Source organism: Futiania mangrovi (assembly GCF_024158125.1).
In the GTDB taxonomy this organism is placed as follows: Bacteria; Pseudomonadota; Alphaproteobacteria; order Futianiales; family Futianiaceae; genus Futiania; species Futiania mangrovi.
Window position 1 is genome coordinate 1 of sequence record NZ_JAMZFT010000004.1, and the last position, 55900, is coordinate 55900.

Consider the following 55900-nt stretch of genomic DNA (forward strand, 5'->3'; position numbering starts at 1 on the left):
GCCAATGATACTGTGTCAAAAGACACGGGAAAGTCGGTAACCGCCAAGCCTAAACAGTCAAGAAAAACAAACCTCTCCTGATGTTCTCATTGCCGCGGGGTGGAGCAGCCCGGTAGCTCGTCAGGCTCATAACCTGAAGGTCGCAGGTTCAAATCCTGCCCCCGCAACCAACTTTACCGAACGGATCACGTTTGGATTGCCAGCCCCTCGTTGAGGGGTTTTTTGTTTTGGGGTTTTCGCCGGCAGTGCGGTGAGAGTTCCCGTGTCGGGGGGAGTGCCCGTTCAAAAGAGGGCGGTCATGGCAATGCGTCTCCACGCCCCGGTAGCAAGCGCTGTGGGCTGTGCTGTCTGGCTGGACTGGCGCGGCGAGCCGGGTTGCGTATCACGGGGGTCGTGGACGCTGGCTCGTCCGCGCCGCGCGCATCTCTACGGTTCGATCACGATCTTGCCGAGGTGCGTGTTGGTGCGCATGAGGTCGTAGGCGCTCGTAATGTCCTCTAGGGGGAAGGCAGCGACGACGGGCAGGGCAATGCGTCCCGCCTCGACATGGTGCTGCAGGGCCTCCGCGGTCGCGGCGACGATCGCCGCGATCTCCACGTCAGAGCGGGTGCGGAAGGTGACGCCGATATAGCTCAGCCGCTTCAGCGCATGCAGGTCGAATTCGAACGGGCCGGACATGCCGCCGAGACGGCCGACGTTGACGATCCGGCCAAGGATCGCTGCGGCCAGCATGCTGCCGTTAACCGTTTCGCCGGACACCATGTCGATGACGAGGTCGACGCCCTTGCCGCCGGTGAGTGTGCGCACCCGCTCCGGCCAGTTCGGATCGGTCGTGTTCACGCCCTCGTCCATGCCATGCGCCTTGAGCGCGGCAAGCTTCTCGTCCGAGCGGGAGGCGCCGATCACCACCGACGCGCCCATCAGCTTCGCGATCTGCATGCCGACGATGCCGACGCCCGATGCCGCGCCTTGTACGAGGACGCTCTCGCCCGACCTGAGGCCGCCATTGGTCACGATGGCGTCGTACATGGTCTGCAGGGCGACCGGCAGGGTCGCCGCCGTGCGCCAATCCACGCCCGCGGGCACCGGCATGGCGTGGCGCTGGTCGATGACGCAATAGCCCGCATAGGCCCCCGCCGTCATGCCCATCACCCTGTCGCCGGGCGTCCATCGCTCGACACCGTCGCCCGCCGCGACGACCTCGCCCGCGAACTCAAGCCCCGCGATGGGGTAGCTTTGGCCCGCGCCGACCTGCCGGTGGTTGGCATTTAGCGCGAGGTCCGCGCGGTTGAGGCCCGCGGCCTTCACGCGGACGAGAAGCTGGCCGGCGGACGGCGCGGGGTCGGGAATGTCCTGGACCGAAAGAGCTTTCGTGCCGTTCGTCTCGACGATCAGTGCGGCGCGCATCGCGTGTCCCCCTTTGTCCGTTCAGCGGCCCTTGAAGCGGGCGTCGCGCTTCTCGCGGAAGGCGGTGGTGCCCTCGTCGAGGTCCTCGGTGTTGCCGAGATCGCGGAAGGAGCGGGATTCGAAGCGCAGCCCGTCCTCCATCGTCCGTCCGAGGGAGCGCAGCATCACCTCCTTGCCCAATTGCTGGGCGAGCGGGGCGCGCGTCGCCAGCTTCGTGGCATAGGCGACCGTCTCCTCCAGCAGGGTTTCCTGCGGCACGATCCGGTTGACGAGGCCGATGCGGAACGCGTGCTCGGCGTCGATCCGGTCTCCCGACAGAAACATCTCCATGGCGTTGCCGAGGCCGACGATCCACGGCAGGCGTATCAGTGCGCCGTCGCACGGGTGGAAGCCCCACTTCACGTCCTGGATCGCGAACTCCGCGTTGGGCGAGCAGAAGCGCATGTCGCAGGCCAGCGAAATCTCCAGCCCGCCGGAGATGGCGAAACCGTTCACCGCGGCGATGACGGGCTTCCAGATTTCCATGTTCCGGGTGATGCCGCCGATCCCGTAGCCATTGGTATATTTCTGCCGGAATTCGGGGAGCGGGCGCCCGCCGAAATTCATCGTGTAGGTCTTGAGGTCGGCCCCCGCGCAGAATGCCTTGGAGCCCGCACCCGTGAGCACGCACACGCGCGCGTCGTCGTCCGCGTCGAACTCTTCCAGCGCGGCGGCAAGCGCGTCGTTCGCCGCGAAGTCGAGGGAGTTCATCTTGTCCGGGCGGTTGATCGTGACGATCCGCACGTGGCCCTGGCTTTCGTAAAGGATGTCCTCGCTCACGCTTTCGATCCTCCCTTGCGAGCAATGTGTGGCAGTGCGCTTCTCCGCGCGACGACCTCGGGCGCACTTTTCCGTTTGCACAAGCCTAAGGGCGGCACCGGCCCCAAGTCCCGAAAAACTGGCGTATTTTCTGTGGGGCACGCATGCATACCAACTATGCAGCGGCTTGCTTCCGGAGGCCCTGACGCGGGACCGGGCGGGTTGCGCCACGCGGGCGATGGGTCGTGAGGGGCGGTGTGCGGCGCACCATCCCCATGCTTCCATATGTCGAAATGACGTTCAACTGATCGAAATATTGTGGAAATTTCCTGTGCGGCGGTGCGCAAGAACTGCACCCGGATCCGCTCCGCTCCGCATGTTCGGAAGGATGCGTCGTTGCCCCCTCGATAGGTCTTTCCCATGAGACCTTTGTGGCGGGCCAGGGGGAGGGCCGATTGACGGACCCCTCTGTTTTCCGTACCGTTTCTCGAACAAGCGTTCGGTTACGTCGATCTCTCATCCCGCGTCCTGCGACAGTGCAATGGCAGGAGGGAGGGCGGTCCTGCAACCCGCAAGCGGTGCTCCACGACAATGGCACCTGCGGGAACGGGTGAGTTTTGCCCGCACGAAACGAAAACAAGGTCAAGGGAGGCAAGCATGTTCGGGACGAGGGGCATGACAGCGGTGCTCGCGGGCGTCTTCGCCGTCGCGGGGCCGGCAGCGGCCGAAACGGTGAAGATCGGCGCCGTGCAGGGTTTGAGCGGCCCGCCCGCGATCGTCGATTTCGGCGAGAGCTACCTGCAGGGCAACCAGCTTGCGCTGAAGGAGTACAATGCGAACAATCCGAAGCACCAGATCGAATTCATCGTCTACAACGACGAGGCGAACCCGCAGCGCGCGGTCTCGCTGGTGCAGCGCCTGATCAGCAACGACCAGGTCTCGATCGTGGTCGGTACCGTGAACAGCGGCAATGTCGCCGCCTTCGCGCCGATCATGCAGCAGGCCCGCGTGCCGCTGATGGCCGGGCCGGCGATCGCGACCAACATCACGGCGAAATTCATCGACCAGGATCCGAGCTACATCTTCCGCTGCTCGATGGTCGAGAAGTACCAGGTCGATGCGATCCTCGACTGGGGCGTGAAGACCTTCGACAAGATCGGCATGCTCCACGGCACCACGGGCTACGGCATGTTCGCCGCCGGCGAGATCCAGAAGGGCATGGAGGAGCGGGGCGTCAAGCTCGTCGCGGTCGAGAGCGGCTCGCCGCAGGCCAATGATGTGACGCCGCAGGCGCTGCAGCTGAAGAACGCAGGCGCGGAACTTGTCCTGCTGTTCCACGACAGCTTCGAGCTTCTGTACCGCGCGCTGCCCAAGGCCGACTACCGGCCCGTGATCGCGGGCAACTGGGGCATGTCCTCGCAGATGATCCTGAACATCCTCGGCAAGGAGGCGCTCGAAGGCTCCGTCATGGGGCAGGCGCTCGACATGAACGACCCCAAGGCGCAGGAGTTCGATGCGAAGATGAAGGCCGAATACGGCGACAAGTACCGCTGGCCGGTCGTCGCCTCGCTCGGCTACGACGCAATGCGCCTCGTCCTGCAGGCCGTGGACATGGCCGGGGGCGACCGCGATGCGATCCGTGACGCGCTGGAGAAGATCGACAATTTCGACGCCGTCTCCGGCACGCCCGCCAAGCCGTTCGGCCCGAAGGATCACGAGTGCCTCGACGCCGACAACGTGTTCCTCGGCGTGTGGCGCGACGGCCAGGTCGTGAAGCTCGAGCAGTAGGAAAAGCGGTGGCAGGTCCGGTCCGGGGCACCCGCGGGGGGCGTCCCGGGCCGGTCTGCATCGCTCACTGCCGTCCTTCGCGGCCAACTTCTCCGAACACATGGGCGGGACCATGAGTCTGTCTGATTTCGTTCAGGTGCTGATCACGGGCATCGCCATGGGGGGCATCTACACCCTGATGGGGAAGGGCCTCTTCATCACCTTCCTGACGACGCGCGCGCTCAATTTCGGGCAGGGCGACTTCCTGATGATCGCGTCCTTCATGGCGATGGCCATGATGCTGTCCGGCGTGCCGGTGATCGTCACGGTGGCGGTCACGCTGCTGGTGATGATTGTGCTGGGTCTCGTGCTGGAGCGCGTGGCGATCCGGCCCCTGTCGGTGCACCTTGAAGGCAGCGGCGCGAGCCTGGCCTGGATCCTGACCACGCTGGGCTTCGGCATGTTGCTGCAGAACGTGGTGACGCTCGTCTGGGGCAAGTCGCGCTACTATTCGCCGCCGCTCTTCTCGTCCGGCGAAAGCCAGGTCGTGACGATCTTCGGCGCAGGCGTCTATCTGGAGGAGCTGGTGGTAGCGGGCCTCGCGCTGCTGGCGGTCGCGGCACTCTACTGGCTGCTGTTCCGGCACCGTTGGGGCAAGGAGATCTCGGCGGTGGCCTTCGACAAGGACACCGCCGCGCTGCTCGGCATCAACGTGCGCCGCGTGGTGATGCTCTCCTACGCGATCATGGGCGTGCTGACCGCGGTGGCGGGCATCCTCGTCGGCCCGATCACGACGGTGCAATCGCACATGGGCCTTCTCTTCATCGTCAAGGGCTTCGCGGCGGTGTGCATCGGCGGGTTCGTGAACCCGGTCGGCATCCTGATCGCGGGCATCGGCTTCGGGGTCGTAGAGGCGTTCAGCAACTATTTCGATTCCGCCTTCGGGGACCTCTACCCGTTCGTGCTGTTCCTTCTCTTCATCGTCGTGCGGCCGGCCGGCATCTTCGCCGAGCACCGCGCGGATGTCCGGTAGGCCAGAGGCATGCATCACATCCGCTACATCGTCGCCGCGCTGCTGATCGCCGGACTGCCCTACCTGGCGCCGAACGACTACTACCTGCACATGGCGCAGGACATCGCCATGGTCGCCATCGCGGCGATCGGGCTCAACATCCTGCTGGGACTCTCGGGCCAGTTGTCGCTGGGACAGGCCGGGTTCTTCGCGCTGGGCGGATACGGCTCGGGCATTCTCGCCACCAACTATGGCTGGCCGCTGTGGGCCAGCATCCCCGTCGGCATCGCCGTCGCCGCGGTGGCTGGGGTCCTGATCGGTCTCGTGGCGCTGCGCGCGCGGACGCACTACCTCGCCATGGCGACGCTCGCCTTCGGCCTGATCGTGGAGATCCTGGCGCAGCGTTGGGTCGACCTGACGGGCGGCTCGATGGGCCTGATCGGGGTGCCGCAGCTCAACCTCGGCGATTTCGCGAACGGGTCGCTCTATTTCTTCTGGATCGTCGCGGGCACACTCCTCGTGGTGCAGATGCTCAACGACTACCTGATGCAGTCGCACCAGGGCCGCGTGCTGCACTCGATCCGCGAGAGCGAGAGCTTCGCGCAGACAGTGGGCATCAACGCTGCCGTTTGGCGCGCGGGCGTGTTCGTCGCCGCGGCGGTCCTGGCCGGCATCTCCGGCATCTTCTTCGTGCACCAGTCGGGCTATGTCAGCAGCGACGCATTCGGCCTCGACCGCTCCATCGCGCTACTGATCGCGGTCGTGATCGGCGGGCTGGGGCGGCAATACGGCCCGCTGGTCGGAGCCGTCGTCGTGGTGCTGCTGAACCAGTTCATCGCCGATCTTTACGAGTACGCGATGTTCATCTTCGGCGGCATCCTGCTGGGGGTGATGCTGTTCTTCCCCGGCGGCGCGGTCGGCATGTTCGAGCTGGCCTTCGGCCGGTTCCGCCGTGCAGCCGACCGGGAGAGCGACCGTCCCTCGGGCGAGCGGCCAGCCCCGCGGCATTTCACGCGCACGGCCGCCGCGGGCGACGGCCCCGTGCTGGAACTCGAAGGCGTCAGCAAGTCGTATGCCGGCGTCGTCGCGGTCGACAAGCTGAGCATGGCCATCCAACCGGGCACCATCCATGCGCTGATCGGCCCCAATGGGGCGGGCAAGAGCACGGCCATCAACGTGATCGCCGGTCTCTACCGCGCGAACGGCGGCACGATCCGCTTCCGTGGCCAGGACATCACGGAGCTTGCAGCCTGGCGGCGCGCGCGGCTCGGCATCGCGCGGACGTTCCAGAACCTCCAGCTGATCCGCAACCTGACGGTCTGCGAGAACGTGATGCTGGGCCTCCGCGAGGGGCAGCGCGGCTTCGTGCCGGGCTTTGCGCGCTGGCTTGCCACGCCGCGCTTCGAGGCGGAGGAGCGCGAGGAGGCGATGGAGCTTCTGCGCTATCTCGGCATTGCCCGCTTCGCCGACGTGAAGCCCGGCAGCCTGTCCTACGGCCACCGCAAGCTGTGCGAACTGGCCCGCGCGCTGGCGCAGCGCCCGACGCTCATGCTGCTCGACGAGCCCATCGCGGGCCTCAACGACGAGGAGGTGCGCGAGATCGCCAACGCCATCAAGCTGCTGCGCGAGCTTGGCATCACTGTGCTGATCGTCGAGCACAACATGGGCTTCGTCATGAGCGTGAGCGATGCGGTGACGGTCCTCGACTATGGCGAGCGGATCGCGCAGGGCACGCCGGAGGAGGTCCAGCGCGACCCGAAGGTGATCGCCGCCTATCTCGGAACGGAGCCGGTGTCGTGATCGAAGCGAGAGACATTTCCGTCAGGATCGGCGAGATCGAGATCCTCCACGGCATCGACCTCGACGTGCCGAACGGCTCCGTCGTGACGGTGGTCGGAGCCAATGGCGCGGGCAAGACGACACTGCTGCGCGTGCTCTCACGCCTGGCGCCGCTGACCAAGGGAACGATCCGCTTCGACGGCGAAGTCATCGACCGGATGGAGCCGCACAAGCTCGCCCAGCGGGGGCTGGTACACGTGCCGCAGGGCCGGCAGATCATTCCCAGCCTGTCGGTCGAGGACAATCTGCTGATCGGTGCGAACCGCATCCCCGGCCTCGAGGATGCGGAGAAGGCCCGCCTGCTGGAGCAGGAATACGCACGCTTCCCCGTGCTGAAGGAGCGCCGCGCGATCCCCGGCGGCTCGCTGTCGGGCGGGGAGCAGCAGATGCTGGCGGTCTCGCGCGCGCTGATGATGAAGCCGAAGCTGCTGATGCTGGACGAGCCCTCGCTCGGCCTCGCGCCGCAGATCGTGCGCGCCATCCTCGACGCGCTGCGCGACCTCAGCCGGGACGGCATGACCGTGCTGCTGGTGGAGCAGGCGGCCTTCACCGCGTTGAAGATCGCCGACGTCGGCTATGTGCTGCAGAACGGCCGGGTTGTCCTGTCGGGTCCGACAGGAGACCTGCTGAAGGATTCCCGGCTGATCGAACGATACTTGGGTTGAGGCAGAAAAGGGAGGCGGCCATGACGGACGTCTATGTCGTCGGCATCGGAATGACCCCGTTCGGGAGGTTTCTCGACAAGTCGGTCAAGGATCTCACGCGCGAGGCGGTGACGGGCGCGCTCGACGATGCGGGCGTGGACAAGGATGCCGTCGGCGCGGCGTTCTTCGCCAATGCCTCGCAGGCCGCGATCGAGGGGCAATACATGATCCCGGGCGAAATCGCGCTGCGCGACATGGGCATCGGCGGCATCCCGGTAACCAATGTCGAGAACGCATGCGCCAGCGCCAGCACGGCCTTCCACCTCGCCTACGGGCAGATCAAGGCGGGGCTCACCGACGTGGCGCTCGCGGTCGGGGCGGAGAAGATGTTCGACGCCGACAAGACGAAGAGCTTCGCCGTCTTCAACGGCGCCTGGGACGTGCACGAGGCCGACAAGATCACCGGCAACCTGATGAAGCTCGCAGAGGGTGTCGAGACGCCGCCGGAGCGGGCCGGAGACAACCGCATGCGCAGCGTCTTCATGGACGTCTACGCGGCGCTGGCGAAGTTCCACATGAAGACCTTCGGCAGCACGGAGCGGCAGTTCGCCGCCGTCGCGGCCAAGAACCACCACCATTCGACCATGAACCCGCTGTCGCAGTACCGCAACGACATGACGGTCGAGGAGGTGCTGGCCGCGCGCATGATCTCGTGGCCGCTGACCCTGCCGATGTGTGCGCCGATCAGCGACGGCGCGGCGGCGGCGATCCTGTGCACCGAGGACGCGCTCGACCGCTTCGACCGGTCGCGGGCGGTGAAGGTCCATGCCTCGGTGCTGGCGACCGGCATCGACAGGCAGCCGGAGGAGGTCGACAAGCACATCACGCACCTCGCGGCGAAGAAGGCTTACGACGTCGCGGGGCTCGGGCCCGAGGACATGTCGGTGGCCGAGGTACACGACGCCTCCGCCTTCGCCGAGGTGGTGCAGGCCGAAAACCTCGGCTTCTGCGAATTCGGCCAGGGCGGCTGGCTGGCCGAGCAGGGGGAAACCGCGCTCGGCGGACGCATCCCGATCAACACCTCGGGTGGGCTCGAATCCAAGGGACACCCGATCGGGGCGACGGGCCTCGGCCAGATCTACGAGCTTGTGACCCAGCTTCGCGGCGAGGCGGGCGCCCGCCAGGTGGAGAAGGCGCGCTTCGCCATCGCGGAGAACGGCGGCGGCTTCCAGGGTTACGAGGAGGCGGTCGCCTGCATCACGATCCTCGGACGGGAGTAGGGGCCGCGCCATGAACATCGCCAATCTGCTGCGGTCGACCGCCCGGTCCTTCGCCGACCGGCAGGCGCTCTCCTTCGGCGACCGGCCGGTCCACACCTATGGCTCGCTTCACGACCGGGCGGCCCGGCTGGCGGCTGGCCTGCGCGGGCTGCCCGGCATGCAGCCCGGCGACCGGGTTGCGCTCGCCATGAAGAACTGCCCGCAATATTTCGAGACGATGTGGGCCTGCTGGCAGGCAGGGCTCTGCGCCGTGCCGATCAATTCCAAGCTGCACCCGCGCGAGTTCGCGTACATCTTCGAGAACACGGGCGCGCGGCTGGCGTTCGTCACGTCGGACCTGGCCGAGGCGCTGACCCCGCTTTCGGGCGAGATCGACACGCTCGACCGCGTCGTGTGCGTGGAGGATGCCGAGTACGAGACGCTCTGCCGGCATGAGCCGCTTGAGATGCAGGCGGTGGCCGAGAGCGACCCGGCCTGGCTCTTCTACACCAGCGGCACGACCGGGCGTCCCAAGGGGGCGGTGCTGTCTCATCATGCGCTGCTGGCGATGACGTTGCGCTATTACGCCGACGTCGACCATGTCGGCCTCGACGACCACATGATCCATTGCGCGCCGCTGTCACACGCGAGCGGGCTCTATTCCCTGCCCCACATTGCCAAGGGATCGGGGCACGTCATCCCAGCGAGCCAGGGCTTCGACCCGGCGGAGGTGTTCGACCTCATCGCCATGTATCCGAACGCCACGATCTTCTGCGCGCCGACGATGGTCACGCGCATGACGGCGCACCCGGGGGCGGAGGGCGTGAAGCCCGGCCAGTTCCGGACGATCTTCTACGGCGGCGCGCCCATGTACCTGGAGGATCTCAAGCGCGCGCTGGCGAAGTTCGGGCCGTGCCTGTGGCAGGGCTACGGCCAGGGCGAGATGCCCAACACGATTACCTTCCTGTCGAAGGCCATGCACGCCGACACCGCGCACCCGCGCTTCGAGGAGCGCCTGACCACGGTCGGCGTGCCGCGCACGGGCGTCGAGGTGCGCATCGTCGACGAGGACGACAACGACCTGACCCCCGGCGAGATCGGCGAGGTGATCGCGCGCAGCGACCTGTGCATGTCGGGCTACTGGAACAACCCGGAGGCCTCGGCGAAGACGCTCCGCGGCGGCTGGCTGCACACGGGCGACCTCGGCAGCATGGACGAGGAGGGCTTCCTCACGCTCAAGGACCGGTCCAAGGACCTCATCATCTCGGGCGGCACGAACATCTACCCGCGCGAGGTTGAGGAGGCGCTGCTGATCCATCCGGGCGTACTCGAATGTTCCGTGATCGGGCGGCACCACCCGGACTGGGGCGAGGAGGTGGTCGCCTTCGTCGTCACCCGCGAAGGCCAAAGGCCGAGCGAGGCGGAACTCGACCGCGTGTGCCTCGACAATATCGCGCGGTTCAAGCGGCCGAAGGCCTATTTCTTCATCGATGCGCTGCCCAAGAGCGCCTATGGCAAGATCCTGAAATCCGAGCTTCGGGAGATGCTCAAGGCAGGCGCCTGAAGCGCCCGCCAACGCCCGTCTTCCGCGAAGGGTGGCAGGGGCGGGAGTGCGCCGCCTAGCGCGCCGTCAGGATTGCGCCGTCCCGCGCGCGCGGATCGCGCGGCCTCCACTGGCCGCAATCGACCGTCTGCACGAAGTCGAGCAGAAGCGCGTTGAACCGCTCTGGCTCCTCCAGGTTGATCGTGTGGCCGGTGTTCGGCAGCACGGCGAGCGCGGAATTGGGGATAGTCCGCTTCATCAGCAGACCGGGTTCGAGGCAGGGCCAGTCCTCGTCGCCCGTAACGATCAGGGTCGGTGCGGTGATACCCTTCATCTGCTCCACCAGTTCGTAAAGCGACGGGCGCCGCTTCTGCACGCCGCGCATCGTGTTGGCCGACCCCTTCTCGGAGTGTTCGGCGAGGTTGTCTCGAAATTCCGCCCAGCCGCGCGGGTCCTTGTTCTGATGCTGGATGCGCATGGGCCCCTCGGCGTAGATTGCCGCGGCCTTCTCCATTCCCAGTTCCTCGAACTGCGCCGCCGCGCGCTCCGCCTCCTCGGCGAACTGGTCGCGCTTGCCGGGCTCGGCGCCATAGCCGCAGCCCGCGACCAGGAGCGAGAGCGTGCGCTCCGGATAGGCGATGCCGAAATGCAGGGTCGCGAAGCCGCCCATGGAGAGGCCGACGATGTGCGCCCTCTCGATGCCGAGCCCGTCCATCACCGCGCGGATGTCGTCGCGCGCGCGGGCCTGGGAATAGGCGCTTGCGTCCTCGGGAATGTCCGAGGGGTGATAGCCGCGTGCCGAATAGGTGATGCAGCGATGGCGCCGGGCGAGCGCGCGCACCTGCGGCTCCCAGCTCCGCCAGTCGCCGGCGAACTCATGCACGAAGACGATGGGCGTGCCGCTGCCCGTGTCCTCGCAGTAGAGCGCGACGCCGTCGTCCGTCCTGATCCAGCCCATCGGTCCATCCCCCTTCGCCAAGTCTTTTGCGTTTCCGGCCGGTGGCGCACCGGCCCCCTCTCAGACGACCACGAAGCCGTGCGCGAACGGGTCCCGGTCGTCGATGAAGATCGTATTGAAGCCGGTGACGCGCGCCCATCCCGCGATGGAGGGCACGATGGCCGGTCGGCCCCCGACCTCGGTCGCGGCTTCCACCCGGCCCTTGAACAGCGAGCCGATAATGCTCTCGTGCACGAAGTCGTCGCCGGGCTTGAGCTTGCCCTTCGCGGCGAGCTGCGCCATGCGTGCGGACGTGCCCGTGCCGCAGGGCGACCGGTCGATGGCCTTCTCGCCATAAAAGACGGCGTTGCGGGCGTGTGCCTGAGGGTTGCGCGGCGCGCCGGTCCACAGGATGTGGCTGAGGCCGCGGATCTCCGGGTGCTCGGGATGCACGAACTCGTATTTCGCGTTGAGCGCGGCGCGCAGTTTCGGGCTCCAGCCGATCAGCTCGCCCGCCGTATGGTCGGCGATGTCGCGGAAGGCCTTCTGCGGCTCGACGATGGCGTAGAAGTTTCCGCCATAGGCGACGTCCACCGCGACCTCGCCGAGCCCGTCGACTTCCGCGGTCAGCCCCTCGGAATGCAGGAAGCCTGGCACATTGGTCAGGCGCACCTCCTCCACGAACCGGCCCTCCTGCCGGTACACGACGTCGACGCGGCCCGCGGGCGTGTCGAGCGCGAGCTTGCCGGGGTGGCGCGGGCTGACGAGGCCGTTTTCCAGCGCGATGGTGACCGTGCCGATGGTGCCGTGGCCGCACATCGGCAGGCAGCCCGACGTCTCGATGAACAGGACGGCCACGTCGCAGTCCTCGCGCGTCGGCGGATAGAGGATCGCGCCCGACATCATGTCGTGGCCGCGCGGTTCGAACATCAGGCCCGTGCGGATCCAGTCGTGCTCGGCGAGGAAATGCGCCCGCCGCTCCAGCATGGTCGCGCCCTGAAGCTGCGGCCCGCCGCCCGCGACGAGGCGCACCGGGTTGCCGCAGGTATGCCCGTCGATGCAGAGGAAGGTGTGCTGTGCCATCGGTCCCGGCCTCTCCGCCTCAGAACAGCGACAGGTCCGGCCGTGCCGCGATTGCCGCGCGCACTGTCGCTTCCACGGCGGCGCGTCGCTCACCGGTCAGCGGCTGGCGCGGCGCGCGCACATGCTCGGTCGAGCCGATCTCGATGGCTTCGGCGAGCTTGATGTTCTGCACGAGGAAGGTCGACACGTCGAGGTCGAGCAAGGGCCGGAACCAGCGGTAGATCGACCGCGCCTCGGCAATGCGGCCCGCCTGCACCAGCTCCCAGATCTTCACGGTCTCGCGGGGAAAGGCGAGCACGAGACCGGCGACCCAGCCGACCGCGCCCATCAGCATCGCCTCCAGCGCCAGGTTGTCCACGCCCGTCAGCACGGCGTAGCGGTCGCCTAGCCGGTTGACGATTTCGGTCGTCCGGCGGATATCGTCGGAGCTTTCCTTGATCGCCACCATGAGCGGGTTTTCCGCCAGGTCCTCCATCATGTCCGGGGTCACGTCCACCCGGTAGCCCACGCGGTTCGAATAGATCATCACCGGGAGGCCGCCCGCGTTCGCGATGGCGTCGAGGTTCGCGATCGTTTCCGCCCGGTCCGTGTGGTAGATCGGCGAGGGCACGACCATCAGCCCGTCGGCCCCGGCCTTCGCGGCCTTCGCGGCCAGTTCGCAGGCCTCCCGCGTGCCCGGCTCCGACACGGTCAGGAGAGCGGGCTTGTTCCCGGCTGCCGCCTTGCACAGGCGCAGTACCTCGATGCGTTCCTCATGGCTCAGCATGTTGCCTTCGCCCAGCGTCCCGCACGCGATCAGCCCGTGGCAGCCCGCCTCCATCAGCAGGCCGTAGCACCGCTCCATCTCCGCGCGGTCGAGGGCGCCGTCCGCTGTGAACTTGGTCGAGACGGCGGGGAGGATGCCTTGCCACATGGGTCGTGTCCTTTCTTCGGTCGGGCCGGGCGCGCCGGGCGTGCCGGCGCGGGTGTCGAGTCTGCGCGGCCCCGGCGTTTTGCGCCAGAGCCTCCTCGCGAATACCTGCACGGCGCCCCCGCGCCTGTCCGCCCGTATGCGGGGGTGGTTTGCGCGCCCCGCACTTGCAGGCGGCCGGGCGCTGGCCGCACACTCGGGCCCAGCGCCGACAACAGGAAACGCGCGGCCGGCACAAGGGGGAAGCGGAGCCATGCACACCGACCGGATCATCTGCACGCGCGAGGGCGCCATCGGACGCATCGTCTTCAACAATCCCGAGCGGCACAACGCCATGTCCTACGACATGTGGGTGGCGGGCGAGGCGGCGGTCCGCAGGCTCGCCGAGGATGGCGAGACCCGGGTGATCGTGCTCACCGGCGCGGGCGACAAGGCGTTCGTCGCCGGCGCAGACATCTCGAAGTTCGAGAAGGAGCGCGGCAGCGCCGGCGCGATCGAGGAATACAACGCCGCCGTCGCGCGCTTTCAGGACACGCTTGCCGCCGTCGCCCTGCCGACCATCGCCATGATCGGCGGCTATGCCATCGGCGGCGGGCTCGCCATCTCGATCTGCTGCGACATCCGCATTGCCTCAGACGACAGCCGCTTCGCCATTCCGGCGGCCAAGCTCGGCCTCGGTTACGCCATGCCGGGCGTGGCCAAGCTGATGGAGGTGGTGGGCCCCGCCTTCGCCAAGGAGATCTTCTTCACCGCACGGCAGTTCGACGCGGCCGAGGCCCTGACCATGGGCCTCGTCAACCGCGTCGTGCCGCGCGCCGAGCTTCGGGCGACGGTCGACGACTACACCGCCCGCATCTCCGAGAATGCGCCGCTGACGATCCGGGCCGCCAAGGCCGCCTTGACCGAACTGGTGAAACCCGAAAGCCAGCGCGACGGGGACCGCGTCGACGCACTGGTCGACGCCTGTTTCCACAGCGAGGACTACCAGGAGGGCCGCCGGGCCTTCATGGAGAAGCGCAAGCCCGCCTTCCAGGGGCGCTGAGGCACGCATGGGCGCTGGCAAGTTCCGTGTCGGCTACCTCGACCGCGTGCCGCATCCGGCGTTCCTCGACGCCATGGCGCCCGCCCGGGATGCCGTCGACCTCGTCTGCATCCCGTCCGGCGGCGATCCGGAGGAGGTGACGCGCATGCTCGCCACCTGCCACGGCTATTACATCTCCGCCGCGCGCGACGAGCTGCCGCGCCGCTGGCACGCGACCGCGGCCTTTCTCGATACGATGCCGAACCTGCTGATCGTGTCGAGCCAGGGCGCCGGTCACGATACGATCGACGCCGCCGCCTGCGCGGCGCGCGGGGTCGCTGCGTGCTGCCAGTCGGGCGGCAATGCGGAAGGCGTGGCGGAGCAGACGCTGGGCGTGATCCTCAGCCTGCTGAAGCGCGTGCCGGAGGGCGACGCCGCGATCCGCAGGGGCGAGGCGCGCGACCGCTCCCGCCTTCTGGGACGCGAGCTTGCGGGCCGCACGGTAGGCCTTGTCGGCATCGGCAATATCGGCACGCGCACGGCTCATTACCTCAAGGCGTTCGGCTGCCGTGTTCTGGCTCACGACCCTTATGTGGACCGCGAAACTTGCGCCGTGCGCGGGGCGGAGAAGGTGGACCTCGCAAGGCTTCTGGCCGAAAGCGACATCGTCAGCCTGCATTGTCCCCTGACCGTTGAGACGGCGGGCATGTTCGGGGCGGAGGCGTTCGCGGCCATGCGCCCGGGCGCGCTGTTCGTGACGACCGCCCGCGGTGGCATCCATGACGAGGCTGCGCTCCACGACGCGCTCGTTCGCGGTCACATCGCAGGCGCAGGCCTCGACGTCTGGGCCGTGGAGCCGCCGCCGCCCGGCCATCCGCTGCTCAGCCACCCCGCCGTCATCGCGACGCCGCACATCGCGGGCGTCACCGACGAGAGCCGCAGGCGCGTGACAGCGATGGCGGCGGAAACCTTCATCGCGGTCTCCCGGCGCGAGGTGCCGCCGCGCCTGATCGAACCGGCCTCGGCGGATGCGGTACGCGCGCGTCTTGCGGCGGCGGTCTGGTAAGGGGCGGGGGCTGCGTTAGACTGGGCGGCAGGGACAGGAACACGTCAGAAGGGGCAAGCGACGACATGGACAAGCGCGACATCGTCATCGACACGGCGGACGGACAGGCGAAGGCCACAGTCTTCGGGGACAAGGGCGGGCCCGGCGCGATCGTCTACATGGACGCCTTCGGGCCGCGCCCCGGCCTCGACAGCATGGCGGAGCGGCTGGCCGCGGCGGGCTACACCGTGCTCGTACCCGACCTCTTCTACCGGGAGGCGCCCTACGGTCCCTTCGATGCGGCGACAGCCTTCGACGATCCGGAAAAGCGCGCGCAGATCATGCACCTGATGAAGGTGACGACGCAGGACATGAGCGTACGCGACACCGCCGCCTTCCTCGACGCGCTGGCGGCGGAGGGGGCGGGCGGACCCGTCGGCGTCGTCGGCTACTGCATGGGGGGCGCCAGGGCGCTCAACGCGGCGGCCGCCTACCCCGACAGGATCGCGGCGGCAGCGAGCTTTCACGGCGGGGGCCTCGCGAGCGACGCGCCCGACAGCCCGCACCGCCGCGCGGGCAGCATCCGCGCCCGCGTCTATGTCGCGTCTGCGGGCGTGGACGGCAGCTTCCCGCCGGAACAGTCGGCCAGCCTCGCCCAGGCGCTGCGTGAGGCCGAGGTCGACCACATCATCGAGAACTATATGGGCAAGCTGCACGGCTGGGCGGTGCCCGACCACAAGGTGTTCGACGCCGAAGGGGCGGAGCGGCACTGGACGCGCCTGCTCACGCTCTTCGCAGAGACGCTGAAGGTCTGAACCAGCCGTCCGCGCTATTTCCGCGCGGCGAAGAAGGCCTTGATGGCGGCCTGCATCTCCGGCGTGCGGCCCGCCGCATCCTGCAGGTCGCGCTCCGTGTCGAGCGCGTCGTCGAGGCCCACGTCGCCTGCCTGCGCGATCAGCTTCTTGGTGCCCGCGATCGCGTGCGGGGCGAGCGTGGCGAGTTTCTTCGCGACCGCGTCGGCTTCCCCGGCGAGCGCTGCATCCTCCACCACCTTCCAGACGAGGCCCCAGTCGCACGCCTGCTCCGCCCCGATCCGGTCGCCGAGCAGCATCATGCCCGCGGCGCGCATCCGGCCCATCATCTGCGTGAGGAACAGCGTGTTGCCCGCGTCCGGCACGAGCGCGATGCCCACGAACGGTTCGTAGAAGAAGGCCGACTTCGCCGCCAGAACGATGTCGGCGGCGAGCGCGATGCCGACCGCGGCGCCGGCGCACGGGCCGTTGACCGCTGCGACGATCGGCAGGGGCGAATGCCGCATCTGGCGGACCAGCGGATTGAAATGCGCCTCCAGCACATGGCCGAGGTCGGGCGTCGTCCCCTCCGCGAGGGTCGAGAGGTCGTAGCCCGCGCCGAACGCGCGCCCCTCGCCCGTCAGGATCACGGCGCACACGTCCGGGTCGTCCTCTGCGCGCGCCAGGGCGTGGCCGATCTGGTCGGCCGTCTCGTTGCGGAAGGCGTTGAGCTTGTCGGGCCGCGCGAGTGCGATACGCGCGACCCCGTCCCCCGTCGCGTAGCTGATGTCGGAATAGCCGGTCATGCGCGCGTGCTCCCTCGTCGATTGGCTCGTCAGCTGGCGGTCTTGAGCCGCCATTCCAGTTGCGGAAGCCGGTCTACGCCGAAGAAGCCCTCCCCGTCGAGCACGAAGAAGGGTGCGCCGATGGCCCCGTCGGCAGCCGCCCGGTCCACGGCGGCGAACAGGCGGGCCTTGGCGTCCGCGCCCGTCATCCCCTCCGACACGAAGGCCCCGTCATGGCCGAGGGACTCCGCCACCTCCCGTACGACCGTTTCTTCCGAGATGTCGCGGCCATGCAGCATGTAGGCCTCGAACACCGCGCGGCCGAAGACGCGTGCCGCCGCCACATCCGTCTCCGCGATGGTGTGATAGAGCCGCGCGGGCAGGACGGAAGACACGGGGATTCGCTCCGGATGCCGGTAGGGCACCCCGAGGAATGCCGCCGACCGCACCATGTCCGCCATCAGGTAGGCCGTGCGCACGGGCGAGGCGAGCGGCGGGTGGATGCCTTGCGCCTTCAGCACGGCCCAGTTCGGCACCGGGTTCCAGACGATCTCGCGCCCGTGTTCGGCGGCGATCCGGTCGGCGGCGTCGAGCGCGAACCAGGAATAGGGCGAGGCGAGGTCGAGGTGCAGGGTGATCGGGCTTGCCATGGTCAGAACCGGAAGACGCCGTAGCCCGGATCGACCGGCGGCGCGTTGAGTGCGGCGGAGATGGCGACGCCCAGCGCGTTGCGCGTGTCGACGGGGTCGAGGATGCCGTCGTCCCACAGGTTCGAGGTCGAGTAATAGGCCGACAATTGCTCCTGGTAGGCCGCGCGCGTCTGCGCCCACAGCGCGTCGACCACGGCCTGGTCGACCTCACCGCCATTGCGGCGCATCTGGTTGACCTTCACCTCCGCCAGCGTGTTCGCCGCCTGGTCGCCGCCCATGACGCCGATCTGGTGGTTTGGCCAGGCAAAGAGCAGCCGCCCGTCGAAGGCGCGTCCGCACATGCCGTAATTGCCCGCACCGAAAGACCCGTTGCACATGACCGTGAACTTCGGCACGTGCGAGCAGCTTTGCGCCATGATCATCTTGGCGCCGTCCTTGGTGATGCCGGCGCGCTCGTAGGCGCGGCCCACCATGTAGCCGGTGATGTTCTGCAGGAAGACGAGCGGCGTGTTGTTCTGGTTGCACAGCTCCATGAAGTGCGCGCCCTTCAGCGAGCTGTCGTTGAACAGCACACCGTTGTTGGCGAGGATGCCGACCTTGAAGCCCCAGATGTGCGCATAGCCGCAGACGAGCGTGGTGCCATAGTCCGGCTGATATTCGTGGAAGCGGCTGCCGTCGACGATGCGGGCGATGACCTCGCGCATGTCGAACTGCGTCTTGATGTCGTCGGGTACGATCCCGTAGAGCTCCTCCGGGTCGTAGGCGGGGTCTTCCGGCGTCTCGCGCTGGATGTCCCACTTCTTGGGGCGCTCCCATTGGGCGACGATCTCGCGCCCGATCAGGATCGCCTCGTCCTCGGACGACGCCGCGTAGTCGCAGGTGCCGCTGACGGTCGTGTGCATGTCGGCGCCGCCCAGCTCCTCGACCGTGACCTCCTCGCCCGTTGCCGCCCGCACCAGGGGCGGCCCGCCGAGGAACACCGCGCCCGTGCCGCGCACGATGACGTTGTAGTCCGACAGGCCCGGGATGTAGGCGCCGCCCGCCGTGCAGTGTCCGAAGACGAGGGCAAGCTGCTTGCAGCCGAGCTTCGACAGGATCGACTGGTTCCGGAACACGCGCCCGCCCATGTACTTGTCGGGGAAGAGGTCGGCCTGAAGCTGCAGGAAGCCGCCCGCGGAATCGCACAGGTGCACGACCGGCAGCCGGTTCTCGATCGCGATGTCGAGGCAGCGGACGATCTTCTTCACCGTCAGCGGGTACCAGGCCCCGCCCTTCACGGTCGGGTCGTCGGCGTGGATCATCACCTCGCGGCCCGAGATCACCCCGATGCCGGTGATGCAGCTCGCCGACGGCGACTCGCCGCCATAGGACATGTTGGCCGCGAGCGATGACAGCTCCAGGAACGGTGTGCCGGGGTCGAGCAGCTTCTCCAGCCGCTCGCGCGGGCGCATCTTGCCCTGGCGCGCGAGCCGGTCGAGGTCGCGCTGCGGACGGATATGGCGGGCCGCCTCCTGCTTCTCGCGGAAGATGCGGACAAGCTCCCGGTTGTGGGCGGCGTTGCGCCGGAAGTCCGCGCCCGACGGGCTGATCATCGACTGGATCTTTCGCATCGGTTCAGTCTCCGTCCGCCAGCGGTTCGAGGCGGGCGACCACCTCGTCCTTGTCGAAGGTCTCGCCCGCGCGCTTCAGGACCTCGGCGACGACGCCGTCGCGGGGCGCGGGCAGGGCGGTCTGCAGCTTCATGCTCTCGATGGTGAGCACTGTCTCGCCGCGCGCGACCGCCTCGCCCGGCTGCTTCTGGACCGAAACGACGGCCCCCGGCATCGGCGCGTGGATGTCGTCGTGGCCGCCGCCCGCGCGCTCCGCCTCCTCGCGCGGGTCGATGACCTCGATGTCGAATGTGCGCCCCCCGATCCGGACGTGGCGCAGGCCGCCCGCGCCTGCGTGGACGAGCGCCACATGTTCCCCGTCGAGCGTCATGTCGCGCGCGCCTGCGCCGGCTCCCGGCACCGCCTCGACCGTGCGCAGCCGCCCGTCGATGCGTAGCACGAGATGCGGCCTGCGGCGCACGATCTCGATGTCGTGTTCGGCCCCATCGAGGGTGAGTTTCACCGCCATCGCTCAGTTCCTCCAGAAGCCGATGGAGGCGTGCGGCTCCGGCGTGCCGAGCGCGAGGTCCCGGAACGCGGGCGTCGCCAGCGCCGCCGCGATCAACGCCGCGTCGCGCGTGCGCGCGTCCGCCGCGCCCGCCGCCAGCGCCCCGGCATGTTCCGCCACGAAGCCCGTATGCAGCCGCCCGTCCGCGAAGGCCGGGTGCCCGATCACGCGCGCCAGATAGTCGATGTTGGTCTTCACGCCGAGCAGATGGAGGTTCGAGAGTGCCTCCAGCGTGCGCGCGACGGCCTCGCCCCGGTCGGCCCCGTGCACGACCAGCTTGGCGAGCATCGGGTCGAAGTCGGCGGTGACCTTCTGCCCTTCTGCCAGCGCGCTCTCGAACCGGATCCAGGGCGCGCGCGGCACCGAGAGAAGGCGGATCGCTCCCGTCTCCGGCATGAAGTCGCGGTCGGGGTCCTCCGCGCAGATGCGGCACTCGATGGCGTGGCCTTGGGTGCGCACGCCGTCCTGCGCCACGGGCAGGCCCTCGCCCGCGGCAATCGCGATCTGGGCCGCGACGAGGTCGAGGCCCGCGATCATCTCGGTCACCGGATGCTCGACCTGCAGGCGCGTGTTCATTTCCAGAAAGAAGAAGCGTCCGTCGGCGCCCAGGATGAACTCGACCGTGCCCGCGTTGCGGTAGTTCGAGGCGCTGGCGAGGCGGACTGCCGCCGCGCAGATCTCGTCGCGCAAGGGTGCGGGCAGGTTCGCCGCGGGCGCTTCCTCCACGATCTTCTGGAAGCGGCGCTGGATCGAACATTCGCGCTCGAACACGTGGATCGCGTTCCCTGAGCCGTCGCCCAGCACCTGCACCTCGATGTGGCGGGGCTCCTCGACATAGACCTCGGCATAGATGCGCCCGTCGCCGAAATAGCGTTCCGCCTCGCTCGCCGCGATGCGGGCCGCTTCCCTCAGGCCGGCGGCGTCGCGCACGATGCTGATGCCCTTGCCGCCGCCGCCCGCCGCCGCCTTGATGAGCAGCGGGAAGCCGATCTTCTCCGCCGCCGCGATGAAGGCGTCGAGGTCGCCGTCCGACAGCGCCGAGGGGGCGACCGGCACGCCGTGCTTCTCCGCGAAGGTGCGGGCCGAGATCTTGTCGCCCATCAGCGCGATCACGTCCGCGTCAGGCCCGATGAAGACGAGGCCTGCTTCCGCAACCGCGCGTGCAAAGCCCGCGTTCTCCGACAGGAAGCCATAGCCGGGGTGGATCGCCTGCGCCCCCGTCCTCTGCGCAGCCGCGATGATCTGCGCGCCGTCGAGGTGGGCTGCGACCGGCGTCTCGCCTGTGATCTCCACCGCCTCGTCGGCCATCAGGACGTGCGGGCTCTTCGCCTCCACTGCGTGATGGATGGCAACCGACGCGATGCCGAGGTCGCGCAAGGTCCGCATGACGCGCACGGCGATCTCGCCGCGGTTGGCGATCAGCACCTTGGCGAAGGGGCGCGCGCTCATGCTGCGTCCTCCACCGCCTCGCCGGCCCAGGCGCTCAAGGGGCCGCCCGGCGCCACCCAGTCGGCGGGCACCGGCACGGGCATGTCGAGCAGGATCTGGGCATAGGTCTTGCCTTGGGGGTCGTGGCGCAGAGATGCGACGCCGCCGCCGCCCAGCGCCTCGCGCAGCAGCAGGTTGAGGCCGTCTACACCCGGCCAGTCGAAGCGGGTGACCTCGCCTGCGAACAGATGCCCCATCCAGCGGTGGACGGCGTCCTCTGTCACGGCGGCGCGGATCAGGGGCAGGAAGGCCGCCTCGCGCGCCAGGATGCCGATGTTCGCCATGTCGCCCTTGTCGCCGGAGCGTCCGTGCGCCAGCGCGATCAGCGGCACGCGCACGCGGGGTCCGTCCGTCGCGGCGCTCTCCGCGGCCTGCGTCTGGCTGGCGGGTTCGGGCTCGGCGTTGGGAATGTGGATGGGGATCGCTTCGCGGCGGTCGCCGATTTCGATCTCGACTGGCACGTCGGCCTTGTCGGCGAGAAATGAGAACAGCCGCACCACCGGCTGCGGCGTGGGCCTGCCGCCCGCGAAGCCCGTGATGCCCTGCGCCATCGCCGTCGCCGCGGGGTAGATCTCCCGCGCGAAGATGTCGAGCGCCTCGCGCGATGCGTGCCGCACGCCGATCTTCAGGATCACCTCGCGCGCGTCCCTGGCCCGACTTGCGGGACCGTAGAGTGTCTCGGCCCCCAGCACCTCGATGGAGGTCTCGCTGAAGCCCGGATGCCCCGCCGCTGCCATCAGGCGCGTGGCGCGGGCAAGGATCGCCGCGCCCACACGTTCGGCCTTCGCGACCGCGTCGCGGCCCGCGATCATCATGGTGACGCTCGCCCGCCAGCCGTCGGGGTAGGTGGCGCTGACCTTGTAGCTGCGCGTCGGCGCGCGGCCCTTGGCGCCGCTCACACGGACGCGGTCCGGTCCCTCCTGCGTCAGCGTTACGCCGCGCCAGTCGCAGGTGACGTCGGGCAGCACATAGGACGCCGGGTCGCCCACCTCGTAGACCATCTGTTCCGCCACCGTACGGGTCGTCACCTTGCCGCCGGTCCCCTCGGGCTTGGTCAGCACGAAGCTGCCGTTGCCCGCGCACTCGGCGACCGGAAAGCCCATGCGGTCCCAGCCCTCGATCTCCTCCCAGTCGGTGAAGATGCCGCCCGTGGTCTGCGTGCCGCATTCGAGGATGTGCCCGGCGAGGCTGCCTGCCGACAAGAGGTCGTGGTCGGTCTCCCGCCAGCCGAACTCGTGGATCAGCGGCCCCAGCGCCAGCGCGCTGTCGACGCAGCGCCCGGTGACGACCACGTCGGCCCCGCGCGCCAAGGCCTGCGCGATGGGGAAGGCGCCGAGATAGGCGTTCACGCTGGTCAGTTTCGCGGGCAGGGCAGCGCCGGTGAACATCTCGCGCGTGCCTTTCGCGCGCAAGGCGTCCACCCGGTCCGAGAGGTCGTCGCCGTGCACGACCGCGACCTTCAGGGGCACGCCCGCCTCCGCGAAGGCTGCTTCCAGCGCGGCCTTGCAGGCGTCCGGGTTCACGCCGCCCGCATTGGTCACAACCTTGATGCCCTTCGCGGCGATCTCGTGCGCGAGCGGTGCCATCACGTGGCTCACGAAGTCGGTGGCGTAGCCAAGCTCCGGCTTCTTCGCCTTCATCCGGGCGAGGATCGACATGGTGATCTCGGCCAGGTAATCGAGGATCAGGTAGTCGATGCCGCCGTCGCGCACGAGTTGGGCGGGCCCCTCCGGCGTGTCGCCCCAGAAGCCCGCGCCGCCGCCGATGCGGACGATTTTCCCCTTGCCGCTCATTGCCCGGTCCAGTTCGGGGCGCGCTTGCCGGCGAAGGCCGCGAAGCCCTCGCGCGCGTCCTCGGTACGGGCCATGTTGGCGAGCATGAACTGCGCGTATTCCAGCGCGGCATCCGTGCCCATCTCCCGGATTCGGTTCAGCCCCTGCTTGCCGAGGCGGATGCCGGTCGGGGACTTGGTGGCGATGCGGTTGGCGAGCCAGGCGGTCTTTGCGTCAAGCTCCGCCGCCGGGACCGCATAGTTGACCAGCCGGTCGGCCACGCCGTCGGCTGCCGTGATCGGCTCGCCGGTCAGGCACAGTTCCATCATCAGCCGGTAGGGGATGGTGCGCAGCAGATAGGGCAGGATCATCATGGGGAACAGGCCGACCTTGACCTCGGAGACGCCAAGCAGCGCATCCTCGCGCGCCACCACCACGTCGCAGGCCGACACGAGGCCAAGCCCGCCCGCCAGCGCATGGCCGTTCAGCTTCGCGATCAGCGGCAGGCGGCAGGCATCCATCCGCCGCAGCAGGTCGGCGACATAGTGCTTCGGGTCGGCGGCATCGATGGTGAAGGGGCTGCCGTCGGCGGCGGGTTGCAGGTCGCCGCCCGCGCAAAACGCCTTGTCGCCCGCGCCGCTCAGCACGATGCAGCGCACCTCGCGGTCGGCCTCCGCTGCATCCAGCGCGGCCACGATGCCGCGGGCCACGTCGGCGTTCAGCGCATTGCGCCGCTCCGGCCGGTTGATGACGACGGTCAGGACGGCACCGTCCCGTTGCGTCTGCACGACATCGCTCATGCCGATCCTCCCAAGCCTGTTTCGCGGGCGTTCTTGGCCGCTCCGGCTGCGCCCGCTTTCCCTCTAAATGACTTCAATTCAGCAATTCTGTCAATCGGCGCGGTGGGCACGGCAAGCAAGTGGCAGGCACGCTTCTGTCCTGCAGGATTTTCAGATCTTGCGGGCGCGTTTTCGGGGCACTCCTGCGCCTGATGGCCACAGCCTCGCTCTGCTTGACTGATGAAGCCTGTTCATTATAGCGTTTCGGAAACACCAACAGCCGATGCCGCGATGGTCCTGCGGGCCGCGCTTGCCAGGCGTCAGGCGGACGAGAGGGAGGGGTGGCATGGGTGTGCCGGGGCAGCTTCAGAACGCGCCGCGCGATCCGAATTTCGACCTGACGGACGATCAGCAGGCCATCCTCGACCAGGTGGACCGCTTCTCGAAGGCGGAGCTTTACGGCCTCGCGCCGCGTATGGATGCGGAGGAGTGGTGGCCGGAGGACGTGTTCCCGAAGATCGGCGCGGCCGGCTTCCTTGGCGTCACGGTGCCGGAGGAGTATGGCGGCGTCGGCCTCGACCTCGTGGCGCAGGGCCTGGTCGCGCATGGCATGGCGCGCTGGAACCACGCGCTGACGCTGTCGGTGGTGGCGCACGACAATCTCTGTGTGAACAACATCTACCGGAACGGGAACGAGGCGCAGCGGCGCAAGTACCTGCCCGACCTGTGCGCAGGCAAGGCGATCGGCGCGCTGGGCCTGACCGAACCGGGCGCGGGGTCGGACGCGCTGGGCTCCATGCGCACGACGGCGCGGCGGGACGGCGACACCTGGGTGCTCAACGGGTCCAAGATCTACATCACCAACGGGCCCGTCGCCGACGTGCTGCTGGTCTATGCCAAGACCTCGCCGGAGAAGGGCGCGCACGGCATTTCCGCCTTCATCGTCGAGAAGGATTTTCCCGGCTTCAAGGTCGCGCAGAAGCTGACCAAGATGGGCTATCGCGGCAGCCAGACGGCAGAGCTTCTGTTCGACAATTGCGTCGTGCCGGCGGAGAACCTCGTGGGCGAGGTGGACAAGGGCGTCGCCGTGGTGATGAGCGGCCTCGACCTCGAGCGTGCGATGATCTCTCCGATCTGCCTCGGCATCGCCGAGCGGGCGCTGGAATTGTCCGTCGACTACGCCCAGACGCGCCAGCAGTTCGGCAAGCCCATCGGCAGCTTCCAGATGGTGCAATCCATGCTGGCGGAGATGTACGTCTCCATAGAGGCCATGCGCGGCTTCACCTACCGCACGCTGGCCGCCGCGGCGGCGCTGGAGATCGGCGAGGGCGGGCGCGGCGACATCCACGCGCTGACCGCGGCCTCGGTGATGTTCTGTGCGCAGGCGACGCACGACGTGCTCGACCGCGCGATGCAGGTCCACGGCGGCAGCGGCTACATCTGGGAGTCGGAGATCAACCGTCTCTACCGTTCCATCAAGCTGCTGGAGATCGGCGCGGGCACGACCGAGGTGCGCAAGATGATCATCGCGGGCGAGCTTCTGCGGGACATGCGCCGCAATGGCTGACACGCCCGGCGCGGAGCGGAGCTTCGGCCTCGACGACGCCGATCTCGCGGTCCATCCGACGATCTACGCCCCGGACGCCTTTGCCGGGCAGACCGTGCTCGTCACCGGCGGCGCGGGCGGGATCGGCCGGGCGGTCGCCTGGCTGCTCGGGCGGCTGGGCGCGCGCGTCGTCATGGCGGGCCGCGATCCGGAGAAGCTGGAGGGAGCGGCGGCCGCCATGCGCGCCCGCGGGCTCGCCGTGCGTGCCCACGCCGTGGACATCCGCGAGCCCGATGCCGTGCAGGCGCTCTTCGACGGCATCGCCGCGGAGGAGGGCCACATCGACATGCTGGTCAACAGCGCCGGCGGCCAGTTCCCGAAGGAGGCGATCGACATTCCGGCGAAGGGCTGGAACGCGGTCGTGAACACCAACCTCAACGGCACCTGGCATGCCATGCAGGCCGCCGCCCGCGCCTGGCGCGACGCGGAGAGGCCCGGCAGCATCGTGAACATCGTCGTGGTCACCACGCACGGGCTCTACGGTGTCGCGCACACGGTCGCGGCCCGGTCGGGTGTCGTGGGCCTCAGCCGGACGCTGGCGGTCGAATGGGCGCCGCTCGGCATCCGCGTGAACTGCATCGCGCCCGGCGCGATCGAGACGCCCGGCTGGCGGGTCTATTCGCCGGAGGCCGTCGCTACCTACGCGACCTCCAACCCGATGATGCGCAACGGCACCGTCTGGGAGATCGCGGAGGCGGTCGCCTATCTCGGCGGGCCGTCCGCCGCCTATGTCACGGGCGAGGTGCTGAACGTCGCGGGCGGCGCGCAGCTCTGGGGCGAAACATGGACGGTGCCGAAGCCCGGCTATTTCAAGCTTTGAGGCCGCCGGGTGCGTTGGTTGCGAGCCGTTCGAGCCGGTCGGCCGCCTTCTCCACCCTCGCGGCGGCCCGGCTCAGCCGGTCCTCTTCCGGCGCCGCCTCCGGCGCGGCGGCCAGCGCCCGGTAGATCATGTCGGTGATGCCGTCGACCGTCGCGGCGAGGTCGAAATCCTTCTCGTTGCGCAGATAGCCCCAGGTCCGGTGCTCGATCCCCCCGTAGATCATGTCGCGGACCAGCGAGGGCGAGACGTCGGGGCGGAACTCCCCCGATGCGATGCCCTCGCGCACCACGTCGAGAATGTGTTGGGTATAGGCCTGGTTCAGCTTGAACAGCCGGCTGGCGCGGTAATCGGGGTCGGCGCGCAGTTGCAGGAGGACAAGGCGGCTGAGGCCGGGCTCGCGCCGGATCGACATCAGGTGCTCGTGAATGATGTAGCGGATCCGGTTCCTGGTTCCCTCGACCGCAGAGAACTGCTCTTCGCTGGCGGCGAGCATCTGCTCGTACCAGTTCTCCACGACGCGCACCAGAAGGTCCCGCTTGTTGACGAAGAAGCGGTAGATGCTGCCCTCGACGACGCCTGCGCGCTCCGCGATCTCCGAGATCAGCGCGTCGTTGTAGCCGCGTTCGGTGAACACTTCCCGCGCCGCGGCCATGATGTCCGCTATGCGCTTTTCCGGCGGCAGGCGGTTGATCTGACGCTTGAGCCTGCCCTGGGCCGCTGGCTTTGTCATCGCGGGAACTCGCTCGTCCGTTGGGGCGCGGGGTCGAAGGGGCGGAAAACGCCACGAATGCGCATGCTGCGTCAAGGCAGGGGAATTCGATCCCCTACCAAGTGATCCCCGTTCATTTGCTGGTCAGTCTGGGCCCTCCCGCAGCCCGCGTCAAGAAATGCTGCGCTGCGGTACAAATGCCGCGATGCTGCACGTTCCACAGTCTGCGCGGGCATTGACAGAAATAAATGAGTACTATTCAATAAATGCTTCGGGAAGACGGCTATCAAGGCCGCATCCCCCGATGGGAGGAGAGATTTCGTGGCAAGTGGGCGCAGTTCCCGTCCGTCTGGAGTCCGTCCGGTGCCCGGCAATCGGGCCGTCTGCGGTCGCGGCCATGCGCGCGCCTGACGCAAGCGCCCCGCCGGCCGAACCTGTCCTGTCCTGCCGGGGCATAGAGCGGTCGTTCGGCGGCCTGAAGGCGCTGAAGGGCGTCGACGTCGACGTCTTCAAGGGCGAGATCTTCGGCCTCGTCGGTCCGAACGGGTCGGGCAAGACCACGATGGTAAACGTCATGACCGGTTTCTACCCGGCCGAGGCGGGCCATGTGCGGCTTCTGGGCGAGGATGTGACCAATCTCGCGCCGCACGCGATCGCGGGCCGCGGCGTCGCGCGCACCTTCCAGAACCTCGCTCTCTTCAAGGGCATGAGCGTGCTCGACAACATCCTCGTCGGGCGCCACACCCACATGAAGCCGAGCGCGCTGGCCACGCTCTTCTACTGGGTCTGGGCGCAGCGCGAGGAACTTGCCCATCGCCGCATCGTCGAGGAAATCATCGACTTCATGCAGTTGCAGGACATCCGCGACGAGCCGGTGGACGTCATCCCTATGGGTCTGCAGAAGCGCGTCGAGCTGGCCCGCGCGCTGGTCGCCGAGCCGTCCTTCCTGATCCTCGACGAGCCGATGGCCGGCATGAACCAGGAGGAGAAGGAGTACATCGCGCGCTTCATCCTCGACGCGCGCGACGAACGCGGCGTGACCATCCTGCTGATCGAGCACCACATGGACGTCGTCACCGCGATCTGTGACCGCGTCGCCGTGCTGAGCTATGGCGAGATCATCGCGCAGGGCGAACCGCGCAGCGCCATCGCCGACCCCAAGGTGGTCAAGGCCTATCTCGGCGAACGTGCCGCGCGGCGGCATGCGGGGGTGACGGCATGAACGCGCCCGTGTCCGCGACGTCGCTCATCCGCGCCTGGCCCGTCACCTCCGATGGCGGTCCTGCGACGCTTGTCGCGGGGGTCGCCTGCAACGCGGCGGAGGCCGGCAAGCGCACGGGCTTCCGGGAGCGCGACTACGGCATCTGGCGGGAGTGGACGTGGTCGCAGATCCTCGACGAGGTGCTGGCGCTGGCCGCCGGGTTCGAGGAGCTGGGCCTGAAGCCCGGCGCGGCGCTAACTGTGGTTGGCGACAACCGCGTCTCGATCTACCTGGCGATGCTGGCTGCGAACGCGCTCCGGGCCTATCCCTCGCCGGTCTTTTCCGACGTGCCGGTGCAGCAGTTCTCCGCCTACATGCGCCACGGCGCGCCCGACATCGCGGTCGCCGAGGATCAGGAGCAGGTCGACAAGCTGCTTGAGGTGCGCGAGCAGACCGGGCGGCCCTCGATCATCGTCTATGACGACAAGCGCGGCCTCGGCGCCTATGAGGCGCCGGGCATCCACGCGCTGGAGGAGGTGGCAGCCCGTGGCCGCGCGCGCCTGCGGGCGGAGCCGGGCCTCGCTGCCGACCTGGTGAACCGCGCACGGCCCGAAGATCCGGCGGTGCTTCTCTACTCCTCGGGAACCACCGGTCTGCCCAAGGGCGTGCCGCTCACGCACCGCAATGTGGTGAGCGGCATCGCGAACGCGCGCAAGGGCGGATACTTCAAGGAAAACGAGATCCTGTTCGCCTATCTGCCGACCGCCTGGGTGGGCGATTTCGTCTTCTCGCTGGGCGCGGGCGTACTCCTGCGCGCCACGATCAACATCCCCGAACGGCAGGAAACCGCGCTGCACGACCTGCGCGAGGTGGCGCCGACCTTCTACCTCGCCGCGCCGCGGGCCTGGGACAATATGCTGACGCGCGTGCAGGTGGGCATTGCCGATTCCACGCCGCTGAAGCGCCGGCTGTTCGACTTCTTCATGCCGCGCGCGATCGCGATGGAGCGCAAGCGGCTTGCGGGGCAATCCCTCTCCCTGCTGGAGCGGCTGATCGACGCCTTCGGTCGCGTGACGATCTATGGACCCATCAAGGATTTCCTCGGGCTTACGCGCGCCGAGCGTGCCTTCACCGGCGGCGAGGCGATGGGCGAGGACACCTTCCTGTTCTTCCGCGCGCTCGGCATCCGTCTGAAGCAGTTCTATGGCCAGACCGAAACCTGCGCGCTCTCGGCCGCCCAGACCGAGGGCAACGTCAGGCTGCACACGGTCGGACGCGCCATGCCCGGCGTCGAGGTGAAGGTCGACGGGAACGGCGAGATCCTGATTCGCTCGGAGTCGGTGTTCGGGGGTTATGCCGACAATCCGGACGCCACGGCGGACGCGCTGAGCGACGGCTGGCTGCGCACGGGCGACGCCGGCTACATGGAAGACGACGGCAATCTCGTCGTGCTCGGCCGCGTGAGCGAGCTGGTCGAGACTAAAGACGGCGAGCGCTACATCCCGAACTTCATCGAGAACCGGATCAAGTTCAGCTCCTACATCCGCAATGTCTGCGTGCTGGGCGCGGGGCGCGCCGACCTCACCGCCATCGTCTGCATCGACGATGAGGCGACCGGCCATTGGGCGGAGGTGCGCTCGCTCTCCTACACCTCCTATGCCGACCTGTCGCAGCGGCCGGAGGTCTATGAGCTGGTCAAGGGCGTGATCCGGCACGTCAACGAGACCCAGCCGGAGGCGCTGAAAATCCGCCGCTTCGTCAACCTGCACAAGGACTTCGACGCCGACGACGGCGAGATCACGCGCACCCGCAAGCTGCGCCGCAACGTCATCGAGGAGCATTACGGAAAGCTCGTGGACGCGCTCTACGACGGGTCGGAGCGCGTCACCTTCGAGGCGAAGATCACCTATGACGACGGCACCACCGGCGTGCTGACCCGGGAACTCAGGATTCACGAGGTGGGCGGCTGATGGACCTGATCCTTCTCCTCGAGCTGGCGATCAACGGCGTCTTCATCGGCCTGATGTACGCGCTCGTCGCCGCCGGTATCGTGCTGATCTACAAGACGTCGGGCATCGCCAACCTGGCGCAGGGCGCGCTCGCCATGATGGGGGCCTATGTCACGTGGGCGCTGGCGACGCTCGCCGGCCTGCCGATGTGGCTGTCGATCCCGGTGGCGCTGGCGGCGATGTTCGCCACCGGCATCCTGACGGAACGGCTGGCGCTGCGCCGCATGATCGGCCAGCCGGTCATCATGGTCATCATGCTGACGCTCGGCCTGGAGATCATGCTGCGCGGCCTGCTGCCGGGCATCTTCGGCGCGGCGGTGAAACGGCTGGACCTCGGGATTCCCAACGCACCGCTCTTCGTCGGCGATCTTCTCATCAACCGGGCAATCCTGATCGGAGGCTCGATCTCCTTCGCGCTGATCCTGGCCTCGGTCTTCTTCTTCAATTCCCGCCTCGGCATCATGATGCGCGCCGTTTCCGACGATCAGGGGGCCTCCTGGTCGGTCGGCATCCGGGTGGAGCGCGCGATCGCCATCGCCTGGGGCCTCTCCGCCATGATGGCGACGACGGCGGGCGTGCTGTGGGGCTCCACGCAGGGCGTGGACTGGTCGCTGTCGCTGCTGCTGATCAAGGCGCTGGCGATCGCGATCCTGGGCGGCCTCGACTCAATCGTCGGCGTGATCATCGCGGGCATCCTTGTCGGCCTCGCGGAGAGCCTGGCGACCGGCATCCTCGATCCCATCATCGGCGGCGGCACGCGCGACGTGGTCGCGTCCGTCATCATCCTGCTCACGCTGCTTTTGCGCCCGCACGGGCTCTTCGGCCGCGAACACATCGAGAGGGTCTGATGTTCTACCGCCGCGCCGGGATCAGCCACACCCGCTACCAGGACGAGCGCCAGATCTGGCCGCTGCCGCTCGACCGCTTCCTGGTGGCGGCGGTGTTCGTCCTGCTGCTGGCCGCACCCTTCCTCGTCGACCGGCTCTACCTCGTCAGCTACCTGGTGCCCTGGGTGATCTGGTCGACCGCGGCGCTGGGCCTCAACCTGCTTATGGGTGGGGCGGGGCAGATACACCTCGGCTACGGCGCGGTCATCGCCATCGGCGCCTACGGTTCCGTGCATCTGGTGCGGGCGGGCGTGCCCTTCGAGATCGCCATGATCGCCGGCGGCCTGCTGAGTGCGGGTATCGGCATCGTCTTCGGAGCCGCCGCGCTCCGGGTGAAGGGGCTCTATCTCGCCATGGCGACGCTCGCCATGCAGTACATCGTGGACTTCGTTATCATCCAGTTCCCGGCGATCAGCGGGGGCACGCAGGCGACGCTGCAGGTGCCGCCGGTGACCTTCTTCGGAATTCCGGTGACGGGCGACGTGGCACCCTACTACGTGGCGCTGTTCGTCTGCGTGGTGGTGACGCTCTTCATGCTGAACGTGAAGCGCACGAGCTTCGGGCGCGCGCTGGCGGCGGTGCGCGAGAAGGACTACGCCGCCGCGATCATCGGCGTCAGCACCTTTCGCTTCAAGATGCTGGCGTTCTGGGTCAGCTCCTTCATCGGGGGCGTGGTCGGTTCGGTGCTGGCGGTCTGCTATTACCGCGCGATCTCGCCCGACCAGTTTCACCTCGACCTGTCGATCCAGCTGGTGGCGATGGTGATCGTGGGCGGTCTCGGCTCGGTGCTCGGCTCCTTCTTCGGCGTGGCGCTCATCCTGTTCGCACCCATCGTGCTGAACCAGGTCATCGGCTTCCTGGCAACCGAGCTGGGGCTGGCGATCTCGATGGACCTGCGCTCGCACCTGCCGCTCGTTCTCTACGGCATCCTGATCATCGGCTTCCTGCTGTGGGAGCCGCTGGGCCTGTCCAAGATCTACAACAACGCGCGCAACTATTTCCTCGTTTGGCCCTTCAGGCATGCCAGGCATTGAGCGTGAAACAAGAACTCAAATCGGGAGGAAACATCATGTCGGTTACACGTCGTACGGTTCTCCAGGGCGCGGCGCTCGCCGCCCTGGTCTCGCAGGTCCCGGTCACGCGCGCCTTCGCGCAGGACAAGGTGATCCGCTTCGCGATGCCGCAGGACTTCACGCGCATCTATACGTTCGTGACGTCCGAATACAGCCAGGGGCAGCGCGATTACATCAGCCTCGTGAACGGCCGCGGCGGGATCAACGGCTACACGATCCTTGCCGACGTCTCCGACCACGGTAACGACATGCCGCGCGCGATCGAGGCCTATGAGCGGGCCAAGGCCGAGGGCGCCGTCCTGATCGACCCGCTGTCGACGCCGGTCGCGCGTGCGCTCGTGCCGCGCGTGCTGGAGGACAAGATCAATCTCATCACGGCCTTCTCCGGGCGCTCGGACGCGGCGGACGGATCCGTCTTCCCCTATGTGCTGCCGCTGACGCCGAACTACTGGACGCAGGCCGGCCTGCTGATCGACTTCTTCCGCCAGCAGGACGGCGACCTGAAGGGCAAGACGATCTGCTTCGTGCACATCGACACGCCCTTCGGCAAGGAGCCGCTGCCAATCCTTGAGAAACTGGCCGAGAAGGAAGGCTTCAAGCTGCAGGCCTTCCCCTATACGCCGCCCGGCAACGACCAGTCGGCGATCTGGCCGCAGGTGCGGCGCGCGCGCCCCGACTGGGTGATGTTCTGGGGTGCGGCCGTGGGCCAGACGGTGGCACTGACGGAGGCGATCCGCAACGGCCTGCCGATGGACCGCGTGTCCTCTTCCGTCTGGATCTCGGAATCCGACATGGAGGTCGTCGGCAAGGCCGACACCAAGGGCGTCCTCAAGGTCGAGCCCTGCGCATCCGGCCGCGATCCGCAGATCATCCAGGACATCCTCAAGGAGGTCGTGGACGCTGGAAAGGGCGCCGGACCGAAGGAGAAGGTCGGCACCAGCTACTACAACTATGGTGTCATGCTGGCCGCGCTCATGGTCGAGGGCGTGCGCATGGCCTTCGAGAAGAACCCGAACGGCCCGATCAACGGCGAATGGATGAACGCCGGTCTGCGGTCGATCACCAACTTCGACGCCGGCGGCTTCATCCCGCCGACGACGGTGACGCCGGAAGACCACCAGGGCGGCGGGAAGGCCCGCATCGCGCGCTGGGACGGCGAGAAGTTCGTGCCCGCCACCGACTGGTACTCGGCGAACCAGGACGTGGTGTGGGAGGAGGTCCGCAAGTACTCCGCCCAGTTTAAGGCAACCGGCAAGTAGGACGCGGCACGCCCGGCCGCCCTGCCGCTGGTGGGGCGGCCGGACCGTCGCCGCCGGTTCCGGGGAGAGAGGCGTTCATGGCCCTGCTCACGCTGAACAATGTCGAGGTCGTGTACGACGGCGTCTTTCTCGCAGTGAAGGGCGTCTCCATCGAGGTGCCCGACAAGGGCCTCGTGGCGCTGCTGGGCGCGAACGGCGCGGGCAAGAGCACGATCCTCAAGTCGGTCAGCGGGCTTCTGGCTCCGGAACGCGGCCTCGTGACGCGCGGCCAGATCGCCTTCGAGGGGACGGACATCCTCGCCCTCGACCCGCCCGACCGGGTGCGCAAGGGCATTGTCCACGTGCTCGAGGGGCGGCGCGTGTTCGAGCATCTGACGCCAGGCGAGAACCTGCTGGCGGCGACGTCGATGCATCGCGACCGGGCGCGGGTGGCCCGGCTGATCGACCAGATGTTCACCTTCTTCCCGCGTCTTGCGGAACGATCCAGGGCCAAGGCAGGCTACCTGTCGGGCGGGGAGCAGCAGATGCTCGCCATCGCGCGCGCGCTGATGACGGAGCCGAAACTCTTGCTGCTGGACGAGCCTAGCCTGGGCCTCGCCCCTTTCCTCGTCGACGAGATCTTCGACATCATTTCGCGCATCAATGCCGAACAGGGCGTCGCGGTCCTGCTGGTCGAGCAGAACGCGCTTGCTGCGCTCGACGTGGTGCAGTCGGCCTATCTGCTGGAGCAGGGCCGCATCGTCATGTCCGGTTCGGCCGAGGTTCTGCGCTCCAATCCCGACATCCAGGAAGCCTACCTGGGCGGCGGGGTGCAGACCGACTATCACGCGGTCAAGCACTACCGGCGGCGCAAACGCTGGCTTGCCTGACGGCAGGGCACCGGGAGCCGCAGCCTTGCGCCCGCGATCGGGCGCGGCAACAGTGGGAGCAACCTCCACGCTGAGTGCGGCGCCCGTCTCATGACATTCGACCAACTCCTGACGTTTCTCTGGGTAGCGCGGCTTGGCGGCATGCGCCGTGCGGCCGAGCAGATGAATCTCTCGCAGCCGGCGATCTCGGCCCGGCTCTCCGCCCTGGAAGACAGCCTGCGCGTCAAGCTGTTCGAGCGCACGCCGCGGGGCGTTGCCCTGACCCGCGCCGGAGAGCTGCTGCGGACCTATGCCGAGCAGATGTTATTCGTGCGGGAAGAGATCCTTAGCCGGGTCGCCAACCCGGCCGGAATCGACCGGCCCTTCCGCATCGGCTGTTCTGAGACGATCGCGCAGTCCTGGCTGCCGGACTTCCTGCAGCGGTTCAGCGACCGCTACCCGGGGGTCACGCTGGAACTGACCATCGACATCTCGCTCAATCTCCGCGAAGGGCTGATGTCGCACCAGTTCGACCTGTCCTTCCTGATGGGACCCGTTTCCGACTACCAGGTGAAGAACGTGGCGCTTCCCAAGTTTCCGCTGCGCTGGTACCGCAAGACCGGCGCGCAGAGCGATCTGCGCCGCGTTCCGGTGATCTCCTATTCCCGCCAGACGCGCCCGTACCGGGAACTCTCCTCCGAACTGTCGCGCCGCTATGGCCCCGGCGTGCGGGTCTATTCCAGCGCCTCGCTCTCCACCAGCCTCAAGATGATCGCGGCCGGAACGGGCGTCGGCCCCTTCCCGGAGGCCCTGGCGCGGGAGCTGGTCGCGGCGGGCGAGATCGAGGAGTTCGACCCGGGCTGGGCGATGCCCGCGCTCGACTTCACGGCCTCCTACCTCGCCGAGCCGCGCGACTTCCTGGCCGAGGAGGCGGCCGATCTGGCCGCGCAGACCGGTCACGAGTGGGCCGAGCGCATGGCGATTCTCGAATGAAAACACACAGGTATGCGATGCGGAGGCCGATATAGAAAATTCTTATCGCCAATGACACAAAACCACGATTTGACGTGATGGGTAGCCACGGCAATCCTTCAACCATCAGGGTGGGAAAAGCAGAGGGTGACGTGTCACGATGGATTACGAAACCGCGCGCTCCCTCGGTTTGAACGACATCCGCAGCGCGATCCGCAGCGGCGCCTACACGCGGCACACGGCGGGTCTGGCTGATGGCTACCTGCAGTGCAATCTCGTAATCCTTCCCAAGGAGCAGGCCGCCGACTTCCGTGACTTCTGCCTGCGCAATCCGCGGCCCTGCCCCCTCATTGCGATGTCCGAGCCCGGCGTTCCGCACTTCTCGGCCTTCGGGACGCAGATCGATCTGCGCACCGACGTGCCGCGCTACCGGGTCTACCGGGATGGCGAGGCGACGGCGGAGCCGACGGACATCTCCGATCTTTGGCGCGAAGATCTTGTGGCGTTCGCGCTGGGTTGCTCCTTCACGTTCGAGCGGGCGCTCATCGCCGCCGGCGTGCCTCTGCGCCATATCGAGCGGGACGTGACCGTGCCGATGTTCGCGACCTCGGTGGCGTGCGAGCGTTCCGGCCCCTTCCGGGGGAACATGGTCGTCTCGATGCGGCCGATCGCGCCGCACCATCTCGACCTCGTGGATGCGATTTCCGGGCGGTATCCGCATGCGCACGGTGCGCCCGTTCACCAGGGCAATCCGGCGCAGATCGGCATCACCGACATCATGCACCCGCAGTGGGGCGAGGCTGTCGAAGTGCTGGAGGGCGAGGTGCCGGTGTTCTGGGCCTGCGGTGTCACGCCGCAGAACGTGCTGACACAGGCGCGGCTGCCCTTCTGCATCACGCATGCGCCCGGACACATGCTGATCACCACCCGCGACGAGACGTCGCCGGCCAATGTTGAGGATTTCCTCGAGCTTCAAAACAGGGAGACCTAGGACAATGAAGCGTATCATTGCGAGTTCACTGCTTGCGGCGAGCATCGCCGCTCCGGCTGCGGCTACCGAACTGGCCGTTGTCGGCAGCTGGTCGGGCCTGCCGCTGCACAAGCAGTACGAGGCGCCCTTCTGGTCGGAGACGCTCCCCGCCGCGTCTGGCGGCAAGATCACCGTCCAGCTGACCACGCACAACCAGATGGGCCTCGGCGTGGCGGACGTGTTCCGTCTGCTGGGCGACGGCGTTTATGATGTTGCGATGACGGTGAGCGACTATGCGGTTGCCGATGCGCCGGAACTGGAAGGCCTCGACGTGCCGCTGGTGGCGCTGACGGCCAACGAGGCGCTGGCGATGGTCAACGCCGCCCGCCCGATGGTGCGCGACATCTTCCGTACGCGCTTCAACTCCGAAGTGCTCGCGATCGCGCCGTACCCACCGCAGATCGTGTTCTGCAACCACGAGGTCTCCTCGCTGGCGGACCTCAAGGGCCTGAAGATCCGCGGTTCCGGCCGCATGACCACGAAGTTCCTCGAGGCGCTGGGCGCCGAGGGTGTGAACGTGGCGTTCTCCGAGGTTCCCGGGGCGCTGCAGCGTGGTGTCGTGGATTGCGCCGTGACGGGTGCGGGGTCGGGCTACAACGCGGGCTGGTGGGAAGTGTCCACGCACCTCGTGACCCTGCCGCTGGGCGGCTGGGATCCGGTCGTGACCGCGATCAACCTGGACAGCTGGAAGGGCCTCGACGCCGACACCCAGAACCTGATCCGGGAGCGTATCGCCGAGGACTTCGAGACCCCGGCCTGGGCCTCTGCGCAGAACGCGCTGGTCAATGACGTGGCCTGCCTCACCGGCAACGGCACCTGCCCCTATGGCGATGCCCGCAACATGAAGCTGGTCGAAGTTTCCGACGCCGACTTCGCCGAAGCGCGCCGCATCCTTGAGCAGGTGGTGCTTCCCGATTGGGCCGGCCGCGCCGGCGCCGAGTGGGCTGCCCGCTGGAACAAGACCGTCGGCAAGACTGTCGGCGTGAGCGTCCCCGCCAACTGAACATCTGGCCCGCCGCAATGGAACAATCACTGTTTAACATCCTGCGGCGGGCCAACCGCTTCGTGGCTGCGATCTGCGGCCTCGCCGTCGCGGGATGTACTGTCTTCATCCTGCTCGACATCGTGCTCCGCCAGACCGGCGGCTCGTTCGGCGGCACCGACGAGATCGCCGGCTACGTGATGGCTGCCATCACGACCTGGGGCCTTTCCTATGCCTTGCTGGAGCGCGCGCACGTCCGGATCGACGTGCTGCGCGGGGTCTTGCAGACGCCCGGGAAGATCTTTCTCGACATGGTGTCCCTGCTGTCCCTGGCCTTCGTTGCCATCGTTCTTGCCATCCAGTCCTGGCCCGTTCTCGCCCGCACGCTCCAGAACGACGCCCGCGCGAATACGCCGCTCGAGACGCCCCTGATCGTTCCGCAGGCGCTGTGGTTCGGCGGCCTTGTGTGGTTCGCGCTCATGGCTTCGCTGCTGGTGCTCGTTGCCTGCCTCGCGATCGTCCGGCGCGAGCCAGCCCTCGTCGAGCAGTCCATCGGCCTGCAATCCGAATTGGAGGGCGCAGAATGATCCTGTCCGTCTCGGCGGGTCTGCTGGGCCTGCTCGCACTCTCGATCCCGGTCGGGATCGTCCTTTTTCTTCTGGGCTTCGGGATTTCCGAGTTCTTCAGCCCGTTCCCCCTGCTGCGCGGTCTCGGGCAGCTGGCGTGGTCGAGCATGAACAGCTCGACGCTCATCGCCATTCCGCTGTTCGTGCTCCTCGGCGAACTGCTCGTCCGCGGCGGTGTGGCTGCGCGGACCTATGCGGCGCTCGACAAGTGGGTTTCCTGGCTGCCCGGCGGTCTGGTGCATGCGAACATCGGCACGGCCACGCTCTTCTCGGCTACATCGGGCTCCTCGGTGGCAACGGCTGCGACGGTCGCCACGGTCGCCATGCCGCAGGCCGAGCGGCTGGGCTACGACCCGCGTCTGTTTGCCGGCGCAATTGCCGCGGGCGGCACGCTCGGCATCATGATCCCGCCGTCGATCAACCTCATCGTCTACGGCTTCCTGACTGAAAGCTCGATCCCCCAACTCTTCCTGGCCGGGCTCGTTCCGGGCCTTCTGCTTGCGCTCTTCTTCAGCCTGGTCACGGCTGCGATCTGCGCGGTGCGGCCCGAACTCGGCGGTGAGCGGCGGACCTATCCGTTCGCACAGATGCTGGCCTCGCTGATCCATCTCGTGCCGGTCCTGCTGCTGTTCGGCATCATCGTCGGGACGATCTACACCGGCCTTGCAACCCCGACGGAGGCGGCGGCGGTCGGCGTGGCCGCGGCGCTCCTCATCACGGGTATCTCCGGGCAGATTGCCGTCCCGATGCTGATGCAGGCGCTTTACGGCACGATCCGGATCACGGCGATGGTCATGCTGGTCGTGTCGGGGGCGGCGTTCCTGAACTTCACGCTGGCGTCCGCCGGTCTCGGCACCGAGCTGCGCGCCTTCATGGACAGCATCGGCCTCGGTCCGCTGGGGACCATGCTGGTGATCGTGGTCATCTACATCGTGCTCGGTTTCTTCATCGAGACCCTGTCGCTGATGGTCGTCACGATCCCGATCATGGTGCCCATCGTGGTGGAGCTTGGCTTCGACAAGGTGTGGTTCGGCATCCTGATGATCGTGCTGGTCGAGATGGCGCTCATCACCCCGCCAGTCGGCCTCAATCTCTACGTGGTGCAGGGCGCCCGCCGCTCCGGCAAGCTGCAGGAGGTCATGGTCGGCTGCATTCCCTATGTGCTCGTCATGCTGGCGATGGTGGCCGCGCTGATCGCCGTGCCGGAGATCGCACTGTTCCTGCCGAATCTTCTCTAGCGGGTGCCGCGGGCGCCCTTCACGCATGGTGACAGGCGGCCTCGCGGCCGCCCTTCACGCATGGTGACAGGCGGCCTCGCGGCCGCCTGTCCGCGTTTCGAGCGCCGGTTCCTCGTCCCGGCAGATGGGCGTCGCGCGGGGGCAGCGCGGGGCAAAGGGACAGCCACCCGCGGGCGGTACGTCTGCCTCGGCCGGGGCAGCGCGCGGCCGGCGCCGTCGCGCGGGGTCCGGCACGGGCACCGCGGCCAGCAACTGGCGCGTATAGGGGTGAACCGGGTCCGAGAAAACCGCACCGACCGGGCCGCGCTCGACGACGCGGCCCTGGTACATCACCGCGACCTCGTCGGCGACATGCCGGACGATGGCGAGATCATGCGAGATGAAGAGGTAGGAGAGGCGGTGCTCCTCCTGCAGGTCGAGCATCAGGTTGAGGATCTGCGCCTGCACAGACACGTCGAGCGCGGATACCGGCTCGTCCGCCACGATCAGCTTCGGGCGCGTGATCAATGCGCGCGCAATGGCGATCCGCTGGCGCTGTCCGCCTGAGAACTCGTGCGGGTATCGCGCGCCCGACGCGGCGGACAGGCCGACCTCGGCCAGTGCCGTGGCGATGCGCTCGCGGCGTTCCTGCCGTGGAACGGGGGCTAGCGCGTCCAGCGGTTCGGCCACGATCCGCGCGACCGTGTGGCGCGGGTCGAGCGAGCCGTAGGGATCCTGGAACACCATCTGGAAGTCGCGCCGCGCCTTGCGCAGTTCGCCGGGCGAAAGTGCGAAGATGTCTCGGTCTCCGATCCGGACCGTGCCGCCGTCGGGCCGCTCCAGCGCCATGACGGCGCGGGCAAGCGTGGACTTGCCGCAGCCGCTTTCCCCGACCACGCCAAGGCTCCTGCCCGCAGGAATCGTCAGCGAGACGCCATGCAGGGCGCGCAGCATCGGGCGCGGGCCGAACAGGCTGCGGCGCGGCAAGGCATAGTCTCGCACCAGCGCCTCCACGCTGAGGAGGGGCGCGCCGGTCACCGCGGAAACTCCGGTGCGTGCATCGCATGTGGATGAAGGCAGGCGGCGCGGTGCCCGGTACCGACAGGCACCAGGGGAGGGCGCAGGCTGCGGCAATCGTCCTGCACCCGGGGGCAGCGATCGGCGAAGGCGCACGCGGCGGGGCGCGCGGCCGGGTCGGGGACCACGCCCGGAATGGTGGGGAGCCGCCTGCCGGCCGGGCCGGGTGCGGTTCCCGCCGCCTGGGGCATCGCCGCGAAAAGCCCGCGCGTATAGGGGTGCGCCATGCGGGCGAACACATCCGCCGTGGAGCCTGCTTCGGCGACGCGGCCCGCATACATGACCAGCATCTCGTCGGTCGCCTCCGCCACCACGCCGAGGTCGTGGGTGATCAGCATGAGCGCCATCCCCTCGCCATCGACGAGGTCGCACAGCAGGTCGAGGATCTGTGCCTGGATCGTCACGTCGAGCGCGGTGGTGGGTTCGTCGGCGATCAGCAGGTCCGGCCCGCAAGCGATGGCGCCCGCGACGACGACGCGCTGACGCTGGCCGCCGGACAGTTGCTGTGGGTAGAGGGTAGGGGAGAAGCGTGCGGGCGGCAGCCCCACGCGGTCGAGCAGGCGCACCGCCTCCGCTTCCGCTTCCGCGCGCGAGAGCCCCCGGTGCAGGCGCAAGGGTTCCGCCACCTGCGCGCCGATGGTCCTGACCGGGTTGAGCGCCGTCATCGGCTCCTGGAAGACCATGGCGATGCGATTGCCGCGTAGCTTGCAAAGCGTGCGCTCGCTCATGCCGACAAGGTCCTCGCCGTCGAAGCGGATCGTGCCCGAGACGCGCGCGCCGCGCGGCATCAGGCCCATGACCGCAAGCGCCGTCATGGATTTGCCGCAGCCGCTCTCGCCCACGAGGCCGAGGCTGCGCCCCCGGTCGAGATCGAGATCGATGCCCTCCAGGATGGGCACGACGCCTGCCGGCGTGGCGATGTCGACGGAGAGGCCGCGGATCTCGAGCAGGGCCATCAGCGCGCCCTCCGCAGCCGCGGGTCGAGCACGTCGCGCAGGCCGTCGCCGAGCAGGTTCAGGCCCAGCACCGCCAGCACGATGACGAGCCCCGGAACGATGGCGAGGCGGGGCGCGAGGAACATCATGGTCTGCGCCTCGGCCAGCATCTTGCCGAGCGAGGGCGCGGGCGGCTGCAGGCCGAGGCCGAGATAGCTCAGTCCCGCGTCGATAAGGATCGCCAGCGCGAACTGGATCGTCATCTGCACGATCAGCGTCGGCGCGATGTTGGGCAGCACGTGCTCGACCGTGATGCGCACGCCGCCCTTCCCCGCCGCGCGTGCAGCCAGCACGAACTCCCGCAGAAGCACGCCCATGGCGGCCCCCCGCGTCAGGCGCGCGAACACGGGGATGTTGAACACGCCGATCGCAACGATCGAATTGAAGGCGCCAGGTCCGTAGAGCGCGGTCAGCATCACCGCCGTCAGAAGTGCGGGAAAGGCGAAGGTGAAGTCGCCGAGGCGCATCACCGCCTCATCCACCCATCCGCCGCGCGTGGCAGCCAGGGCGCCGAGCGGCACGCCAAGCCCCGCGCCCAGCGCCACCGCGAATATGGCGATGACGAGGGAGTTGAACGCGCCTGCCATGATCCGGCTCAGCAGGTCTCGGCCGAAATGGTCCGTGCCAAGCCAGTGAGCCATCGAGGGGCCTTGCAGGCGGGCCGCGACGTTCACGTCCGCCACCCCGTACGGCGTCCAGACAAGGGACACGAGTGCCAGCGCCAGCATGGCGAGCGTGATCGTGCCGCCGATCAGGAAGGCGCGGGAGGCGAGCCCGTGGCGCAGGATCTCACCCATCTCCGCGGCCCCGGAGCCTGAGCCTGGGGTCGAGGAGCACATAGGCCACGTCGACCGCGAAATTCACGGTGACGACCGCGGCGACCATGATGAGCAGCAGGCTCTGCACCACGATCAAGTCGCGCTGCGCGATGGCCTGGAACATCAACCGCCCAACACCCGGAAGGTAGAAGACGTTCTCGATGATGATCGTGCCGACCAGCAGGAAGGAGAACTGCAGACCCATGATCGTCACGACGGGAATGAGCGCGTTGCGGACCGCGTGCCGCCAGAGCGCCTGCACGCGCGTGAGGCCGCGCGCCCGTGCCGTGCGGACATAGTCCTCGCCCATCGTCTCCAGCACGGAGGAGCGGGTGACGCGCGCCAGGATCGCCGCCTGCGGCAGGGCGAGCGCCAGCGCCGGCAGCAGCAGCGAGACGACGGCTGCCTGCCAGCCCTTGTCCCAGCCCGCGAAACCGCCCGCCGGCACCCAGCCCAGCCAGACCGCGAAGACGAGGATCAGCAGCATCGCGAACCAGAAGTTCGGGACCGCCACGCCCAGTTGGGCAAGGCCCATGACGCCCGCGTCCGCCGCCGTGTTGTGCCGGGCGGCGGCGAAGACGCCTGCCGGTATGGCGATCGCCGTCGACAGGAGGATGGCCATGATGGCCAGCGGCACGGTGACGCCGATCCGCTCGCCCACCAGTTCCGTGACGGGGCTGCCATAGGTGTGAGAGACGCCCAGCGAGCCTGTCAGGATCTCGCCCCACCAGCCGAGGAAGCGGGCATGCGCCGGGAGGTCGAGGCCCATCTGGGCGCGCAGCGCGGCGAGCGTGTCCTCCCGCGCGCCCGTCCCGAGGATGACCGCCGCAGGATCGCCCGGCAGTACCTCCATCACCAGGAAGATGACGAGCGACGCCCCGAAGAGCGTCGCCGCCAGCGCCAGAAGCCGCCTGAGAAGGAAGGCACCCATGGGCTCATGCGCCCATGAAAAGGGGGCGGCGGGACATGTGCACGTCCAGCTGGATCCTCATGCCCCGCCGTCCCGTCACTGCGTCCAGCGGACCCCTGTCAGGTCGTTGGCCTGGACGGGGCTGTTCTCCCACAGGCCTTCGAGCCCCGCCTTCCAGACGCCGAGCTTGGGCAGCTGGAACAGGAAGACGTTGACCGCGTCGTCGGCGAGCTTGCGCTGGGCGTCGCCCATCAGCGCATAGCGCGCCTCGGTCTCGGCCGTCAGGTTCAGCTTGTCGATGATCGCGTTGAACTCGTCGCTGACATAGTTGAAGTAGTAATCCGTGCCGCGGGCATAGATGCCGATGTCCATGGGCTCGGTGTGCGAGACGATGGTCAGGTCGAAATCGTCGCCCCGGAACACCTGCTCCAGCCATTGCGGCCACTCGACCGGAATGATCTCCAGCTTGACGCCAACCTCCGCCAGCTGGGCGGCGATCAGTTCGCCCCCGCGCCGCGCGTAGGAGGGCGGCGGCAGCTTCAGCGTTGCCGAGAAGCCGTCCGGATAGCCCGCCTCGGCCAGTAGCTTGCGGGCGCCGTCCTTGTCGTAGGGATAGCGGTTCGTGAGGTCCACATAGGCCGGGTGATGCGGCGCGAAGTGCGACCCGATCGGGGTCCCGTTGCCGAACATGGCGCCGTCGATCAGGGCCTTGCGGTCGATCGCGTGGCTCAGCGCCCGGCGCACGCGAACATCGTCGAAGGGCTTCTGCTGGTTGTTGATCGCGAGGATCGTCTCCCCCTCCGTCGACCCGATGGTCACCTCGAAACGCGGGTCGGCCCGGAATTGCTCCAGCGCCTCGCCCGCCGGGAAGTTGGCGAAGGCGTCCACGTCGCCGGCGAGCACCGCGGCGACCGCCGCAGCCGGGTCGCTGATGAACTTGAAGGTCGCCGACGCGAGTGCCGGCTTATCGCCCCAATAGCCGTCATAGGCGGAAATCTCGACCCGGTCCCCCTTGACCCATCGATCCAGCTTGAACGGACCGGTGCCGACCGGCTGGTCCTTGTTGGTGTCGGCCGACGAAGGCTCGACGATCACCGCGTCGCCCCAGCCGAGGTTGAAGAGCAGCGCGCCGAACGGGTTCTTCAGCGTGATGCGCACGGTTGCGGGATCGACAGCCTCGACCGTCTCGATGGGCGCGAAAAGCTGCTTCTGCGCGTTGACGGATCCTTCCGCCATCGCCCGCTCGAAGCTGAAGACCACATGGTCCGCCGTCATCGGCACGCCGTTGTGGAAGGTGACGCCGCCGGCCAGCTTGAAGGTGTAGACCTTGCCGTCCTCGCTGATCTCCCAGCTGCGGGCCAGCGCGGGTTGGACCGCGCCCGTACTGTCGATCCGCGTCAGCCCCTCGAACACGTTGGCATAGACCACCTCGTCGATCGCCGCGGCTGCGCCCGCCGTCGGGTCGAGGTGCGGCGGCTCCAGCACCATGCCCATGGTCAGGCTGGTGTTCGCCGCCATCGCGGGCCATGCCAGCGCAGCGGCCGCCACCGCGGCCAGTGCAAGGCGTTTCAGCTTGGTCATCTTGTGCGTTCCCTCGTCTGCGGCCGGCGGCCCGCGGCTCGCCCGCGGGGCTGACAAGGCATGCCGGCCATTCCCCGATCTGTCGTTATCCCGCCGCGCCGGTCAGGGCCAGGGCCGCCCCTGCCATGACCTTCGCGGACGCCACCATGTCATCGATCACGATAAACTCGTCCGGCTGATGCGCCAGATCGAGAATTCCCGGACCGTAGGCGATGCAGTCCTTCAGGTGCCCGAAGCGGGCGATGTGCTTCTGGTCGTAGGTGCCGGGCGAGACGACGTATTCCGCAGACTTCCCGAACTCGCGCGCTATCTCGCGGGCGACGGCCTGCACGACGGGAGCGCTTTCCTCCGTCATGGTCGGCACAAACTCCAGGATGTCGCGGATGCGGTAGCGGAAGCCCTGCCGTTCCGCGGCGAGGCGCTCCAGAATTCCGGTCACTTCCCGCTTCACGTCGTCCGGGTCTTCCTCGATCAGGTAGCGCCGGTCGATCACCATGCGACAGCTGTCGGGCACGCAGGGCGAGGGCAGCCCCTCGAACTCCTCCGCGAGCCCGCCGTGAATGGAGTTGATGTTGAGCGTGGAGGCGCGCGCGCCCTCCGGCACCACGGGCATTGAGGTCCGGCGGGCGTCGAGCGCGGGGATCAGCTCCCGCTCGATCCGGTCGAGGAAGGCCCCCATGTGGCGCACCGCGCAGTCGCCGAGGAAGGGCATGGAGCCATGGGCGATCCGGCCCAGCGTCTCGACCTCCGCCCACCAAACGCCGCGATGACCCAGGCAGATGCGGTCGACGTTCAGCGGCTCCGGGATGATCACGTGGTCGACGCGGGGTTTCGAGAAATAGCCCTTCTGCGCCATGTAGCCGACGCCGCCATAGCCCCCCGATTCCTCGTCCACCGTGCCCGAGATCTCCAGCGCGCCTTGGAACGGGATGCCCGCCTCGAGGATCGCGTCGACCGCGATCATGGCGGCGGCCAGCCCACCCTTCATGTCGCAGGTCCCGCGCCCGTAGATGCGCCCATCCTTCACCACGGCCTCGAACGGGTCGACTGTCCAGCCCTGTCCGGCCTGCACCACGTCGATATGGCCGTTGAAGTGGACGCACGGGCCCGGACCCCTGCCTTCGATCCGGCCGATGACGTTCGTGCGGGGGTAGCGGTCAGAATCGCCGGGCGTGCCTTCACCGCGCACATATTCGACCGTGAAGCCGCGCCTCTTCATCCAGTCGCCGATCAGTTCCGCGCACGGGGTATAGGCATCGCCCGGCGGGTTCACCGTCGGAATGCGCACGAGGTCGCGGGTCAGCGCGACCAGTTCCTCGCGCTTGGCATCGATGCGGGCGTTCAACTCGGCGGAAATGGCGGGTCACTCCTCGAAGGAACCGGCGTATTGCGGCGAAAGCCTATGCCCGGACGGGTGGGGGCGCAACCGGCGTGGCAGGGGCGGCGCCGGCCTTCCTCGACAGCGGGTGCGCAGCGCGCTACCTTTTTCTCCGGTCGGGCCGCCATGGCCCGGCGCATGGCGTACCCCTGAGGACCGCGGGACGGGCGAAGCGCATGTTGCTCTTGCCGTTCGCGCACCAGATGAAGGAGTCGCATGATGAAATCCGTTCTTGCCATCGCCGCCGTGGTGGCGCTCGCCGCCGGCCCTGCCGCCGCAGGCTGCGCGGGGCATGTCGCCAGCAGCGAGACCAAACAGTCTGTCGCCCAGTCAAAGGCGCCTGCCGCATCGGCAGAGCAGGTCAAGGTCGCCGAGCGCAAGGCCGCCCAAAGCAAGGCCACGAACTGACCTGACGGCGAACTGACTTCGCGGCGAAGCGGGCGCGGTTTATGCGCCCAGCTTCTCCGCGAGGTCGAGGAAGTCGTCGGCGATCACGTCCCAGTCGCTTTCGGGCGCGAGGTCGGTTGTCTGGGCTGCACCATGCTCGACCGGTCGCGCGACGAATCCCGTCTTGAGGCCGGAGGCCCGGGCGGCAAAAAGGTCGTCGTTGTGGGCGGCGACCATCATGCAGTCCTGCGGCGCCAGAGAGAGTGCCGCCGCCGACGCGAGATAGACCGCGGGCTTCGGCTTGTAGTCCTGTGCGATCTCGGAACCGAGCACCGTGTCCCACGGCAGGCCGCCGTGGCGCGCCAGCTGCACCATCAGCGAAATGTTGCCGTTCGACACGGGTGCAAGCAGGTAGCGCGTGCGAAGGCGCGTGAGCCCCGGTGCCGAATCCGGCCAGGGATCCAGCCGGTGCCACGCGCGGGAGAGGCCGTCGCGCACGCCTTCCGCCACCTCCCCGATGCCGTAGGTGTCGAGCGTCGAGTCGAGGTTCTCCCGGTGCAGCGTGTCGAGCTTCACATAGCCGCGCGATCCGCTGCGGATCCGTTCCATGGCCGGCTGGTAGAGCCCGCGCCAATGGTCGGCCATCGCTTCCCAGTCGCGGTCGATCCCGTGCCGGGCGCCGAATTGGGCCAACTCCCGCGCCACGCTGGTGCGCCAGTCGACCACGGTCCCGAAGACGTCGAAAAAGAGTGCCTGAACCATTCTGTTTCGCTCCCTCCGGCCGTCTCGCGGGGCGTTAGCCGACCGCCGGCGGGCAGAGCGTGCCGATCTTGCCCTCGGTGGCGAGCGGCGCGCCCGTCATCTCCTGCAGCCGCTCCACGGTCATGCCGGGCACCATCTCCTTCAGCACGAAGCGCCCGTCCTGCACATGGATCACCGCGACGTCGGTGAAGATGCGCGAGACGACGCCGACGCCGGTCAGCGGATAGGTGCAGCGCTCGATCAGCTTGTGCTCGCCGGTGCGCGTGACATGGCTGGTGATGACCCAGACCGACTTGGCGCCGACAACGAGGTCCATGGCTCCGCCCACGGCGGGCACCGCGTCATCGCCCGCGCGCCAGTTGGCAAGGTCGCCATTCGGCGCGACCTGGAAGGCACCGAGGATCGCCACGTCGATATGGCCGCCGCGGATCATCGCGAAGCTGTCGGCATGGTGGAAGAAGGAGGCGCCCGGCAACAGCGTCACCGGCTTCTTGCCCGCGTTGACGAGGTCGTAGTCCTCCTCGCCCTGCGGCGGACGCTCGCCGAAGCCCAGGACGCCGTTCTCGGTGTGATAGGTGACCTGCCGGCCTTCGGGCACGAACTGGGCGACCTGTTCCGGAATTCCGATGCCGAGGTTGGCATAGGTCCCGTCGGCGATGTCCTGCGCCGCGCGCCAGGCCATCTGTGCGCGGCTGAGGCGCGTCACGGTTTCGGTGCTCATGGATAGACGGCTCCTTCGGCGAACAGCAGTTCCTCCTGGGCGGGGTCGGCGACCTGCACGATACGGTCGACGAAGATGCCCGGCGTGACGACCGCCTCCGGATCTATGGCGCCCGGCTCCACGACGTTGCGGACCTGTACCACGGTCGTTTGCGCCGCCATGCACATTACGGGGCCGAAGTTGCGCGCCGACATGTTGTAGAGCAGGTTGCCCGCGCGGTCCGCCGTCTCCGCCTTCACCAGCGCATAGTCGGCCCGGATCCAATGCTCCATCACATAGTCCCGGCCGTCGAAGGTGCGCACCTCCTTGCCCTCGGCGAGCGGGGTGCCGACCGAGGCCGGGGTGTAGAAGGCCGGGATGCCGGCGCCCCCCGCGCGGATCCGCTCTGCCAGCGTGCCCTGCGGCACCACCTCCAGCTCGATCTCGCCCTTGAGATAAAGCTCGGTGAACGCCTTCGGATTGGCCGAGCGCGGGAAGGAGCAGATCATCTTGCGCACGCGGCGCTCGCGGATCAGTGCCGCCAGGCCGACGTCGCCGTTCCCGGCATTGTTGTTCACCACCGTCAGGTCGCGCGCGCCCTGGTCGATCAGCGCGTGGACAAGTTCGATGGGCGAGCCCGCGCCGCCGAATCCGCCAACCAGCACGGTTGCGCCGTCGGGCACATCGGCCAGCGCCTCCGCGATCCCCATGACGGGCTTTTCCACGACCTTCGCACGTGCAGTCAAAGCAGCCGGCCTCCCCTTTCTGCTGCCTGCCGGATCTCCCGGCGGCATGTCTTGTTCGGCGCCCGGGAGCCGAGGCCCGTGCGGCGCGGTGGCGATCTTAGAGGATGCACATGGCGAGGGCCACCCGGGGCCGAGCCCTACGCTCTGTCCGCACGTCCGGACAGCGTTGCACGAGCGCCGCCCCATGGACCTTTGTGCGCGACTGCCTATCTCAGGCTCCAAGACCGGGGTTCGCCGGGGCCAAGAGAAAGGGATGACCGTTCCGATGCGCACGCAACCGATGACCGACGCTTCTCCAGCCTCCGGCGCAGATGCGATCCGCCCGGTCCTGCGGACCTTCCGTGGCATGCCGACCAGCGACGGGGCCGGCGTGCGGCTCTCACGTGTGATCGGGACGCCCGCGCTGCCCGATCTCGATCCCTTCCTGATGCTCGACGAGTTCCGGGCCGACGATCCGAAGAGCTACATCGCAGGTTTTCCCGACCACCCGCACCGCGGGTTCGAGACGGTGACCTACATGCTCGCGGGCCGCATGCGGCACGGCGACAACCAGGGCAATGTGGGCCTGCTGCGCCCCGGCAGCGTGCAATGGATGACCGCCGGGCGCGGCATCGTGCATTCGGAGATGCCGGAGCAGGAAGACGGCCTGATGTGGGGCTTCCAGCTCTGGGTGAACCTGCCCGCGCGCGACAAGATGACCGCGCCCCGCTACCAGGACATTCCGCCGGAGGACGTGCCCGAGGTAACGCCGCCTGGCGGAGGCAAGGTGCGCGTCGTTGCGGGCGAGGTCGACGGCGTCGCGGGCGCGGTCAGCGCGATCGCGACGGATCCGGTCTATCTCGACGTGATCCTGCCGCCGGGTGCATCCTTCGAGCACGCGCTGCCCGCGGGTCACAACGCCTTCGTCTATGTCTACACGGGTACCGCGCACGTCGGCCCCGCAGATGGCGGGCAGGAGGTGGGCGAGCGGACGCTGGGCGCGCTGGGAGCGGGTGCTCGCGTCCGCATCGCTGCGGGCGATGCGGAAGCCCGTGCGCTGCTCGTCGCAGGCCGTCCGCTGCGCGAACCCGTGGCCCGCTACGGTCCCTTCGTGATGAACACCGAGGCCGAGATCCACCAGGCCATCCGCGACTACCAGGCCGGGCGGTTCTGAGCGCGCGTCAGATACCCCCTGCAAAAAGTGCCGCACCGCCCAGGCTGACCAGAAGAGCGCGCCACGCCACGGGTTTCTGCGAGATCAGGCCGTAGGAAATCGCGGCAAGACCCGCGCCAACCTTGAGAAGCGCGGCCAATGCCAGCGCAGGTTCGGTACCGAGCGCGATCAGCGACGGATTGGCGACCATGCCCAGCGGCACGAGATAGAGCCCGAGCCCGAGCAGCATCGCCACGCCCGCGACCTTCAGCCAGTTCTCCCCCACCATGCCCGAGGCAATGAACACCGCCCCGCAGACAGGCGGCGTGATGGTCGAGAGCAGCGCGTACCAGAACACGAACAGGTGCGCGGTGAGCGGCGGAAGCCCCAGCTTCTGAAGCGCCGGCCCGGCTACCGAGACGCAGATGACATAGGCCGCGGTCGTCGGCACCTCCATGCCGAGGACGAGGCAGGCAATAGCAGTCAGCAGCAGGGCGGGCCACAACTCGCCGCCTGCGCCGGCGAGGATCAGCGAGGTGATCTTTACGCCGAGACCCGTGAGACCCAGGACGCCAATCACGATCGAGGCGCAGATGATGATGGACGCGATCGTCGCGATCTGGCTGCCCGCCGTGATCAGCGCGGTTTCGATCCGCTCCCGTGTCCGTGGCAGGGAGAAGGTGAGGCGCCCGTCCAGAAACAGCAGCACGAAGCCCGCGAGGATGGCGACGCAGGCGGCGTATTGCGGGGTGTAGCCGCCAACGAACATGCGCTCCAGCAACAGAACGAAGGGCACGGCGAAGAACAGCGAGGTGACGAGCACGTCGCGCCGCGACGGCCGGTCCTCCGCCGCCACGGGCTTGAGGTCGTAGCGGCTGGCGAAGGCATCGATGCCGATCCAGACGGTGGCGAAATAGAGCAGGGCGGGAAGCATGGCTGCCGCCATGATCTCGGCATAGGGGGTGCCGGTCAGTTCCACCATGACGAAGGCGCCCGCGCCCATCAGCGGCGGCATGATCTGGCCGCCGGAGGAGGCGACCGCCTCCACCGCGCCGGCGAGCGGGCGCGGATAACCGAGCCGCCGCATCGCGGGCAGCGTGATCGCGCCGGTGGATGCGACGTTCGCCGACGCCGAGCCCGAGATCGAGCCGAAGAGGGCCGAGGAAAGTACCGAAACCTTGGCCGCTCCGCCCTTCAGCCGCCCGGCGGCTGCGGTCGCGAGGTTCATGAACCCCTGGCCTGCCTCGCCCGCGTTCAGTACGGCACCGAAGATGACGAAGATCGCGACCACGTCGACGGAGACGCCGGTCAGGCTGCCCCAGAGGCCGCCCTCGGCGATGGTCAGCGTGCCGAGGAAGCTCGACAGCGGAAGGCCGGGGTGTCCGAACTCGCCCGGGAGATGCTGGCCGAAGAGGCCGTAGAGCAGGGCCAGCGCCGCAACCGTCGGCAGAGGCCAGCCGATGGCGCGCCGCGCCATCTCCAGCGTCAGCGCCAGCAGGACGATGGCGAGCGCGAGCTGACCGTTGCCCGACAGGAAGCCGTACTGGTCGGAAAGCGCGTCCGCATTCAGCGCGATCCACAGCGTTGCACCCATCCCGATCGCGGAGAGCGCGAGGCCCGTGCGCAATTGCAGCTTCGTGCGTGCGGCGAACACGAGCACCCAGGGCAGCGCCAGCGCCATGTGCACCGGCCGTGCGACGAGGGCCGGCGTCAGTCCGGAGAACACGAGGCTGAGGTGGAAGGCCACCGAAACGGCACCGAGGGCGGCCCAGAAGAGCCGCCCTCGCGCAGAAAGATCGTTCTGCGGTGTCACGAAGCGGTCAGCGCAGGCTGTCCGGCACGGCGACGCCCGCTTCCTCGTAGTAGCGCAATGCGCCGGGGTGCAGCTTGCCCGTCACATTGGACAGCAGGTCCGGCGACACGGCCTTCCACCAGGCGGCGCTTTCGCCCATTTCGGCCTTCTTCGTCCAGAAGGTCTTGGTCAGCGTGTAGGCGGTGTCGTCGTCCATCGCGGTCGTCGCATAGGCGACCACCGGCAGGGAAGTGGTCACGGTGTCCGTGTCGACACCCGCATAGGTTCCCGCCGGGATCACGAGGCGGGTGCGCTTTGTTTCCGCCACCTGCTCCTCCGTCATGGAAACGAGCGAGATGCCCGTGCTGGCGGCTGCCTCGGTGACGTTCGGGGCGGGGAAGGAGCCCGCGGTGACGAAACCGTCGATCTGGCGGTTCTTCAGTGCGCTGGCCGCATTGCCAAGCTCGGCGTCGGCGATCTTCACCTTGTCCTTCAGGCCGAACATCTCGACGTATTTTGCGCCCTCGTTGGCGCCGAAGGAGCCCTTGCCGAGCAGGATGGTCTTGCCTTCGAGATCGGCGAAGCTCTGCACGCCCGCGTCTGCACGCATCACGAAGTGCATGGTGAGCGACGGAATGGGAAAGAGCGCCCGGATCTCGTCGAACTTCGGGTTGCCCTTGTCCTTGAAGGGACCGGCGCCCTTCTGCGCCGCGCCGACGAGCGCCGGGGGCGTGGTGAAGACGTAATTTCCGGGCCGCACGGCCGCTTCCATCACGTTCTGGACCGATCCCTGGCTCTCCTCGACGGTCAGGATCACGCCGCCATCGGTCCCGGCCTTCATCGCCTCGGCCAGTTCGACGCCCATCTGGTAGTAGGACGTGCCGGCCTTGGCCGACTTGTAGGTCACGCGGGTTTCCGCCTGGGCCCCGGTCGCGCCCGCGAGCAGGACACCGGCCGCGATCAGCCCCGTCATCATCCGCTTCATGTTTTTCCTCCCGGTCTGAGCCGCTCTTTTGCTGGTATTCGAAACGCATCCATGCCGCATGGGCCGGTCCTGTCAAGCGTAACGCGCGCCTGCCGTCCCGATCCCGGCGATTGCGTATCGCGACCGTCAGGAGTTGACTAACGAGGCGGTTACAACCTGCAATCGAGCATGTAGAGTGGATGTGCGTGCCGCTGGGGAGCACGTACCGCGCTGGCAGGCCACCATGCGCCATCCGCTGTTAAGGCTTCTTCTCATGCTTGCGCCGCCCGTGGTCAGCGGGGGGGCCATTCATGTCGTCATGTCGGCGATGGGCGCGGACCCTTCGATCGCGCTCTTTCTCTCCGTCGTCGTTGGCCTGCTAACGCTTGTCCTGGCGTTCCTGCTGGTCCGGCCGTCCGTGCTCAGGATCCGCCGGAAGAAGGAGTAGGCCGGGGCGTCAGGTCGACCGCCTCGTTCCACATCAGATATCGCCCGCCGAAATGGATCCCGACGACGGCGCCCGTGGCGGGATCGATCACCGGGGAGCCCGAGCTGCCGCCCAGGGTCGAGGCATCGTGCCGCAGGGTGTAGAGTGCAAGCTCCCGGCTCAGGATCCTGCCTGGCAGAACCCGTTTCACATTGTAGATGCCCCGGAAGATCCGCTGCATGACCTCGGCGTCGTTGCGCCGCGAGTCGAACGCCGGATAGCCGAGCGCGACCACGTCGGCGCCAGCGCGCGCGGGCTGCGCTGCGTGGGGCAGCGGAGAAGGGCAGCCGCCGGGCGCCATCTGCAGGACCGCGATGTCGAAGTGGGTGTGCACGCCCCAAATGCCGGTGACGGCGACCTCGCGGGTCTGAAGACCGCCGATCTCCTCCGCAAAGTCGACGCGCACGCCGACCCCCTCGCGGATGTGCCATCCGTGCACCGGGTCGTGCGATGCGAACGTCTCCACCACATGGCGGTTCGTGGCGACGAGATCCTCGGCGATCACGAAGCCGGTGCCGACCCAGTCGAGGTCGATGTCGCCTTCCGCCTCGATCCGGCCGGTCCGGGCCAGCGCGTGCTCGATTGCGGCGCGGTGTCCCTCCAGGTGCGCCCACTCTTCCGGCATGGGGAGGAACTGCCCGTCCTGCACCAGCACGGCCGGACGCAGCTCCGTGTGGACGATCGCCTCGAGGACCAGGGTATCGCGGTCGGTCAGCGCCTCGGGCGGGGTCGCCTCCGTCAGGCGCTCCGTCAGGTCGGCCATCTCCGCGGTCAGGGCGGCGGCTTCGGGCGCGCTTTCGGTGTGTGCATGTACCGCGCGGTAGGTCTTCCCGGTATCGAGACGCCCGCCCCGGGCGATCCAGCCGGGCCGGCAATTGCGGACGAGGCCCAGCAGGCGGCGGCGCTTGTCATGCGGGTGCATGGATGTCCTCCTTCAGGGCGCGGACGACGAGTTCGGAGAGATCGCCCGGGGGTGCGGGCGCCTGCGCTCTGCCCGGGCGCCAGCTGTCAAGCGCAGCGCGCGTGACCACGGCCAGGGCGGGCGGCAGCAGGTGCCAGGCGCCGGGCGAGAGGCTCGGGCTATCGGCGTCGCGGGCGCGGACGAGGGCGTTGCCGTCCTCGACAAGATGCAACAGGCCGATGGCGGCATGAACCGCGCCCGAGGGGCCGTTCGCCGCCTGATGCGGCGTGCCCCGCGGCAGCCAGAGTGCGTCGCCGGCGCGCAGGACGACGCGCTCCGCCGATTCCGGACCGCGCGGGCCGAGGCGTGCCGCAACGTCCAAGATCTTCTCGCCCGTCAGAACCAGCATCAGGACGTCGTGCGGATCGCGATGCCAGGGCAGCCCGGGTGTCTCCGGCGGCCCGGCATAGAGGTTGACCTGGCAGGGCTGCGCGGTTTCTGCCTCGAACGCGCGGGCGAGCCGGTCCCAGCCCGGCGATTGCGCATCTGCTTTCTGGATGACGAGGGTCGCGCTGGCCGCGAGAAGCGCCCGCGCGCCGCGTCTTCCCAGATGACCGCCGGGTTCGAGGTGACGCGCAAGGTCGACGGCGGCCGCCTTGCCCTCGATCCGGCGGACGGCCCGCACCTCCATGTCGGCGGGACGCGGGCGCAGGCCGTCGGCCAGAGCGGCGGCGAGCGTCAGCGGCGCTACGGTCTCCAACCGGGCGGCCACCCGCAGCAGTACCGCACCGCCCGTGCGCCGGGGGGCCGCCGCTATCTGCCGGCCGAGACGGCGGATCGCAATGGCGTCCGAGGGTCGAACCACGCTGCGGTCAGACATGGCGCCCTCCCTTCAGTGCACGGACGACGGTCCCCCCGAAGCCGCGGAAGGCGGGCGGCGTCGCATCGGCAAAGACGAGCCCGCTGGCGTCGAAGGCCTCTGCCGGGGTGATGACCGGCTGCACGTGCCCGTGTGTGCCCGTGGCGTGGAGGTCCCGGATCGTGCGTATCCCGAAGGGCGCGAGCAGTGCGTCGCCTGCACCGACGCTGCCCGGCAGCACCTCGCCTTCCGCTGCGAGATGCGCGAGCGCGGCCTCCCGCACAGCCTTTTCCGCGGAGGCTTGCGGGTCCGGATCGGCGGCGGAGCCCGCCCCCGCGATGCGGCCCCGGCCATCTGCGATGACGGCGAGCATCGCAGGGATCGGCGCCGGCAGCAGGTAGAGCGTCGCTTGATTCTTGCCGCAGCATTGCGTCCCCGCCGCCGCCACACCGGGGCCACCCGTGGACAGGGCGTCCCTGAGCGCCGCCCGCTCGATCAGTTCGAGCCCGGCGCGCAGGCAGGCCGTCTGCCTGTCGAAGGCGAAGGCCAAGCCCTCCGACGTTGCGGGCAGAACCGGTCCGCGTGCGTCGCAGTAGGGCAAATAGACGCGCGCCGCAGGCACCCAACCCGCCGGCACGCCGGAGAACGTTCGGGCAGGGACCTCTGCCGGGGTGCCGTCGGGCACCAGCGCCGCGCCGAGCCGTTCGAGACATTCACCCAGCGCCCGCGCTTCCGCATCCTCGCGCGTGGCCCCCGCGCCGAGGCCGAGGGCCACATCCGCCGCCCCGCCCATGGTGCGCGCGTCGGCTCCTTTCGCCACTGCCACCCAGAGGCCGAGATCTGCAAACGCCCGCGCCTCCAGCGACTCCACCAGACCCGCGAGTGCCGATGCGTCACGCATGCGCGGCCTCGCGGCGGGCGTCCGCTTCGAGGCGTGCGAAGTGTGCGAACACTTCCGCCAGCCCGCAGCAGCCGCCCGCTGTGCCGCGCAGGTCGGCGATGTGCGCCTCGTGCGGGCACCAGCCCTTGCAGCGCCCGAACCACTTGCACGCGGCGAGCCGGGTCTGGGCGGCGCGGTAGCGGTCCTTGAGCGCGCGCATCTCCGTCGAGGCGCGCATCTCCGCGAAGCTCCGCTCCGCGAGCGTGCCGAGCACATGGGCGTCGGAGCCCAGGAACTTGTCGCAGTGCATGACCTGCCCGTCCGGATCGACGCCGAAATAGTCGCCAAGGCAGGGGCCGCGCAGCTCGCAGAAGCCCGTCCCCGTGCCCTGGTAGGCTGCGTGGAGCGCATCCAGTTCCCGCACGGCGAGCCGCCGGTCGGGATGGGCGCGCAGCGCGTCGAGCAGGCGCACGAGAAAGCGGGCAAACGCCTCCGGCGCGAGGCAGGGACCGGATCCGTCCGCCGACGACGGGCGCACCGGCAGGAAGGCGGCGGCATCGACGCCCGCAGCCTCCAGCGCATCCACGAGGTAGAGCGGATCGAGG

53 protein-coding genes and 1 tRNA gene (1 of these 54 cut by a window edge) are annotated in these 55900 nt (G+C 68.3%); 26 read left to right on the forward strand and 28 right to left on the reverse strand.

Translation table 11 applies throughout. The annotated features are described in order from the left end of the window. The first annotated feature begins 93 nt into the window (after positions 1-93). Positions 94-170 (forward strand) — tRNA-Met (locus tag NJQ99_RS14830). Between the two features lie 256 nt (positions 171-426). Here the strand turns inward: NJQ99_RS14830 and NJQ99_RS14835 are convergent. After that, a complete protein-coding gene (locus NJQ99_RS14835) occupies positions 427-1407 on the reverse strand; it encodes a quinone oxidoreductase family protein (RefSeq protein WP_269333659.1) in 981 nt (326 codons plus the stop codon). A gap of 21 nt (positions 1408-1428) precedes the next feature. Continuing rightward, on the reverse strand, positions 1429-2226 hold the full coding sequence (locus NJQ99_RS14840; protein WP_269333660.1) for an enoyl-CoA hydratase/isomerase family protein: 798 nt from the start codon (positions 2224-2226) through the stop codon (positions 1429-1431). Positions 2227-2862: 636 nt separating this feature from the next. On the opposite strand from NJQ99_RS14840, the gene NJQ99_RS14845 reads away from it, so the two are divergent. The 6 genes from NJQ99_RS14845 to NJQ99_RS14870 all read left to right on the forward strand — a co-directional run bounded on the left by NJQ99_RS14845 (position 2863) and on the right by NJQ99_RS14870 (position 10290). After that, complete coding sequence (locus NJQ99_RS14845) at positions 2863-3993, forward strand: ABC transporter substrate-binding protein (protein ID WP_269333661.1); 1131 nt, start codon at positions 2863-2865, stop codon at positions 3991-3993. Positions 3994-4105: 112 nt separating this feature from the next. Beyond that, the gene (locus NJQ99_RS14850; RefSeq protein ID WP_269333662.1) at positions 4106-5005 is read left to right on the forward strand and encodes a branched-chain amino acid ABC transporter permease; all 900 of its coding nucleotides are present in this window, start codon (positions 4106-4108) and stop codon (positions 5003-5005) included. Between the two features lie 9 nt (positions 5006-5014). Further along, positions 5015-6784 (forward strand): branched-chain amino acid ABC transporter ATP-binding protein/permease, encoded by a 1770-nt coding sequence (locus NJQ99_RS14855; protein WP_269333663.1) that lies wholly within the window; start codon positions 5015-5017, stop codon positions 6782-6784. Further along, entirely contained in the window at positions 6781-7488 is a 708-nt protein-coding gene (locus NJQ99_RS14860) for an ABC transporter ATP-binding protein (protein WP_269333664.1), read from the forward strand. The genes NJQ99_RS14855 and NJQ99_RS14860 overlap by 4 nt, the downstream gene beginning before the upstream one ends. A gap of 20 nt (positions 7489-7508) precedes the next feature. Further along, positions 7509-8747 carry a thiolase family protein gene (locus NJQ99_RS14865; protein ID WP_269333665.1) on the forward strand — a complete coding sequence of 413 codons (1239 nt, stop codon included), beginning with the start codon at positions 7509-7511 and terminating at the stop codon, positions 8745-8747. A gap of 10 nt (positions 8748-8757) precedes the next feature. Then, on the forward strand, positions 8758-10290 hold the full coding sequence (locus NJQ99_RS14870; RefSeq protein WP_269333666.1) for an acyl-CoA synthetase: 1533 nt from the start codon (positions 8758-8760) through the stop codon (positions 10288-10290). A 55-nt stretch (positions 10291-10345) separates the two neighbouring features. Here the strand turns inward: NJQ99_RS14870 and NJQ99_RS14875 are convergent, their stop codons facing one another. From NJQ99_RS14875 to NJQ99_RS14885, 3 genes are read right to left on the reverse strand one after another with little or no spacing between them, the layout of a single operon-like run. Further along, positions 10346-11227: an alpha/beta fold hydrolase gene (locus tag NJQ99_RS14875; RefSeq protein ID WP_269333667.1), complete on the reverse strand. Its 882-nt coding sequence runs from the start codon at positions 11225-11227 to the stop codon at positions 10346-10348. A gap of 60 nt (positions 11228-11287) precedes the next feature. Continuing rightward, on the reverse strand, positions 11288-12289 hold the full coding sequence (locus NJQ99_RS14880) for a 4-hydroxyproline epimerase (protein ID WP_269333668.1): 1002 nt from the start codon (positions 12287-12289) through the stop codon (positions 11288-11290). Positions 12290-12308: 19 nt separating this feature from the next. Continuing rightward, positions 12309-13202 carry a dihydrodipicolinate synthase family protein gene (locus NJQ99_RS14885; RefSeq protein WP_269333669.1) on the reverse strand — a complete coding sequence of 298 codons (894 nt, stop codon included), beginning with the start codon at positions 13200-13202 and terminating at the stop codon, positions 12309-12311. Positions 13203-13452: 250 nt separating this feature from the next. Here NJQ99_RS14885 and NJQ99_RS14890 point away from each other — a divergent pair, with 250 nt between their 5' ends. The 3 genes from NJQ99_RS14890 to NJQ99_RS14900 all read left to right on the forward strand — a co-directional run bounded on the left by NJQ99_RS14890 (position 13453) and on the right by NJQ99_RS14900 (position 16080). Beyond that, on the forward strand, positions 13453-14241 hold the full coding sequence (locus tag NJQ99_RS14890; protein ID WP_269333670.1) for an enoyl-CoA hydratase: 789 nt from the start codon (positions 13453-13455) through the stop codon (positions 14239-14241). A 7-nt stretch (positions 14242-14248) separates the two neighbouring features. Then, positions 14249-15286, forward strand: a complete 1038-nt coding sequence (locus NJQ99_RS14895) for an NAD(P)-dependent oxidoreductase (protein WP_269333671.1) — start codon at positions 14249-14251, stop codon at positions 15284-15286. 65 nt (positions 15287-15351) lie between these two features. Then, positions 15352-16080: a dienelactone hydrolase family protein gene (locus NJQ99_RS14900; protein ID WP_269333672.1), complete on the forward strand. Its 729-nt coding sequence runs from the start codon at positions 15352-15354 to the stop codon at positions 16078-16080. Positions 16081-16094: 14 nt separating this feature from the next. Here NJQ99_RS14900 and NJQ99_RS14905 read toward each other — a convergent pair whose 3' ends face one another. From NJQ99_RS14905 to NJQ99_RS14935, 7 genes are read right to left on the reverse strand one after another with little or no spacing between them, the layout of a single operon-like run. After that, positions 16095-16862: an enoyl-CoA hydratase-related protein gene (locus tag NJQ99_RS14905; RefSeq protein ID WP_269333673.1), complete on the reverse strand. Its 768-nt coding sequence runs from the start codon at positions 16860-16862 to the stop codon at positions 16095-16097. Between the two features lie 29 nt (positions 16863-16891). Beyond that, positions 16892-17491, reverse strand: a complete 600-nt coding sequence (locus tag NJQ99_RS14910) for a 2-hydroxychromene-2-carboxylate isomerase (protein WP_269333674.1) — start codon at positions 17489-17491, stop codon at positions 16892-16894. A gap of 2 nt (positions 17492-17493) precedes the next feature. Beyond that, positions 17494-19101 carry an acyl-CoA carboxylase subunit beta gene (locus NJQ99_RS14915; protein ID WP_269333675.1) on the reverse strand — a complete coding sequence of 536 codons (1608 nt, stop codon included), beginning with the start codon at positions 19099-19101 and terminating at the stop codon, positions 17494-17496. A 4-nt stretch (positions 19102-19105) separates the two neighbouring features. Then, positions 19106-19609 carry a biotin/lipoyl-containing protein gene (locus tag NJQ99_RS14920; RefSeq protein ID WP_269333676.1) on the reverse strand — a complete coding sequence of 168 codons (504 nt, stop codon included), beginning with the start codon at positions 19607-19609 and terminating at the stop codon, positions 19106-19108. 3 nt (positions 19610-19612) lie between these two features. Continuing rightward, positions 19613-21097 (reverse strand): acetyl-CoA carboxylase biotin carboxylase subunit, encoded by a 1485-nt coding sequence (locus tag NJQ99_RS14925; RefSeq protein WP_269333677.1) that lies wholly within the window; start codon positions 21095-21097, stop codon positions 19613-19615. Beyond that, the gene (locus NJQ99_RS14930) at positions 21094-22929 is read right to left on the reverse strand and encodes an acyclic terpene utilization AtuA family protein (RefSeq protein WP_269333678.1); all 1836 of its coding nucleotides are present in this window, start codon (positions 22927-22929) and stop codon (positions 21094-21096) included. The genes NJQ99_RS14925 and NJQ99_RS14930 overlap by 4 nt, the downstream gene beginning before the upstream one ends. Further along, entirely contained in the window at positions 22926-23708 is a 783-nt protein-coding gene (locus NJQ99_RS14935) for an enoyl-CoA hydratase-related protein (protein ID WP_269333679.1), read from the reverse strand. The genes NJQ99_RS14930 and NJQ99_RS14935 overlap by 4 nt, the downstream gene beginning before the upstream one ends. Positions 23709-24033: 325 nt before the next feature. On the opposite strand from NJQ99_RS14935, the gene NJQ99_RS14940 reads away from it, so the two are divergent. Both NJQ99_RS14940 and NJQ99_RS14945 read left to right on the forward strand, forming a co-directional pair. Further along, on the forward strand, positions 24034-25254 hold the full coding sequence (locus NJQ99_RS14940) for an acyl-CoA dehydrogenase family protein (protein ID WP_269333680.1): 1221 nt from the start codon (positions 24034-24036) through the stop codon (positions 25252-25254). Then, positions 25247-26113, forward strand: coding sequence for an SDR family oxidoreductase (locus NJQ99_RS14945; protein ID WP_269333681.1), 867 nt, complete (start codon positions 25247-25249; stop codon positions 26111-26113). Before NJQ99_RS14940 ends, NJQ99_RS14945 begins: the two co-directional genes overlap by 8 nt. On the opposite strand, the gene NJQ99_RS14950 is transcribed toward NJQ99_RS14945, so the two are convergent. Further along, complete coding sequence (locus NJQ99_RS14950; RefSeq protein WP_269333682.1) at positions 26103-26843, reverse strand: TetR/AcrR family transcriptional regulator; 741 nt, start codon at positions 26841-26843, stop codon at positions 26103-26105. The genes NJQ99_RS14945 and NJQ99_RS14950 overlap by 11 nt on opposite strands. 376 nt (positions 26844-27219) lie before the next feature. Here NJQ99_RS14950 and NJQ99_RS14955 point away from each other — a divergent pair, with 376 nt between their 5' ends. The 11 genes from NJQ99_RS14955 to NJQ99_RS15005 all read left to right on the forward strand — a co-directional run bounded on the left by NJQ99_RS14955 (position 27220) and on the right by NJQ99_RS15005 (position 38947). Further along, positions 27220-28044 (forward strand): ABC transporter ATP-binding protein, encoded by an 825-nt coding sequence (locus NJQ99_RS14955; RefSeq protein WP_269333683.1) that lies wholly within the window; start codon positions 27220-27222, stop codon positions 28042-28044. Further along, entirely contained in the window at positions 28041-29993 is a 1953-nt protein-coding gene (locus tag NJQ99_RS14960) for an AMP-dependent synthetase/ligase (protein ID WP_269333684.1), read from the forward strand. Before NJQ99_RS14955 ends, NJQ99_RS14960 begins: the two co-directional genes overlap by 4 nt. Beyond that, the gene (locus NJQ99_RS14965; RefSeq protein WP_269333685.1) at positions 29993-30880 is read left to right on the forward strand and encodes a branched-chain amino acid ABC transporter permease; all 888 of its coding nucleotides are present in this window, start codon (positions 29993-29995) and stop codon (positions 30878-30880) included. The genes NJQ99_RS14960 and NJQ99_RS14965 overlap by 1 nt, the downstream gene beginning before the upstream one ends. Continuing rightward, entirely contained in the window at positions 30880-31953 is a 1074-nt protein-coding gene (locus NJQ99_RS14970) for a branched-chain amino acid ABC transporter permease (RefSeq protein ID WP_269333686.1), read from the forward strand. Before NJQ99_RS14965 ends, NJQ99_RS14970 begins: the two co-directional genes overlap by 1 nt. A gap of 35 nt (positions 31954-31988) precedes the next feature. Next, on the forward strand, positions 31989-33251 hold the full coding sequence (locus NJQ99_RS14975; protein WP_269333687.1) for an ABC transporter substrate-binding protein: 1263 nt from the start codon (positions 31989-31991) through the stop codon (positions 33249-33251). A gap of 77 nt (positions 33252-33328) precedes the next feature. Next, on the forward strand, positions 33329-34120 hold the full coding sequence (locus tag NJQ99_RS14980) for an ABC transporter ATP-binding protein (protein WP_269333688.1): 792 nt from the start codon (positions 33329-33331) through the stop codon (positions 34118-34120). 90 nt (positions 34121-34210) lie between these two features. Next, positions 34211-35092: a LysR family transcriptional regulator gene (locus NJQ99_RS14985; protein WP_269333689.1), complete on the forward strand. Its 882-nt coding sequence runs from the start codon at positions 34211-34213 to the stop codon at positions 35090-35092. Positions 35093-35231: 139 nt separating this feature from the next. Beyond that, complete coding sequence (locus tag NJQ99_RS14990; RefSeq protein ID WP_269333690.1) at positions 35232-36062, forward strand: putative hydro-lyase; 831 nt, start codon at positions 35232-35234, stop codon at positions 36060-36062. Positions 36063-36066: 4 nt separating this feature from the next. Continuing rightward, positions 36067-37104: a TRAP transporter substrate-binding protein gene (locus NJQ99_RS14995; RefSeq protein WP_269333691.1), complete on the forward strand. Its 1038-nt coding sequence runs from the start codon at positions 36067-36069 to the stop codon at positions 37102-37104. A gap of 17 nt (positions 37105-37121) precedes the next feature. Then, on the forward strand, positions 37122-37670 hold the full coding sequence (locus NJQ99_RS15000) for a TRAP transporter small permease subunit (RefSeq protein ID WP_269333692.1): 549 nt from the start codon (positions 37122-37124) through the stop codon (positions 37668-37670). Next, positions 37667-38947 (forward strand): TRAP transporter large permease, encoded by a 1281-nt coding sequence (locus NJQ99_RS15005; protein ID WP_269333693.1) that lies wholly within the window; start codon positions 37667-37669, stop codon positions 38945-38947. Before NJQ99_RS15000 ends, NJQ99_RS15005 begins: the two co-directional genes overlap by 4 nt. A gap of 54 nt (positions 38948-39001) precedes the next feature. Here NJQ99_RS15005 and NJQ99_RS15010 read toward each other — a convergent pair whose 3' ends face one another. From NJQ99_RS15010 to NJQ99_RS15035, 6 genes are all read right to left on the reverse strand, one after another. Next, the gene (locus tag NJQ99_RS15010) at positions 39002-39964 is read right to left on the reverse strand and encodes an ABC transporter ATP-binding protein (RefSeq protein ID WP_269333694.1); all 963 of its coding nucleotides are present in this window, start codon (positions 39962-39964) and stop codon (positions 39002-39004) included. Continuing rightward, a complete protein-coding gene (locus NJQ99_RS15015) occupies positions 39961-40959 on the reverse strand; it encodes an ABC transporter ATP-binding protein (protein WP_269333695.1) in 999 nt (332 codons plus the stop codon). Before NJQ99_RS15015 ends, NJQ99_RS15010 begins: the two co-directional genes overlap by 4 nt. Then, positions 40959-41795 carry an ABC transporter permease gene (locus NJQ99_RS15020; protein ID WP_269333696.1) on the reverse strand — a complete coding sequence of 279 codons (837 nt, stop codon included), beginning with the start codon at positions 41793-41795 and terminating at the stop codon, positions 40959-40961. The genes NJQ99_RS15015 and NJQ99_RS15020 overlap by 1 nt, the downstream gene beginning before the upstream one ends. After that, on the reverse strand, positions 41788-42747 hold the full coding sequence (locus NJQ99_RS15025) for an ABC transporter permease (RefSeq protein ID WP_269333697.1): 960 nt from the start codon (positions 42745-42747) through the stop codon (positions 41788-41790). Before NJQ99_RS15025 ends, NJQ99_RS15020 begins: the two co-directional genes overlap by 8 nt. 75 nt (positions 42748-42822) lie before the next feature. Beyond that, the gene (locus NJQ99_RS15030; RefSeq protein WP_269333698.1) at positions 42823-44307 is read right to left on the reverse strand and encodes an ABC transporter substrate-binding protein; all 1485 of its coding nucleotides are present in this window, start codon (positions 44305-44307) and stop codon (positions 42823-42825) included. 85 nt (positions 44308-44392) lie between these two features. Then, entirely contained in the window at positions 44393-45652 is a 1260-nt protein-coding gene (locus NJQ99_RS15035; protein WP_331283350.1) for an acetylornithine deacetylase/succinyl-diaminopimelate desuccinylase family protein, read from the reverse strand. A gap of 249 nt (positions 45653-45901) precedes the next feature. Between NJQ99_RS15035 and NJQ99_RS15040 the strand changes: the two genes are divergently transcribed. Beyond that, positions 45902-46093, forward strand: a complete 192-nt coding sequence (locus tag NJQ99_RS15040; RefSeq protein WP_269333699.1) for a hypothetical protein — start codon at positions 45902-45904, stop codon at positions 46091-46093. 39 nt (positions 46094-46132) lie between these two features. Here NJQ99_RS15040 and NJQ99_RS15045 read toward each other — a convergent pair whose 3' ends face one another. The 3 genes from NJQ99_RS15045 to NJQ99_RS15055 are packed head-to-tail and all read right to left on the reverse strand — an operon-like array spanning position 46133 to position 48259. Continuing rightward, entirely contained in the window at positions 46133-46834 is a 702-nt protein-coding gene (locus NJQ99_RS15045) for a haloacid dehalogenase type II (RefSeq protein ID WP_269333700.1), read from the reverse strand. Between the two features lie 34 nt (positions 46835-46868). Further along, positions 46869-47555 (reverse strand): 3-oxoacid CoA-transferase subunit B, encoded by a 687-nt coding sequence (locus NJQ99_RS15050; protein ID WP_269333701.1) that lies wholly within the window; start codon positions 47553-47555, stop codon positions 46869-46871. Beyond that, the gene (locus NJQ99_RS15055; RefSeq protein ID WP_269333924.1) at positions 47552-48259 is read right to left on the reverse strand and encodes a 3-oxoacid CoA-transferase subunit A; all 708 of its coding nucleotides are present in this window, start codon (positions 48257-48259) and stop codon (positions 47552-47554) included. The genes NJQ99_RS15050 and NJQ99_RS15055 overlap by 4 nt, the downstream gene beginning before the upstream one ends. Before the next feature lie 301 nt (positions 48260-48560). On the opposite strand from NJQ99_RS15055, the gene NJQ99_RS15060 reads away from it, so the two are divergent. After that, positions 48561-49433 (forward strand): pirin family protein, encoded by an 873-nt coding sequence (locus NJQ99_RS15060; protein ID WP_269333925.1) that lies wholly within the window; start codon positions 48561-48563, stop codon positions 49431-49433. Positions 49434-49440: 7 nt separating this feature from the next. On the opposite strand, the gene NJQ99_RS15065 is transcribed toward NJQ99_RS15060, so the two are convergent. Further along, positions 49441-51225, reverse strand: a complete 1785-nt coding sequence (locus tag NJQ99_RS15065) for a TRAP transporter permease (RefSeq protein ID WP_269333702.1) — start codon at positions 51223-51225, stop codon at positions 49441-49443. Positions 51226-51232: 7 nt separating this feature from the next. Continuing rightward, positions 51233-52189 (reverse strand): TAXI family TRAP transporter solute-binding subunit, encoded by a 957-nt coding sequence (locus NJQ99_RS15070; RefSeq protein WP_331283352.1) that lies wholly within the window; start codon positions 52187-52189, stop codon positions 51233-51235. Between the two features lie 253 nt (positions 52190-52442). Here NJQ99_RS15070 and NJQ99_RS15075 point away from each other — a divergent pair, with 253 nt between their 5' ends. Beyond that, positions 52443-52616, forward strand: coding sequence for a hypothetical protein (locus NJQ99_RS15075; protein WP_269333703.1), 174 nt, complete (start codon positions 52443-52445; stop codon positions 52614-52616). Here NJQ99_RS15075 and NJQ99_RS15080 read toward each other — a convergent pair. The 4 genes in view from NJQ99_RS15080 to NJQ99_RS15095 are tightly spaced (each overlapping or abutting the next) and all read right to left on the reverse strand, a layout consistent with a single transcriptional unit that may run on beyond the window. Further along, positions 52591-53577: a trypsin-like serine peptidase gene (locus NJQ99_RS15080; RefSeq protein ID WP_269333704.1), complete on the reverse strand. Its 987-nt coding sequence runs from the start codon at positions 53575-53577 to the stop codon at positions 52591-52593. The genes NJQ99_RS15075 and NJQ99_RS15080 overlap by 26 nt on opposite strands. Next, entirely contained in the window at positions 53564-54436 is an 873-nt protein-coding gene (locus NJQ99_RS15085) for a JmjC domain-containing protein (RefSeq protein ID WP_269333705.1), read from the reverse strand. Before NJQ99_RS15085 ends, NJQ99_RS15080 begins: the two co-directional genes overlap by 14 nt. Beyond that, a complete protein-coding gene (locus NJQ99_RS15090) occupies positions 54429-55316 on the reverse strand; it encodes a YcaO-like family protein (protein WP_269333706.1) in 888 nt (295 codons plus the stop codon). Before NJQ99_RS15090 ends, NJQ99_RS15085 begins: the two co-directional genes overlap by 8 nt. Continuing rightward, positions 55309-55900: the 3' end of a radical SAM/SPASM domain-containing protein gene (locus tag NJQ99_RS15095; RefSeq protein ID WP_269333707.1), read on the reverse strand. Its footprint extends 701 nt past the window's final position; 592 of the gene's 1293 nt are visible here — the last part of the coding sequence; the start codon falls outside the window, past its right edge; it ends in the stop codon at positions 55309-55311. Before NJQ99_RS15095 ends, NJQ99_RS15090 begins: the two co-directional genes overlap by 8 nt.

Coding starts and splice junctions, on each gene's coding strand:
- NJQ99_RS14985 (WP_269333689.1), top strand. CDS start 34,211: ATGACATTCGACCAACTCCTGACGTTTCTCTGGGTAGCGCGGCTTGGC.
- NJQ99_RS14940 (WP_269333680.1), top strand. CDS start 24,034: ATGGGTGTGCCGGGGCAGCTTCAGAACGCGCCGCGCGATCCGAATTTC.
- NJQ99_RS15085 (WP_269333705.1), bottom strand. CDS start 54,436: ATGTCTGACCGCAGCGTGGTTCGACCCTCGGACGCCATTGCGATCCGC.
- NJQ99_RS14965 (WP_269333685.1), top strand. CDS start 29,993: ATGGACCTGATCCTTCTCCTCGAGCTGGCGATCAACGGCGTCTTCATC.
- NJQ99_RS15070 (WP_331283352.1), bottom strand. CDS start 52,189: ATGAAGCGGATGATGACGGGGCTGATCGCGGCCGGTGTCCTGCTCGCG.
- NJQ99_RS14885 (WP_269333669.1), bottom strand. CDS start 13,202: ATGTGGCAAGGCATCCTCCCCGCCGTCTCGACCAAGTTCACAGCGGAC.
- NJQ99_RS14900 (WP_269333672.1), top strand. CDS start 15,352: ATGGACAAGCGCGACATCGTCATCGACACGGCGGACGGACAGGCGAAG.
- NJQ99_RS15005 (WP_269333693.1), top strand. CDS start 37,667: ATGATCCTGTCCGTCTCGGCGGGTCTGCTGGGCCTGCTCGCACTCTCG.
- NJQ99_RS14930 (WP_269333678.1), bottom strand. CDS start 22,929: ATGAGCGGCAAGGGGAAAATCGTCCGCATCGGCGGCGGCGCGGGCTTC.
- NJQ99_RS14870 (WP_269333666.1), top strand. CDS start 8,758: ATGAACATCGCCAATCTGCTGCGGTCGACCGCCCGGTCCTTCGCCGAC.
- NJQ99_RS15020 (WP_269333696.1), bottom strand. CDS start 41,795: ATGGGTGAGATCCTGCGCCACGGGCTCGCCTCCCGCGCCTTCCTGATC.
- NJQ99_RS14915 (WP_269333675.1), bottom strand. CDS start 19,101: ATGCGAAAGATCCAGTCGATGATCAGCCCGTCGGGCGCGGACTTCCGG.
- NJQ99_RS15090 (WP_269333706.1), bottom strand. CDS start 55,316: ATGCGTGACGCATCGGCACTCGCGGGTCTGGTGGAGTCGCTGGAGGCG.
- NJQ99_RS14865 (WP_269333665.1), top strand. CDS start 7,509: ATGACGGACGTCTATGTCGTCGGCATCGGAATGACCCCGTTCGGGAGG.
- NJQ99_RS14955 (WP_269333683.1), top strand. CDS start 27,220: ATGCGCGCGCCTGACGCAAGCGCCCCGCCGGCCGAACCTGTCCTGTCC.
- NJQ99_RS15060 (WP_269333925.1), top strand. CDS start 48,561: ATGACCGACGCTTCTCCAGCCTCCGGCGCAGATGCGATCCGCCCGGTC.
- NJQ99_RS14980 (WP_269333688.1), top strand. CDS start 33,329: ATGGCCCTGCTCACGCTGAACAATGTCGAGGTCGTGTACGACGGCGTC.
- NJQ99_RS15075 (WP_269333703.1), top strand. CDS start 52,443: ATGCTTGCGCCGCCCGTGGTCAGCGGGGGGGCCATTCATGTCGTCATG.
- NJQ99_RS14990 (WP_269333690.1), top strand. CDS start 35,232: ATGGATTACGAAACCGCGCGCTCCCTCGGTTTGAACGACATCCGCAGC.
- NJQ99_RS14855 (WP_269333663.1), top strand. CDS start 5,015: ATGCATCACATCCGCTACATCGTCGCCGCGCTGCTGATCGCCGGACTG.
- NJQ99_RS14950 (WP_269333682.1), bottom strand. CDS start 26,843: ATGACAAAGCCAGCGGCCCAGGGCAGGCTCAAGCGTCAGATCAACCGC.
- NJQ99_RS14850 (WP_269333662.1), top strand. CDS start 4,106: ATGAGTCTGTCTGATTTCGTTCAGGTGCTGATCACGGGCATCGCCATG.
- NJQ99_RS15050 (WP_269333701.1), bottom strand. CDS start 47,555: ATGAGCACCGAAACCGTGACGCGCCTCAGCCGCGCACAGATGGCCTGG.
- NJQ99_RS14875 (WP_269333667.1), bottom strand. CDS start 11,227: ATGGGCTGGATCAGGACGGACGACGGCGTCGCGCTCTACTGCGAGGAC.
- NJQ99_RS14935 (WP_269333679.1), bottom strand. CDS start 23,708: ATGAGCGATGTCGTGCAGACGCAACGGGACGGTGCCGTCCTGACCGTC.
- NJQ99_RS14905 (WP_269333673.1), bottom strand. CDS start 16,862: ATGACCGGCTATTCCGACATCAGCTACGCGACGGGGGACGGGGTCGCG.
- NJQ99_RS14890 (WP_269333670.1), top strand. CDS start 13,453: ATGCACACCGACCGGATCATCTGCACGCGCGAGGGCGCCATCGGACGC.
- NJQ99_RS15025 (WP_269333697.1), bottom strand. CDS start 42,747: ATGGGTGCCTTCCTTCTCAGGCGGCTTCTGGCGCTGGCGGCGACGCTC.
- NJQ99_RS14975 (WP_269333687.1), top strand. CDS start 31,989: ATGTCGGTTACACGTCGTACGGTTCTCCAGGGCGCGGCGCTCGCCGCC.
- NJQ99_RS15000 (WP_269333692.1), top strand. CDS start 37,122: ATGGAACAATCACTGTTTAACATCCTGCGGCGGGCCAACCGCTTCGTG.
- NJQ99_RS15030 (WP_269333698.1), bottom strand. CDS start 44,307: ATGACCAAGCTGAAACGCCTTGCACTGGCCGCGGTGGCGGCCGCTGCG.
- NJQ99_RS14895 (WP_269333671.1), top strand. CDS start 14,249: ATGGGCGCTGGCAAGTTCCGTGTCGGCTACCTCGACCGCGTGCCGCAT.
- NJQ99_RS14960 (WP_269333684.1), top strand. CDS start 28,041: ATGAACGCGCCCGTGTCCGCGACGTCGCTCATCCGCGCCTGGCCCGTC.
- NJQ99_RS15015 (WP_269333695.1), bottom strand. CDS start 40,959: ATGGCCCTGCTCGAGATCCGCGGCCTCTCCGTCGACATCGCCACGCCG.
- NJQ99_RS14945 (WP_269333681.1), top strand. CDS start 25,247: ATGGCTGACACGCCCGGCGCGGAGCGGAGCTTCGGCCTCGACGACGCC.
- NJQ99_RS14845 (WP_269333661.1), top strand. CDS start 2,863: ATGTTCGGGACGAGGGGCATGACAGCGGTGCTCGCGGGCGTCTTCGCC.
- NJQ99_RS14970 (WP_269333686.1), top strand. CDS start 30,880: ATGTTCTACCGCCGCGCCGGGATCAGCCACACCCGCTACCAGGACGAG.
- NJQ99_RS15080 (WP_269333704.1), bottom strand. CDS start 53,577: ATGCACCCGCATGACAAGCGCCGCCGCCTGCTGGGCCTCGTCCGCAAT.
- NJQ99_RS14910 (WP_269333674.1), bottom strand. CDS start 17,491: ATGGCAAGCCCGATCACCCTGCACCTCGACCTCGCCTCGCCCTATTCC.
- NJQ99_RS14920 (WP_269333676.1), bottom strand. CDS start 19,609: ATGGCGGTGAAACTCACCCTCGATGGGGCCGAACACGACATCGAGATC.
- NJQ99_RS14835 (WP_269333659.1), bottom strand. CDS start 1,407: ATGCGCGCCGCACTGATCGTCGAGACGAACGGCACGAAAGCTCTTTCG.
- NJQ99_RS14880 (WP_269333668.1), bottom strand. CDS start 12,289: ATGGCACAGCACACCTTCCTCTGCATCGACGGGCATACCTGCGGCAAC.
- NJQ99_RS14995 (WP_269333691.1), top strand. CDS start 36,067: ATGAAGCGTATCATTGCGAGTTCACTGCTTGCGGCGAGCATCGCCGCT.
- NJQ99_RS15045 (WP_269333700.1), bottom strand. CDS start 46,834: ATGGTTCAGGCACTCTTTTTCGACGTCTTCGGGACCGTGGTCGACTGG.
- NJQ99_RS15040 (WP_269333699.1), top strand. CDS start 45,902: ATGATGAAATCCGTTCTTGCCATCGCCGCCGTGGTGGCGCTCGCCGCC.
- NJQ99_RS14925 (WP_269333677.1), bottom strand. CDS start 21,097: ATGAGCGCGCGCCCCTTCGCCAAGGTGCTGATCGCCAACCGCGGCGAG.